This is a genomic window from Pseudomonas sp. GW460-12-10-14-TSB1, assembly GCF_017349775.1.
Classification (GTDB): domain Bacteria; phylum Pseudomonadota; class Gammaproteobacteria; order Pseudomonadales; family Pseudomonadaceae; genus Aquipseudomonas; species Aquipseudomonas piscium.
In genome coordinates, this window is record NZ_JACNAC010000051.1 from 1 (window position 1) to 47,918 (window position 47,918).

General features: G+C 64.0%; 45 protein-coding genes. 24 read left to right on the plus strand and 21 right to left on the minus strand.

Annotation, left to right across the window (positions count from 1 at the left end; translation table 11 throughout):
- Positions 1 to 21: 21 nt before the first annotated feature.
- Entirely contained in the window at positions 22 to 798 is a 777-nt protein-coding gene (locus tag J4D52_RS23820; protein WP_097305196.1) for an IclR family transcriptional regulator, read from the minus strand.
- A 209-nt stretch (positions 799 to 1,007) separates the two neighbouring features.
- Here J4D52_RS23820 and J4D52_RS23825 point away from each other — a divergent pair, with 209 nt between their 5' ends.
- On the plus strand, positions 1,008 to 2,735 hold the full coding sequence (locus tag J4D52_RS23825; protein WP_102676666.1) for an FAD-dependent oxidoreductase: 1,728 nt from the start codon (positions 1,008 to 1,010) through the stop codon (positions 2,733 to 2,735).
- Positions 2,736 to 2,922: 187 nt separating this feature from the next.
- Here the strand turns inward: J4D52_RS23825 and pcaG are convergent, their stop codons facing one another.
- The 3 genes from pcaG to pcaQ all read right to left on the minus strand — a co-directional run bounded on the left by pcaG (position 2,923) and on the right by pcaQ (position 5,291).
- Entirely contained in the window at positions 2,923 to 3,528 is a 606-nt protein-coding gene (pcaG, locus tag J4D52_RS23830; protein ID WP_102676667.1) for a protocatechuate 3,4-dioxygenase subunit alpha, read from the minus strand.
- Between the two features lie 10 nt (positions 3,529 to 3,538).
- Positions 3,539 to 4,258 carry a protocatechuate 3,4-dioxygenase subunit beta gene (gene pcaH, locus J4D52_RS23835; RefSeq protein ID WP_025807624.1) on the minus strand — a complete coding sequence of 240 codons (720 nt, stop codon included), beginning with the start codon at positions 4,256 to 4,258 and terminating at the stop codon, positions 3,539 to 3,541.
- 103 nt (positions 4,259 to 4,361) lie between these two features.
- On the minus strand, positions 4,362 to 5,291 hold the full coding sequence (gene pcaQ, locus J4D52_RS23840) for a pca operon transcription factor PcaQ (RefSeq protein ID WP_102676668.1): 930 nt from the start codon (positions 5,289 to 5,291) through the stop codon (positions 4,362 to 4,364).
- Positions 5,292 to 5,429: 138 nt separating this feature from the next.
- Between pcaQ and J4D52_RS23845 the strand changes: the two genes are divergently transcribed.
- Entirely contained in the window at positions 5,430 to 6,326 is an 897-nt protein-coding gene (locus J4D52_RS23845; RefSeq protein ID WP_025807626.1) for a neutral zinc metallopeptidase, read from the plus strand.
- Positions 6,326 to 7,303, plus strand: coding sequence for a hypothetical protein (locus J4D52_RS23850; RefSeq protein WP_063433126.1), 978 nt, complete (start codon positions 6,326 to 6,328; stop codon positions 7,301 to 7,303). The genes J4D52_RS23845 and J4D52_RS23850 overlap by 1 nt, the downstream gene beginning before the upstream one ends.
- 96 nt (positions 7,304 to 7,399) lie before the next feature.
- Here J4D52_RS23850 and J4D52_RS23855 read toward each other — a convergent pair whose 3' ends face one another.
- The 3 genes from J4D52_RS23855 to J4D52_RS23865 form a co-directional block, all read right to left on the minus strand.
- Positions 7,400 to 7,993: an HAD family hydrolase gene (locus J4D52_RS23855; RefSeq protein WP_063433127.1), complete on the minus strand. Its 594-nt coding sequence runs from the start codon at positions 7,991 to 7,993 to the stop codon at positions 7,400 to 7,402.
- Positions 7,990 to 8,859, minus strand: a complete 870-nt coding sequence (gene tesB, locus J4D52_RS23860) for an acyl-CoA thioesterase II (protein WP_009050999.1) — start codon at positions 8,857 to 8,859, stop codon at positions 7,990 to 7,992. Before tesB ends, J4D52_RS23855 begins: the two co-directional genes overlap by 4 nt.
- Before the next feature lie 101 nt (positions 8,860 to 8,960).
- The gene (locus tag J4D52_RS23865) at positions 8,961 to 9,530 is read right to left on the minus strand and encodes a GNAT family N-acetyltransferase (protein WP_023969471.1); all 570 of its coding nucleotides are present in this window, start codon (positions 9,528 to 9,530) and stop codon (positions 8,961 to 8,963) included.
- Between the two features lie 74 nt (positions 9,531 to 9,604).
- Here J4D52_RS23865 and J4D52_RS23870 point away from each other — a divergent pair, with 74 nt between their 5' ends.
- The gene (locus tag J4D52_RS23870; RefSeq protein ID WP_102676669.1) at positions 9,605 to 10,525 is read left to right on the plus strand and encodes a histone deacetylase; all 921 of its coding nucleotides are present in this window, start codon (positions 9,605 to 9,607) and stop codon (positions 10,523 to 10,525) included.
- Positions 10,526 to 11,441: 916 nt separating this feature from the next.
- A complete protein-coding gene (locus J4D52_RS23875) occupies positions 11,442 to 12,683 on the plus strand; it encodes a TIGR03862 family flavoprotein (protein ID WP_102676670.1) in 1,242 nt (413 codons plus the stop codon).
- 148 nt (positions 12,684 to 12,831) lie between these two features.
- Here J4D52_RS23875 and J4D52_RS23880 read toward each other — a convergent pair whose 3' ends face one another.
- Positions 12,832 to 14,166, minus strand: coding sequence for a DEAD/DEAH box helicase (locus J4D52_RS23880; RefSeq protein ID WP_063433129.1), 1,335 nt, complete (start codon positions 14,164 to 14,166; stop codon positions 12,832 to 12,834).
- 223 nt (positions 14,167 to 14,389) lie between these two features.
- On the opposite strand from J4D52_RS23880, the gene J4D52_RS23885 reads away from it, so the two are divergent.
- On the plus strand, positions 14,390 to 14,848 hold the full coding sequence (locus J4D52_RS23885) for a hypothetical protein (RefSeq protein ID WP_063433130.1): 459 nt from the start codon (positions 14,390 to 14,392) through the stop codon (positions 14,846 to 14,848).
- Positions 14,849 to 14,917: 69 nt separating this feature from the next.
- On the opposite strand, the gene yedA is transcribed toward J4D52_RS23885, so the two are convergent.
- Entirely contained in the window at positions 14,918 to 15,832 is a 915-nt protein-coding gene (yedA, locus tag J4D52_RS23890) for a drug/metabolite exporter YedA (protein WP_102676671.1), read from the minus strand.
- A 161-nt stretch (positions 15,833 to 15,993) separates the two neighbouring features.
- Between yedA and J4D52_RS23895 the strand changes: the two genes are divergently transcribed.
- Positions 15,994 to 16,446: an Lrp/AsnC family transcriptional regulator gene (locus J4D52_RS23895; protein ID WP_009051006.1), complete on the plus strand. Its 453-nt coding sequence runs from the start codon at positions 15,994 to 15,996 to the stop codon at positions 16,444 to 16,446.
- 22 nt (positions 16,447 to 16,468) lie between these two features.
- On the opposite strand, the gene J4D52_RS23900 is transcribed toward J4D52_RS23895, so the two are convergent.
- The 3 genes from J4D52_RS23900 to J4D52_RS23910 form a co-directional block, all read right to left on the minus strand.
- On the minus strand, positions 16,469 to 17,080 hold the full coding sequence (locus tag J4D52_RS23900) for a PolC-type DNA polymerase III (RefSeq protein WP_063433132.1): 612 nt from the start codon (positions 17,078 to 17,080) through the stop codon (positions 16,469 to 16,471).
- A 32-nt stretch (positions 17,081 to 17,112) separates the two neighbouring features.
- Positions 17,113 to 17,592 carry an NYN domain-containing protein gene (locus tag J4D52_RS23905; RefSeq protein WP_023969253.1) on the minus strand — a complete coding sequence of 160 codons (480 nt, stop codon included), beginning with the start codon at positions 17,590 to 17,592 and terminating at the stop codon, positions 17,113 to 17,115.
- A 137-nt stretch (positions 17,593 to 17,729) separates the two neighbouring features.
- A complete protein-coding gene (locus J4D52_RS23910; protein WP_102676672.1) occupies positions 17,730 to 18,518 on the minus strand; it encodes a DUF2076 domain-containing protein in 789 nt (262 codons plus the stop codon).
- A 180-nt stretch (positions 18,519 to 18,698) separates the two neighbouring features.
- Here J4D52_RS23910 and J4D52_RS23915 point away from each other — a divergent pair, with 180 nt between their 5' ends.
- Both J4D52_RS23915 and J4D52_RS23920 read left to right on the plus strand, forming a co-directional pair.
- Entirely contained in the window at positions 18,699 to 19,358 is a 660-nt protein-coding gene (locus tag J4D52_RS23915; RefSeq protein WP_102676673.1) for a YciC family protein, read from the plus strand.
- A gap of 89 nt (positions 19,359 to 19,447) precedes the next feature.
- The gene (locus J4D52_RS23920) at positions 19,448 to 20,527 is read left to right on the plus strand and encodes an endonuclease/exonuclease/phosphatase family protein (RefSeq protein ID WP_102676674.1); all 1,080 of its coding nucleotides are present in this window, start codon (positions 19,448 to 19,450) and stop codon (positions 20,525 to 20,527) included.
- A gap of 117 nt (positions 20,528 to 20,644) precedes the next feature.
- Here the strand turns inward: J4D52_RS23920 and hrpB are convergent, their stop codons facing one another.
- Positions 20,645 to 23,176, minus strand: coding sequence for an ATP-dependent helicase HrpB (gene hrpB, locus J4D52_RS23925; protein WP_102676675.1), 2,532 nt, complete (start codon positions 23,174 to 23,176; stop codon positions 20,645 to 20,647).
- A 117-nt stretch (positions 23,177 to 23,293) separates the two neighbouring features.
- Here hrpB and J4D52_RS23930 point away from each other — a divergent pair, with 117 nt between their 5' ends.
- Together J4D52_RS23930 and J4D52_RS23935 are read left to right on the plus strand one after the other, a co-directional pair.
- Positions 23,294 to 23,713, plus strand: a complete 420-nt coding sequence (locus tag J4D52_RS23930) for a hypothetical protein (protein ID WP_038635502.1) — start codon at positions 23,294 to 23,296, stop codon at positions 23,711 to 23,713.
- Positions 23,714 to 23,744: 31 nt separating this feature from the next.
- A complete protein-coding gene (locus J4D52_RS23935) occupies positions 23,745 to 24,641 on the plus strand; it encodes a cation diffusion facilitator family transporter (protein WP_102676676.1) in 897 nt (298 codons plus the stop codon).
- Here J4D52_RS23935 and J4D52_RS23940 read toward each other — a convergent pair.
- Entirely contained in the window at positions 24,635 to 25,633 is a 999-nt protein-coding gene (locus J4D52_RS23940; protein ID WP_102676677.1) for a DUF6515 family protein, read from the minus strand. The two genes, J4D52_RS23935 and J4D52_RS23940, sit on opposite strands and share 7 nt — an antisense overlap.
- Before the next feature lie 443 nt (positions 25,634 to 26,076).
- Between J4D52_RS23940 and J4D52_RS23945 the strand changes: the two genes are divergently transcribed.
- Positions 26,077 to 26,556, plus strand: coding sequence for an Lrp/AsnC family transcriptional regulator (locus tag J4D52_RS23945; RefSeq protein ID WP_009045772.1), 480 nt, complete (start codon positions 26,077 to 26,079; stop codon positions 26,554 to 26,556).
- A 226-nt stretch (positions 26,557 to 26,782) separates the two neighbouring features.
- Complete coding sequence (locus tag J4D52_RS23950) at positions 26,783 to 26,992, plus strand: DUF2788 domain-containing protein (RefSeq protein ID WP_007927060.1); 210 nt, start codon at positions 26,783 to 26,785, stop codon at positions 26,990 to 26,992.
- Here the strand turns inward: J4D52_RS23950 and J4D52_RS23955 are convergent.
- The 4 genes from J4D52_RS23955 to J4D52_RS23970 form a co-directional block, all read right to left on the minus strand.
- Positions 26,987 to 27,628 carry a pseudouridine synthase gene (locus J4D52_RS23955; RefSeq protein WP_025807657.1) on the minus strand — a complete coding sequence of 214 codons (642 nt, stop codon included), beginning with the start codon at positions 27,626 to 27,628 and terminating at the stop codon, positions 26,987 to 26,989. The two genes, J4D52_RS23950 and J4D52_RS23955, sit on opposite strands and share 6 nt — an antisense overlap.
- 70 nt (positions 27,629 to 27,698) lie before the next feature.
- Complete coding sequence (amn, locus tag J4D52_RS23960; RefSeq protein ID WP_173678534.1) at positions 27,699 to 29,171, minus strand: AMP nucleosidase; 1,473 nt, start codon at positions 29,169 to 29,171, stop codon at positions 27,699 to 27,701.
- Positions 29,172 to 29,312: 141 nt separating this feature from the next.
- Positions 29,313 to 30,962 carry an acyl-CoA dehydrogenase family protein gene (locus tag J4D52_RS23965; protein WP_063433138.1) on the minus strand — a complete coding sequence of 550 codons (1,650 nt, stop codon included), beginning with the start codon at positions 30,960 to 30,962 and terminating at the stop codon, positions 29,313 to 29,315.
- Between the two features lie 75 nt (positions 30,963 to 31,037).
- Positions 31,038 to 33,419 carry a hybrid sensor histidine kinase/response regulator gene (locus J4D52_RS23970; RefSeq protein WP_102676678.1) on the minus strand — a complete coding sequence of 794 codons (2,382 nt, stop codon included), beginning with the start codon at positions 33,417 to 33,419 and terminating at the stop codon, positions 31,038 to 31,040.
- A 292-nt stretch (positions 33,420 to 33,711) separates the two neighbouring features.
- Here J4D52_RS23970 and J4D52_RS23975 point away from each other — a divergent pair, with 292 nt between their 5' ends.
- The 4 genes from J4D52_RS23975 (at position 33,712) to J4D52_RS23990 (ending at position 37,223) form a co-directional block, all read left to right on the plus strand.
- On the plus strand, positions 33,712 to 34,509 hold the full coding sequence (locus tag J4D52_RS23975; protein ID WP_063433186.1) for a hydroxymethylpyrimidine/phosphomethylpyrimidine kinase: 798 nt from the start codon (positions 33,712 to 33,714) through the stop codon (positions 34,507 to 34,509).
- Between the two features lie 17 nt (positions 34,510 to 34,526).
- Complete coding sequence (thiE, locus tag J4D52_RS23980; RefSeq protein WP_025807666.1) at positions 34,527 to 35,144, plus strand: thiamine phosphate synthase; 618 nt, start codon at positions 34,527 to 34,529, stop codon at positions 35,142 to 35,144.
- A gap of 24 nt (positions 35,145 to 35,168) precedes the next feature.
- Complete coding sequence (gene hemL / locus J4D52_RS23985) at positions 35,169 to 36,452, plus strand: glutamate-1-semialdehyde 2,1-aminomutase (protein ID WP_007927075.1); 1,284 nt, start codon at positions 35,169 to 35,171, stop codon at positions 36,450 to 36,452.
- A gap of 216 nt (positions 36,453 to 36,668) precedes the next feature.
- Complete coding sequence (locus tag J4D52_RS23990) at positions 36,669 to 37,223, plus strand: tetratricopeptide repeat protein (protein ID WP_007927077.1); 555 nt, start codon at positions 36,669 to 36,671, stop codon at positions 37,221 to 37,223.
- Positions 37,224 to 37,270: 47 nt separating this feature from the next.
- On the opposite strand, the gene J4D52_RS23995 is transcribed toward J4D52_RS23990, so the two are convergent.
- A complete protein-coding gene (locus J4D52_RS23995) occupies positions 37,271 to 37,597 on the minus strand; it encodes a DUF1820 family protein (RefSeq protein WP_007927079.1) in 327 nt (108 codons plus the stop codon).
- A gap of 135 nt (positions 37,598 to 37,732) precedes the next feature.
- Between J4D52_RS23995 and miaB the strand changes: the two genes are divergently transcribed.
- From miaB to lnt, 5 genes are all read left to right on the plus strand, one after another.
- On the plus strand, positions 37,733 to 39,061 hold the full coding sequence (miaB, locus tag J4D52_RS24000) for a tRNA (N6-isopentenyl adenosine(37)-C2)-methylthiotransferase MiaB (RefSeq protein ID WP_025807673.1): 1,329 nt from the start codon (positions 37,733 to 37,735) through the stop codon (positions 39,059 to 39,061).
- A 178-nt stretch (positions 39,062 to 39,239) separates the two neighbouring features.
- Positions 39,240 to 40,259, plus strand: coding sequence for a PhoH family protein (locus J4D52_RS24005; RefSeq protein ID WP_025807675.1), 1,020 nt, complete (start codon positions 39,240 to 39,242; stop codon positions 40,257 to 40,259).
- A complete protein-coding gene (gene ybeY / locus J4D52_RS24010) occupies positions 40,252 to 40,746 on the plus strand; it encodes an rRNA maturation RNase YbeY (RefSeq protein ID WP_102676679.1) in 495 nt (164 codons plus the stop codon). Before J4D52_RS24005 ends, ybeY begins: the two co-directional genes overlap by 8 nt.
- 5 nt (positions 40,747 to 40,751) lie before the next feature.
- Positions 40,752 to 41,591, plus strand: coding sequence for an HlyC/CorC family transporter (locus J4D52_RS24015; protein WP_007927086.1), 840 nt, complete (start codon positions 40,752 to 40,754; stop codon positions 41,589 to 41,591).
- 8 nt (positions 41,592 to 41,599) lie between these two features.
- On the plus strand, positions 41,600 to 43,123 hold the full coding sequence (lnt, locus tag J4D52_RS24020; protein ID WP_102676680.1) for an apolipoprotein N-acyltransferase: 1,524 nt from the start codon (positions 41,600 to 41,602) through the stop codon (positions 43,121 to 43,123).
- A gap of 65 nt (positions 43,124 to 43,188) precedes the next feature.
- Here the strand turns inward: lnt and J4D52_RS24025 are convergent, their stop codons facing one another.
- Both J4D52_RS24025 and J4D52_RS24030 read right to left on the minus strand, forming a co-directional pair.
- Positions 43,189 to 43,959, minus strand: coding sequence for a YdcF family protein (locus J4D52_RS24025; RefSeq protein WP_102676681.1), 771 nt, complete (start codon positions 43,957 to 43,959; stop codon positions 43,189 to 43,191).
- Positions 43,960 to 44,086: 127 nt separating this feature from the next.
- On the minus strand, positions 44,087 to 44,407 hold the full coding sequence (locus J4D52_RS24030) for a hypothetical protein (protein WP_025807683.1): 321 nt from the start codon (positions 44,405 to 44,407) through the stop codon (positions 44,087 to 44,089).
- 259 nt (positions 44,408 to 44,666) lie between these two features.
- On the opposite strand from J4D52_RS24030, the gene leuS reads away from it, so the two are divergent.
- Both leuS and lptE read left to right on the plus strand, forming a co-directional pair.
- The gene (gene leuS / locus J4D52_RS24035; RefSeq protein ID WP_102676682.1) at positions 44,667 to 47,273 is read left to right on the plus strand and encodes a leucine--tRNA ligase; all 2,607 of its coding nucleotides are present in this window, start codon (positions 44,667 to 44,669) and stop codon (positions 47,271 to 47,273) included.
- Positions 47,274 to 47,361: 88 nt separating this feature from the next.
- On the plus strand, positions 47,362 to 47,918 hold a 557-nt coding region (gene lptE / locus J4D52_RS24040), incomplete at its 3' end, for an LPS assembly lipoprotein LptE (protein WP_207272161.1).

Sequence of the window (47,918 nt, forward strand, 5' to 3'; positions counted from 1 at the left end):
TACACAAAAAGAAAATATGGCTCAGCTGAAAAGCTCGGAAGCCTGGCTGGCAGCCGAAAGTTCGTCGGTGAACTTCAACAGCAGTGGCGCCAGTTCATGCAGGCGCGCCAGCGGCATACGCGCGCTCGGGCCGGCGATGCTCAGCACCCCGACCACTCGGCCGTCGACCGGGTGACGCACCACCGCGGCCACCGCCGAGGTGCCCACTGCCGAACTTTCCTCGACCCAGGCATAACCTTGTTCCCGGGCCAGGCGCAGGCGTTCGAGCAGCTCGATGTTCGAGCGCGGCGCGTTCGGCCCCAGGTCCGCGGGGATCTCGGCGCCCTGGCGCTCCACCAGCGACAAGGCCTCGGCATCGCTCAGGCAGGCCAGCCAGGCGTGCCCGGAAGCGGTATAGAACAACGGCGCCTCGCGCCCCATGTCGGGGTCGTAGCGCAACCCGGAACGGGCACCCTGGGACTTGGCGATCCAGGTCTGGCGCTCGTCCTCGATCACCCCGAGGCGCACCAGTTCGCCGGTTTCCTGGGCCAGCCGGTCGAGCACCGGCTGGACGATGTCCGCGCCGCTGCTGGACAGGTAGCGAAAGCCCATGGCCACCAGCTTGGTCGACAGGTGATAACGCAGGTTGTCCGGGTTCTGGCGCACGTAGCCCAGGCGGATCAGCTCCGCCAGCAACCGGTGGGTGGCGCTTTTGGGGATGTCCAGTTGCTCGGCCAGGGTCTGCATCGGCAGGCCGCGGGGGTCACTGGTAAGACTTTCCAGAACGCTGAAGACGCGCTCGATTTGACTGCCGGCCATGGTCGGGTCCAGACGAAATTTGGCCGATTCTAGTGACAACCGGCGCAATGGGAAACACACCGCGGCATCGTTCGATAACCGCCCATAAAAACCTCGGCATGGCGCAGATGATCCTGCCCTCGCCTTGCTGTCGACTATTCGACTCCGTATATTTTTTGGAATCAAGTTCCAAAAATAATAACTGTTCGTTTAGCGGAGTTGCTTCTTCCATGCCTGCCACCGCCTCCCTGCACCACCCCGATATTGATTGCGACGTGCTGGTCGTCGGTTCCGGCGCCGCCGGTCTGTCGACGGCCGTGACTGCGGCCTGGCATGGCCTGAAAGTCATAGTGGTGGAGAAAGACCCGGTGTTCGGCGGCGCCACCGCCTGGTCCGGCGGCTGGGCCTGGGTGCCGTGCAACCCGCTGGCGCGACGGGCCGGCATAGTCGAAGACGTGGAACTGCCGCGCACCTACCTGAAACACGAACTGGGCGAACGCTACCAGCCAGCAATGATCGATGCCTTCCTCGAAGCCGGCCCGCGCATGGTGTCGTTCTTCGAGCGCCATACCGCGCTGCAATTCGCCGACGGCAACGCCATCGCCGATATCCACGGCGACACCCCGGGCGCCGGCACCGGCGGACGCTCGGTGATCGCCGCGCCCTACGATGGGCGCGAGGTCGGCAAGCTGCTCAAGCGCCTGCGCAAGACCCTGCGCGAAACCTCGTTCTTGGGCATGCCGATCATGGCCGGCGCCGACCTTGCGGCCTTCCTCAACCTGAGCCGTTCGCTGCCGGCGGCCTGGCATGTGGGCAAGCGCTTCGGCCGCCACCTGCGCGACCTCGTCACTCATCGCCGTGCCCTGCAACTGGTCAATGGCGTGGCGCTGGTGGCGCGCCTGGCCAAGTCGGCGCAGGACCTTGGCGTGCAGCTCTGGGAATCGGCGCCGGTCACCGAGCTGCTGCGCGACGGCGACGCGGTGACCGGGGCTATTGTCAGCAGCGCCACCCGGGGCCCCATTCGTATCCGCGCCCGCAAAGCGGTGGTGCTGGCAGCCGGCGGTTTCCCCAACGACATCGAGCGGCGCAAGGCGCTGTTCCCGCGCACGCCCACCGGCCACGAACATCTGGCCCTGCCGCCGTTGGCTGTCTCGGGCGACGGCTTGCGCCTGGGGGAAAGCGTCGGAGCCCGGGTCGATACCGACATGGCATCGCCCGTGGCCTGGGCCCCGGTCTCCGCGGTGCCTTACAAGGACGGCAGCCGCGGGCATTTCCCGCACATCATCGAGCGCGGCAAACCGGGAGTCATCGGCGTCTTGCGCAACGGCCAGCGCTTCGTCAACGAAGCCGACGGTTACTACGACTATGTGCGGGAAATGGTCGCGGCAGCGCCCGAGGGTGAAGAAGTGGCGTCGTGGCTGATCTGCAGCCACAGCTTTCAGCGCTTGTATGGCCTGGGCATCTCCCGGCCCTTCCCGGTACCGCTGGCACCCTTTATCCGCAGCGGCTACCTGCAACGCGGCGACAGCATCGAGGAGCTGGCCCAGGGCTGTGGCATCGATGCGGACGGTCTGCGCGCCACCCTGGCGGAATACAACCGGCATGCCCGACAAGGCCAGGACCCGCAGTTCGGCCGGGGCTCGACGCCTTACAACCGCAAACAGGGCGACCCGCGCCAGCAACCCAACCCGTGCGTGGCGCCCATCGAGCAAGGGCCGTTCTACGCGGTGAAGGTCCAGCCGGGCTGCTTCGGCACTTTCGCCGGGCTCAAGGTCAACCCCCACGCCCAGGTGCTCGACGGCCAGGGCCAGGCCATCGCCGGCCTGTACGCCGCCGGCAGCGACATGGCCAGCATCATGGGCGGCCACTACCCCGCCGGCGGCATCAATCTCGGCCCGGCGCTGACCTTCGGCTATATCGCCGGTCGGCACATCGCCGGCGCCAGCGCTTATGAATAAGGCGGCAATCAGTCTCGAAGAAGGCGTGGTTCTTGAGATCGCTTGAAGGCCCTTCGGACCTTATCGCAGGCTGCGCCAGCGGCTACAGGAAGCACGCCCTGTAGCCGCTGCCGAGTTCCGTGAAGAAGCTGCGAACGGCTGCGCAGGAGACGCGAGCCTGCCACTGCGGCAGGTCGCAGTTGGCCGATCAGAAATCGAAGAACACTGTCTCCCCTTCCCCCTGGATGCGGATATCGAAACGGTACGCCCGTTGCCCGTCCACTTCGCAGGGATGGGCCAGCAGAGTCTCGCGCCGTTGCGGCTGCTCGATCAGGTTCAGCACCGGGCAGGCCGCGTTGGCTTCGGCTTCATCGGCGAAATACAGGCGGGTGTGCAGGTGGATGTTGATCCCCCGGGCGAACAGCGCCACGTTGATGTGCGGCGCCATCGGCACCCCGGCGGCATTCTTCACCACGCCCGGCTTGATGGTGTGCAGCGTCCACTCACCGGCATCGAAGGTGGTGGCCGTGCGCCCGAAGCTGTTGAAGGCTTTCTCCGAATCGAACAGCGGGTCGTAGACGCCCTCGTGGTTGGCTTGCCAGAACTCGAGGAACGAGTCGCGCACCAGATGGCCGTTGCCGTCATACACGTGGCCGATCAGCAGGATCTTTTCCCCCTGGGCATCGGGCCCGGCCATCCGGTTCCAGATCTCGTCGCTGCGGGTCGGGTTGCCCGCGGCGGCCAGCGCCAGGCCGATGTGCACATAAGGGCCGGCCGTTTGCGAGGGGGTTTCAGGCAGCAATTGGATAGGCATGGCAGGCTCCTCAGCAATTCTCGAAGTGGGTTTTGCGCTGGCCGCGCAACACGATGTCGAAGCGATAGGCCAGGCAGTCCATCGGGTTGGCGCTGCTCATGTCCAGGCGCGCGATCAGGCTCTGCACCGCGTCCGGGTTGGCGATCGACTTGACGATCGGGCACAGCGGAATCAGCGGGTCGCCCTCGAAATACAGCTGGGTGATCAGCCGCGTGGCGATCGAAGGCCCGCTGATGGAGAAATGGATATGCGCCGGGCGCCAGTCGTTCGGGCCGTTGCGCCATGGGTAAGGACCGGGCTTGATGGTGCGGAAGCTGTAGTAGCCGTCACGGTCGGTCAGGGCCCGGCCGACGCCGCCGAAGTTCGGATCCAGGGGCGCCAGGTAGCGGTCGTTCTTGTGCCGGTAGCGACCACCGGCGTTGGCTTGCCACATCTCCACCAGGGTGTGGGGAATCGGCTGGCCGTACTGATCGCAGACCCGGCCGGAAACGATGATTCGCTCGCCCACCGGCAAGCCGCCGTTATTGAAGTTGAGCAGCAGGTCGTTATCGAAACGCCCGGTCTTCAGATGGGAGAAATCGGGGCCGCTGGTCTCGCTCAGCGATTGCGGGATGCTCACCAGCGCCTGGCGCGGCGAACGGGCCACGGAGGTCTTGTAGTCGGGGGTCAGGGCCTTGGGATGCCAATTACGGTCACGGATAACGAAACGACTGCTGTCTGCATCAGACATGTCGATCTCCTGTTGTTTGATTTATGGAGCGCAGCCCGCGCAGTTTCAAACAACAGCAGCCCGACGAATATTGAAAAGGCCTCCCCCATACATAACCAAAAGGTTATGGATAACGCCCCTCGCGATAGGCCTGCCCGACTTCCCGCAGCACCTCGACGCACCATTGCGCCGCCAGCGACAGCGGCAGGCTGGCATTGCTGGAGATGCCCACCGAGCCACCCGGCTCGCGCTGCCCGAGGTCGATCTCGCGCAGCTCGCCATTGGCCAGGTCCAGGCGTACCGCATCCAGCGGGGCGATCCACAGCGCATCGCTGGACAGCGCATAGCGCCGGCTCAGGGCCACCGAGAGGGTTTCCAGGCGCTGGCGCGACTGGCTGATGCCGCACTGCACGAACAGGCTGTCGGCGAACTTGCGGATGGTGGTGCCGGCCAGCGGCAGCACCAGCGGGTACTGCTCCAGCGCATGCCGCTCCAGCGGCCCGTGCAGCAACGGATGATCGGGGCGCGCCACCAGGGTCATGGACTCGCTGTACAGATGCTCGAAGCTCAGGCCCTGGATCTGTGGGCTGTCCGTCATGCGCCCGACCACCAGGTCGACGTCGCCGACCCGCAGCTGCGACAGCAGATAGGCGCTGGGGCCGGTGACCACACTCACCACCAGCGCCGAATGCCGTTCGTGCAGGCGTCGCACCACTTCTGGCAGCAACAGGCTTTCGGCGGTCGAGAGCACACCCAGGCGCACCACGCCGGCGGCATATTCGCCGCCGCGCAAGGTGTTCACCCCCTCGCGCAGGGCCTGCACCGAGGGCCCGGCGTAACGCAGAAAAGCCATTCCCGCCTCGGTCAGGCTGAGCCCGGCCTTGCTCCGGGCGAACAGCCGGGTGTCGAGCAACTCTTCCAGTTCCTTGAGGGTTTTCGACATCGCCGGCTGGCTCACCGCAAGCACATCCGCCGCCCGCGCCAGGCTGCCCTGACGAGACATTTCAAGAAAACATACGAGGTGACGGAATTTGATGCGGGTATCGATGTTCAAAGGAGGCCCCGGATATGTCGCAACAGAACCGATGCGGCTGCGGGCAATGGTAGCGTGCATGCAAAAGGCTGACGACCGGACTGGCACCAGCTTTACTCACCAGCAACACTGATCAGCAAATAAGAAGAGGATTCACCCATGCTTTGGAAGAAAGGACGGCGCAGCGATAACGTGGTGGATGCTCGCGATGACAGTGGTGGCGGTGGAGGTGGCGGTCTGCGCTTTGGCGGCGGCAAGGGCCTGAGCCTGACCGCCATCATCCTGATCGTCGGCATCGGCTGGGTCACCGGCCAGGACCCGCTGCAAATCCTCGGGCAACTCGTCGGGCAGATGGATCAGTCCTCGGCGCCCGCCACCACCCAGCAGACCCGCCAGGCGCCGCCGGCCAACGACGAGCAGGCGGAATTCGTGCGCTCCATCCTCGGCGACACCGAAGACACCTGGGGCCAGATCTTCCAGCAGGCCGGACGCTCCTATCAGCAACCCAAGCTCATCCTGTTCCGTGGCCGGGTGAATTCCGCCTGCGGCTCGGCGACCTCTGCCACCGGCCCCTTCTACTGCCCGGCCGACCAGCAGGTGTACCTGGACATGGACTTCTTCCGCGAGATGGACCAGCGCTTCTCGGCCGCCGGCGACTTCGCCCAGGCCTACGTGATCGCCCACGAAATCGGCCACCACGTACAGACCCTGCTCGGCGTCTCGGCGAAGATCCAGGCCGCCCGCCAACAGGGCCGGCAGATGGAAGGCGACGGCGGCCTGCTGGTGCGCCAGGAACTGCAAGCCGACTGCCTGGCGGGCGTCTGGGCCAACCATGCGCAGAAACGCCTGAACTGGCTGGAGCCGGGGGATATCGAAGAAGCCCTGAACGCCGCCAACGCCATCGGTGACGACCGCCTGCAACAGCAAGGCCAGGGCCGCGTGGTACCGGACTCCTTTACCCACGGCAGCTCGGCGCAACGGGTGCGCTGGTTCAAGGCAGGCTTCACCCAGGGCCAGGTCGGCCAGTGCGATACCTTCGCGGCGAAGAGTCTGTAATGCGCCGGGTACTGGTGCTGCTCACGTTATGGATGATCTGCGCCGGCGCGCAGGCAGCAGAAAATGGCGTCAAGACGATCAGCCCCGCGCGCCTGAACCTCAAAGGCGGCGAACTGGCCATCGGCCTGAGTCAGGATTGGCAGCAGCCGCTGCCTGAGATCCAGCGGGCACTGATCATCGTCCACGGGCGCCTGCGCAACGCCCAGACCTACCTGCACAGCGCCGAACAGGCCGCCAACCAGGCCGGGCAAAGCGCGGCCACCCTGGTGATCGCCCCGCAGTTTCTCAATCAGAGCGATATCGCGCGTCACCAGCTACCCGACTCGCTGCTGCGCTGGCAGGGCAATGACTGGATGGCCGGCGAGCCGTCCAGCGGGCCCAAGCCACAAAGCTCTTATGCGGTGCTGGACGCGCTCATCACGCGGCTGAGCGATCGCCAGCAGTTTCCGTCCCTGACCGAGATCGTCATCGCCGGCCACTCTGGTGGCGCCCAGGTAGTGCAGCGTTTTGCCCTGCTTGGCCAGCATCATCCGGGCCTGGAGGATGACGGCATCAAACTGCGCTACGTCATTGCCAACCCATCGTCCTATGCCTATTTCGACGAGCAGCGCCCGGTGAAGGTCGACGCCAGCGCGTGCCCCGGTTTCAACAACTGGAAGTACGGCCTGCTCAAGCTGCCGGCCTACGCCGCCGGCCAGACCGCGCAGCAACTGGAACAGAGCTACGTCAAACGCGATATCACCTATCTGCTGGGCAAACAGGACACCGACCCACACCACCCGGCGCTGGACACCAGCTGCGCCGCCGAGGCCCAGGGCGCCTACCGGTTGATTCGCGGGCACAACTACTTCGACTACCTGAAGCAGCGCCATCCCCAGGGGCTGCAACAGCAGCTGGTCGAAGTGCCCGGGGTCGGGCATGACGGCGACAAGATGTTCACCTCGCCCGAGGGGCAGAAGGCGTTGTTCGGCCAGTAGGCACGGTGAAATCAGCAATGACGCTATCGCGGGCAAGCCTCGCTCCTACAGAAGAATACGAGCTTCTGTAGGAGCGAGGCTTGCCCGCGAAGCTTTTCAAGCCAACACCATCCGCCGTAGAACGCTGCAATCCTCGGCGTGCCAGTCGGCCAGTTCCGGCCACGGGTTATCCGGCAGGTTCACCAGCACCGTGTGGGTGCCCGCCGCGCGACCGCAGTCGAGGTCGAAGCGGTAGTCGCCGACCATCACCATTTCAGCGGGCGCCACCTCCCAGGCCGCGGCCAGTTTCAGCAAGCCGCCGGGGTGCGGTTTGGGCGGGGCTTCGTCGCGCCCCAGCACGTCCTCGACGGCAAAGCAGTCGGCCAGGCCGATGGCCTCCAGGGTGACATGGGCCAGTTCCCGCGCATTGCGGGTCAGGATGCCCAGGCGATAGCCCCGCGCCGCCAGCTCCCGCACCAGCTCCACCGCCCCCGGCGCCGGCCGCGAACCCAGGGCCAGGTCGCGTTCGTGCTCCAGCAGCCAGGCGTGTTTCGCCGCGGCTTCGGCGGCGGGCAAGGCCGCGAGGTGGGTCAGGATGTCGTGCTCCGGCGCAATCCCCAGCGCCTCGCGAATGGCCGCGAAATCATGCACGGCCACCGTCAGGGTGCCGTCCATGTCGAACACCCAATGACGAACCTCGGCCAGGCTCATGCCCAGTCCTTGCGGTGACGGATCAGGCCTTCCTGGGTCACCGAGGCCACCAGTTGGCCAGCGCGGTTGAACACGCTGCCACGGGAAAAACCGCGGGAATTGCCGGCCCAGGGGCTGTCCATGGCATACAGCAACCAGTCGTCGGCGCGCAGGTCGGCATGGAACCACAGCGCGTGGTCGAGACTGGCGACCTGCATGTCCTTCTGCCACACCGACTTGCCGTGGGGCAGCATCGAGGTGGTCAGCAGGCCGAAGTCCGAAGCGTAGGCCAGCAGGTATTTATGCAGTGCGGGAATGTCCGGCAGCTCGCCATCGGCGCGGAACCAGACGTATTTGATCGGGTCCGCCGGCTGCGGGTTGTAGGGGTCCTTCTCGGTCACCGGGCGCACTTCGATGGGCTTGGGGCACAGCAGTTTTTCGCGCATGTGCTCCGGGATCAGGTGCGCGCGCTGCTGGGTGATCTCCAGCTCCGACGGCAGGTTTTCCGGGCCGACCACCTGGGGCATGGTGTCCTGATGCTCGAAGCCTTCCTCGTCGTACTGGAACGAGGCGCTGCAGGTGAAGATTGGGTTGCCCTTCTGGATCGCCGTGACCCGGCGGGTGCTGAAGCTGCCGCCATCGCGCACCCGGTCGACCTGGTACACCACCGGCAACGCCGCATCGCCCGGACGCAGGAAGTAACCGTGCAGCGAATGCACATGACGCGCCTCTTCGACAGTCTGGCTGGCCGCGGACAGGGACTGGCCCAACACCTGGCCGCCGAACAGCTGGCGGAAGCCCAGGTCCTGGCTGCGACCACGAAACAGGTTTTCCTCGATCGGTTCCAGGGTCAACAGGTCGACCAGATCATCCAACACGTGGCTCATTCAGACTCTCCTCACACAGAGCAATGCCGCGCAGTCTTGGCTGTCGCGGTCGATTCAATCGGGTTCACACACATGGGCACACTCCAGATGCCCCCGACCTGCTATCCATGCAAGGTTTCCAACCATTGTTCGCGGTTGATGCGATACAGCACATGATGACGCAGCGGATGCTCGCTGCCGAGCTTTGGGTGATCGAAATCGTCGTCCGCATCGTGTTGCATGCCGATGGCCTGCATGACTTTCTGCGACGGCAGGTTGCTGGTGGTGGTGAAGGCGACGATCTCGTTCAGGGCCAGGCGATCGAAGCCGCAACGCAGTGCGGTCCAGGCCGCTTCGCTGGCGTAGCCCAGGCCCCAGTGCTCGCGCGCCAGGCGCCAGCCGATTTCCACCGCCGGGGTGAACGGCGCTTCGAAGCCCACCACGCCCAGCCCGGTAAAACCGATGAAGGCCCCGGTATCCTTGCGCTCCAGCGCCCAGGTGCCAAAACCGTGCTCGGCGAAATGCCCACGGATCCGGCCGATCAGCGCGGCGCTTTCCAGGCGGCTCAAGGGGGCCGGAAAGTAACGCATCACCTGCGGATCGGCGCACATCGCCGCAAACGCCGGCAAATCCTCGTCGCGCCACTGGCGCAACAGCAGTCGAGCACTTTCGAGTTGCAGTATCGGCTCCATCGTCCCCTCCATTTCCATGCGTGCCAGTCTACATCGCTGGTAGGATCCTTTTCGGATTCCTACATGAAATTGCCATGCCACTGCCGCTGATCTACCACGACGACTACAGCCCCGAGTTCCCGGCGGAGCACCGCTTCCCCATGGACAAGTTTCGCCTGCTGCGCGACCACCTGGTGGACAGCGGCCTGACCCGCGATGCCGACCTGCTGCGCCCGGAGTTGTGCCCGAAGGAGATTCTCGCCCTGGCCCACGACCCTGGGTATATCGAACGTTATATGGCCGGCGAGTTGTCGCGGGAAGACCAACGGCGCCTCGGCCTGCCCTGGAACGAAGCCCTGGCCCGGCGCACCGTGCGCGCTGTCGGCGGCTCGCTGCTGGCCGCCGAACGAGCCCTGGAGCATGGCCTGGCCTGTCACCTGGCCGGCGGTACCCATCACGCCCACTACGACCACCCGGCGGGGTTCTGCATCTTCAACGACCTGGCGGTGATCAGCCATTACCTGCTCGAAGCCGGGCGGGTCGGCCGGGTGCTGATCTTCGACTGCGACGTGCACCAGGGCGACGGCACCGCGCGGATTCTCGAACATACCCCGGACGCCGTGACCGTCTCGCTGCACTGCGAAAAAAACTTCCCGGCGCGCAAGGCCACCAGCGACTGGGACATCCCCCTGCCCATGGGCATGGGCGACGCCGACTACCTGAAGGTGGTCGACGACGCGCTCAATTACCTGCTGCCGCTGTACCAGCCGGACCTGGTGCTGTACGACGCCGGGGTGGATGTGCACAAGGACGATGCCCTGGGTTACCTGAAGCTGACCGACCAGGGCGTCGCCGCCCGCGACGAACAGGTGATGCGCCATTGCCTGGGCCGCGATATCCCGGTGCTCGGGGTGATCGGCGGCGGCTACAGCAAGGATCGCCAGGCCCTGGCGCGGCGCCACGGCATCCTCCACCACAGCGCGCAACGGGTGTGGACGTCATCAGGTTGTCACTGAAAGCTGGGCGCCTTACCCACAATGGCTGTGGAGCCGCTTGTGGATAACCTGAGCGCAAGCCGCTGCAGGCCATGCTGGCCGTGCCCCACAGACAATCGATCATTTTTTGATCAGGCCGGTAAGCGCGGCTGAAGGCTGCAAAACAGGAGCGTCGACAGTGATGTGCCGCTGGAGGTCCTGCAGACCTTTCGCAGCCTGTGGCAGCGGCTACAAAAGCCTTCATCAGGCGGTCATGAAACTGTGAGCGCCTTACCCCCAATCTCTGTGGAACCGCTTGTGGATAACCTGAGTGCAAGCGGCTGCAGGCCATGCTGGCTGTGCCCTACAGACAGGCGATCATTTTTTGATCAAGCCGGTAAGCGCTGCTGAATACCGCGAAGCGGGAGCGTTGATAGTGATGCCGCTGGAGGTCCTGCGGACCTTTCGGAGACTGCGGCAGCGGCTACAAAAACCTTCATCAGGCGGTCATGAAATTGTGGGCGCCTTACCCCCAATCTCTGTGGAACCGCTTGTGGATAACCTGAGTGCAAGCAGCTGCAAGCCATGCTGGCTGTGCCCTACAGACAGGCGATCATTTTTTGACCAGGCCGGTAAGCACTGCTGAATACTGCGAAGCGGGAGCGCTGATAGTGATGCCGATGAAGGTCCTGCGGACCTTTCACAGCCTGCGGCAACAGCTACAAAAGCCTTCATCAGGCGGTCATGAAATTGTGGGCGCCTTACCCCCAATCTCTGTGGAGCCGCTTGTGGATAACCTGAGCGCAAGCTTCTGCAGGCTATGCCATACAAGCCCTGCAGAGCACTGAGCGTTTTTTGATCAGCCCGCTGTATAAGCCGCTGCGGGACGCATGGAGCATTGGCGACGGGCTTGCCTCGGGTAGAATGCCCGGCTTATTCCGCCACGCCGCCGCCCGCCATGACCTTATCCAGCACCACCCTGCCCCATCACGTCGCCATTATCGGTGGCGGCCCCGCCGGCTTGATGGCGGCCGAGGTGCTGAGCCTGGCGGGTATCCGCGTCGTTCTCTACGACGGCATGCCATCGGTGGGCCGCAAGTTCCTGCTGGCCGGGGTCGGCGGGATGAACATCACGCATTCCGAGGCCTACCCGGTCTTCCTCTCGCGTTATGCCGAACGGGCCCCGCAGATTGCCCCGCTGTTGCGCGAATTCGGCAGCGAGGCGCTGTGCCAATGGATTCACGGCCTGGGCATCGACACTTTCGTCGGCAGCTCGGGCCGGGTGTTCCCCACCGACATGAAAGCCGCGCCGCTGCTGCGCGCCTGGCTCAAGCGCCTGCGCGACGCCGGTGTGGTTATCCACACCCGCCATCGCTGGCTCGGCTGGAATGCCGATGGCAGCCTGCGCATCCACAGCCCGGAAGGCGAAAAGTCGGTCCAGGCCGACGCCCTGTTGCTGGCACTGGGCGGCGGCAGTTGGGCACGGCTGGGTTCGGATGGGGCCTGGATGCTGCCGCTGGAACAGCGCGGCGTGCAACTGGCGCCCCTGCAACCGAGCAACTGCGGGTTCGAGGTGCAGGACTGGAGCGATCTGCTGCGCAGCAAGTTCGCCGGCGCCCCGCTGAAGAACGTGGCCATCGGCCTGAACGACGACATCCCCCGCCTCGGCGAATGCGTGATCACCACCACCGGGATCGAGGGCAGCCTGATCTACGCGCTGTCGGCGCCGATTCGGCAAGCCATCAACCGCCACGGCTCGGCCACCGTGCATATCGACCTGCTGCCGGGCAAACCCCATGACCGGATCCAGGCCGCGCTGAGCAAGCCACGGGGCTCGCGCTCCATGGCCAAGCATCTGCACAGCCAGCTGGGTATCGATGGGGTGAAAGCCGCGCTCTTGCGTGAACTGACCAGCGCCGACTGCTTCGCCGACCCGGCGCTGCTGGCCAAGGCGATCAAGGCCCTGCCGTTGACCCTGATGAAAACCCGGCCGCTGGACGAAGCCATCAGCAGCGCCGGCGGCGTGACGTTCGAGGCCATGGATCAACGCTTGATGCTCAAGCAATTGCCCGGCGTGTTCTGCGCCGGAGAAATGCTCGACTGGGAGGCGCCCACCGGCGGCTACCTGCTCACCGCGTGTTTCGCCAGCGGGCGGGCGGCGGGGTTGGGGATGATCGAGTGGTTGCGGGAAAAGGCCTGAGGCCTTTCGTGTAGCCGCTAGAGCAGCCTGCGATCGATCTAGGTGGCATTGCGACGTAACGGCGTAAAACCAAACGCCCCGGTTTTCCAGGAAAACCGGGGCGTTCGTTTTTGCAAGGACTGCGTCGGCTACAGGCCGCTCGCCAGCCTTATGGCTTGCGCTTGCGTGGCCCGGTGTTGAACGCCGGCACCTTGCGCACCGGCTTCACCGCCGGCGCTTCGGCCACTTCGCCGCTGTCCACCCACTTGCCCAGGTTGCGCTTGCCGCCACCGCCGGAAGTCTTGGGCTTCTTCGGTTTTTTCGGCTTCTTGATCACCTGGCCGCTGGCGTCGGTTTCCGGCACCCGGTGTTCCGGAATGAAGTCCGGCTCGTCATGGCGCTTGAGGGTCTGGCGGGTCAGCATCTCGATGGCCGACAACAGGTTCACTTCATCGGCACAGACCAGCGAGATTGCCTCACCGGTGGAACCCGCACGGCCGGTACGGCCGATGCGGTGGATGTAATCCTCGGCGACGATCGGCAGGTCGAAGTTGACCACCAGCGGCAGGTCCTCGATGTCCAGGCCACGGGCCGCCACATCGGTGGCCACCAGGATCTGGATCTCGCTGGCCTTGAAGCGGTCCAGCGCGCGCTGGCGGGTGGCCTGGGGCTTATCGCCATGGATGCCGTCGGCATTCACGCCCTGGCCCTGCAACCTTTCCACCAGCGCGTCCACGCCGTTGCGGGTCTTGGCGAACACCAGCACCTGCTTCCAGCGGTTCTTGCGCAGCAGGTGGCTGAACAGCTCCGGCTTGCGCTTCTTGTCCACCGTCACCACCCATTGCTTGACGGTGTTGGCGGCGACGTTGCGCGGACTGACTTCAATGCTCAGCGGATCGTTGAGCATCTGCCCGGCCAACAGGCGGATGGCATCGGAGAAGGTCGCGGAGAACAGCAGGGTCTGGCGCTTTTTCGGCAATGCCGCGTAGATGTCCTTCAGCTCTTCGGAGAAACCCAGGTCGAGCATGCGGTCGGCTTCGTCCAGCACCAAGGTCTGCAACTGGCTGAACTTCACCGCGTTCTGCCGGTACAGGTCGAGCAAGCGACCCGGGGTCGCCACCAGCAGGTCGATGCCTTTGCGCAGCTTCATCATCTGCGGGTTGATGCTGACGCCGCCGTATACCGCATAGGTGCTCAGCGGCAGGTGCTCGGCGTACTGGCGCACGCTCTCGTGCACCTGTTCGGCCAGCTCGCGGGTCGGCACCAGGATCAGCGCGCGCACCGAGTTGCTGGCCACTTTCGGCCCTTCCATGGTCAGCGATTGCAGGAGCGGCAAGGCAAAGCCGGCGGTCTTGCCGGTGCCAGTCTGGGCCGCGGCCATCAGGTCGCGACCGCCCAGCACCGCCGGAATGGCTTGCGCCTGCACCGGTGTCGGGGTCTGGTAGCCAAGCGTTTCGAGGGCGCGCAGCAAGGGTTCGATCAGGCCAAGAGTGGCGAATGTCATGGGGATACCGTAGGGAAAAAGTCAGCGCAGGTGTGCAATGGGCGGCAGTTTACCCTAATTCAGGCGGGTTTCTTTCCGGCTGACGAGTTGCCCAGCTTCCCGCCGTTACGGGTCACCGGGCGGCGAGCAGCGATAATCTTGGTAGACGCGCCTTGAGCTGCCGGGAGAGGATTCACCTCTTTCATCCCCATCGCACCGATGAAGATCCAGGAGCCTGACCTGCATGGACACACCCAACCCCTTCCAGACACCGGCCGCCGAGTTGCAGACCCCGGCTGCGGCGACCGCGCCATTGCGCCTGTACAGCATCAATGCCGTCGGCCTTGCCACCTTCCTCGGCACTTCCGTGGCGGGTGCCTACATGATCGCCGCCAACCTCAAGGCACTCGGCCGCGAAAGCGAAGTGAAGAAGGCCTGGTATATCGGTATCGGCCTGCTCATCCTGATGATGGTGCTGGGCGCAGTGTTGCCGGAAAGTGTTCCAGCCGTGGCCTTCGTACTGCCACCGCTTTTTGCGATGAACACCTACGCGCGCCAGCTCTTCGGTCCGGTCGTCATCGAACACAAACTCAGCAAGGGGCCTTTCTTCTCGTTGTGGCGCGTCGCCGGGATCAGCCTGCTGTTCATGCTGGCCTTCGTCGTGGCGCTGATACCGCTGGTGATGCTGTTCAACCCGGCCTGATTACGACAGGCTGGAACAAAAAACGCCGGGCAATGCCCGGCGTTTTTGATTGCGCGCCAACAGGCCACTTCAAGCCGTGGCTTCTTCCTGTATCGCAGCGGCTTTTGGCTTGCGCCACTGTGGCAGGCCAATCAGCACCACGGCACTGATGATCACCACCATCGCCAGCGCCTCCTCCAGGCCAATGGTCTCGCCGACAAACACTATCCCCAGCAGCACCGCCACCGCCGGGTTGACGTAGGCATAGCTGGTGGCCGCCGCCGGACGCACGTGCTTGAGCAGGTACATGTAGGCGTTGAAGGCAATGATCGAGCCGAAGCCGGTCAGGTACGCCAGGGCTGCCCAGCCTTCGATTGGCGGAACGGCGGCCAGTTGCTCGCCGCTCAACCAGCTGCCGATCAGCAGCACCACGCCGCCCACCAGCATCTCGACGGCACTGGCCATCGCCCCTTGCGGCAACGGCAGGTGTTTGCTCCACACCGAACCGAAGGCCCAGGCTGCTGCCGCGAACACCAGCAGGGCCGCGCCGGTCGGGCTCGACTGCAGGTTGGAACCGAGGTTGAGCATGGCGATACCGATCAGCCCGAGAACGATCCCGGCCCATTCCAGGCGGGTGTTGCGCGCGCCCCAGAAGTAACCGCACAGCAGGGTGAACAGCGGCACCGTGGCCACCGCCAGGGCCGCCACTCCGGACGCCACGCCCATGTGTTCGGCGACAGTGACCGCGCCATTGCCGAAGCTCAGCAGCAGGATGCCGATCACCCCTGCCGCCCGCCATTGCGCCCAGGTCGGTGCCGGCGCCCCGCGCCAACGCAGGAAGCCGTACATCAGGCTGCCGGCGAGGACAAAACGGATGCCGGCGAGCATCAGCGGCGGCCAGTATTCGACCCCGATACGGATCACCAGGTAGGTCGAGCCCCAGATCACGTACAGCGCAAAAAAGGCGGCAATCAAGGGCAAGGGAAAACGGCGTAGGCCAGGCATGGGAAGCTCGAAAACAGGCAAGGGAGAGGGCTTATTCTAGAAAGCCGGCCGACGGAACTTAAGCTACAAAACCTGTTTAAAGCGCCAGTACACTTTTCAAAACATGGAGATTCTGGCTATAACCCATGCTTTCGAAAGTCGCTGTGTTTGGAAGCCTTATCATGGACAAATATGACCGCATGCTCCTCGCCGCCCTGCTGGAAAATGGCCGGGCGAGCTACGCCGAGTTGGCGCGCAAGGTGAACCTCTCCGCCCCGGCCGTGGCCGAACGGGTGGCCAAGCTCGAAGCCAGCGGAGTGATCACCGGCTACCAGGCCAAGGTCGACCTGGCCAAGCTCGGACTGCCGATCCAGTGCGTGATCGAACTGCGCATGGCCCAGCACGGCAATCAGAAGGCCTACGACGAACTGAGCCGGATCCCGCAACTCACCGAATGCCAGCGGGTCACCGGCGATCCGTGCGTGATCATGCGCGCCGCCGTCGGCTCGATGCCGGAGCTGGAAGAGCTGATCAACCGCGTCGCTCAGTTCGGCTTCAGCAAGACCTCGATCGTGCTCTCCAGCGCCATCGAACAGCGCGTGCCGCTGGGGCACCTGGAGAGCAACGGCAAGTGAGCCCAGCCAGCGGCTACAGGGGTCAGGCGCCGCGATGGCGCTTGAGGTGTTCGCCGATCTTGGCGGCCGGCACTTTCTGCAATTTGCACAGGAAGTCGTGGGACAACTCGCGCAACCCGTGCTTCTGCCGCAGCTCCAGCGCCAGGTGCGCGGTGAGGTTGGCGGCCATTTCCGCGTCGGCCATGGCCCGGTGAGCCTGGCCGGTATGGGGCAGGCTGGCGAACGTGGTGAGGGTGCCGAGCTTGTGGTTGGGCGCCGCCGGCATCAGCCGTCGCGCCAGCAACAGGGAACAGGCGAAGTTTTGCAAGCGGGTGCGCTTGATCCGGCCAAGTTCGTAGTCCCAGAACTTCTGGTCGAACGCAGCGTTGTGCGCCAGCAACGGCGTGGTGCCGACGAACTCGTTGACCTCGTTCATCACCTGCTCGGCCGACGGCGCGCTGCGCAGCATGGCGTTACTGATGCCGGTCAGCTGTTCGATGAAGGCCGGCACCCGCACGCCGGCATTCATCAGGCTCTGGTAACGCTCGACGATGCGCCCCTGCTCAAGGATCACCACGGCGATTTCCGTGGCCCGGCAACTGCTGCTCGGGGAGATCCCGGTGGTTTCAAAGTCGATGACTGCGATGCGTTCCAAACCTGTCCAGCTCCGTACAAAAAATAGTCAGCTCAGCTTTTGAGCAGTAGCGCGCCTTCGATCGGCACATAGCGCGTGGCCGCACGAATCAGCGAATTGGCGGTGAGTCCCGGCACACCATAGGCAACCGCTTCGACGCCGTGCTTGTTGATGATGCGCTCGAGCAACAGGTCGAAATCGCCGTCGCCGGAGGCCAGCACCACTTCGTCGACATGGGCGGCGGCGTCCATGATGTCGATGGTGATACCCACGTCCCAGTCGCCCTTGGCCGAGCCGTCGCTACGCTGGATGTAGGGTTTGAGTTTTACCGTGAAGCCCAGGTTGCGCAGGATCTGCTGGAACTGCTGCTGCTTGCTGTCGCCCCGGTCGATCGCATAGGCGTAGGCCTCGACTATCTGCCCGCGTTGGCTGATATCGGCCCACAGGGCGGCATAGTTGAAGTGACAACCATAGGCCTGGCGCACGGTGTAATAGAGATTCTGGACATCGGCGAACACAGCGATTTTTTTCACCGCTTATCCTCATGGCGCTCACGCGCGCGAACTGGGCCGGGACTCAAACCCTGAAAAGTCGCCCAGTATGCCAGCCAGAAGGAAGGTTCCGCGAATAATCGGCCCGGGACGCGACGGCGTTCCGGACCGATGGCGGATCAGACGAAGGAATCGTCGTCGGAAAAGAACGAACTGTCGTCGTTGCCGTAGTCGGCATCGCTGAAGCCACCCTGGTCGTTGTTACCCCAGGAGTCGTTGTTGGCCATGCGCTGCTCGTCATTGCCCCAGCCACCCGAGTTGTCGCTGGCGGGTGCCGGTTCTTCCTTGATCACTTCGACGATTTCCTGCGGCTGCTGGTTGCCGTGGAACAGGCTGCTGATGCCTTGCGCCAGCATCACGCCACCCGCCACGCCGGCGGCGGTCTTCAGCGCACCGCCGAGGAAGCTGCTGCCAGCCGCGGCCGGAGCCTGCTGGGGTGGCGCGGCATAGTTTTGCTGGGGATAGCCCTGTTGCGGCGCGCCGAAGCTCTGCTGCGGCTGCGGGTTGAACGCCGGCCGTGCCGGTTCGCGCCAACCACCGCCGGACGAGGCCGGAGCGCTTTGCGTCGGCGCCGGCTGCGGATCGCGGGAGCCGCTGCCGAAGATGCTCGAAAGGAACCCGCCACCGCTGCTGGGCGCCGGTGCCGCGGCCTGGGACCTGGCCTGCTGCAGTTCGGCCTGCAGTTGCTGAACCTGCTGGGTGAGTTGCTTGTTCTGCTCGTCGAGGCTCTTGATTGCCGCCTCTTGCACCAGAATCGCCTGGGTCATGAAATACCCGGCGGCAGGCTGCCGGGTCAGATGCTCCTTGATCCGCGCCTCGGCCTGGGCGTCGCGCGGGGCTGAATCCTTCTCGGCTTGCTGCAACCGTGAAAACAGTCCATCGATCAGGGTTTGCTCTTCGCTGTTCATGGCGACCTCTTTAGATTGCCGGTAAAAAACTGGGCCTTGCCTGTCATGCACAAGGTGCAACCAGTAATGGGGCTGCCCAGCGAGCTTTCAATAGCCTTTACCTAAGGTTTACGTTTGCTCGCCCGGGGGTCGCATCGGTTAAAGTGTCCAACCGCTTTTTGTGATCTGCGATAACCACTGATGAATCCGTTAACCGTTCTGCGCGACTCCCTGTACTTCTGCCAGCGCAACCTGGGGCGCATCGTCCAGCTGTGCCTGCCGCTGGTGGTCCTCGAAGCGCTGCTGCAGCAGGCAGTCGACAGCTCGCTGGGCCCCGAGGCCTTTCCCGGCTACAGCGTGGTCGTCGGCCTGCTGATCTACCCGCTGTACACGGGGGTGCTGATCCTGTTTCTCGATGCCCGCAGCCGTGGCGAATCGCCATTGGCCCGCGACCTGCTCGCCGCAACCGTCAGCCTGTGGCCACGTTTTGCCCTGCTGACCGCCATCAACACCCTGCTGATCCTGCTGGGCCTGTCGCTGTATTTCCTGCCCGGGCTGTGGCTGATGGTGACCCTGGCCTTCGCCGAATACCTGCTGGTGCTCAAGGGCCTGCAACCGCTGGCCGCGATCAAGGAAAGCTTCCGCCTGACCCGCGGGCACTTCCTGCGGATCCTGGTCTGCATCCTGGCTGTGATGGCCCCGCTGTGGGTGCTCAAGGGCGCCAGCCTGGCGGCGTATCCCGATCCGGGTCCGATGCTGTCGCTGCTGATCGAAAGCGCCCACAGTTTCCTGCAGTTGTTCACCAGCGTGGTGGTGTTCCGCCTGTTCATGCTGATCGGCGACTCGCCCGAACAGGCGTGACGCCAAGGTCCGGCCGCTCTACCCCTTGGGTCGCGGCCCCGCTCTCGGTTATGCTCGGGCTCAATCCAGCAACGCCATAAGCCGAGCCGATGCCCCGTCCATTTCGCTTCATCCTCCTGGGCCTGCTGATCAGCGCAGGCCTGTTGTCAGCCCTGGTCTACAGCCTGACCTGGCGCCCCGACACCAAGGAGCCGCTGCCGGTCGCCTGCACGGGCAAGGTGCCCAGCCTGGTGCCGGGCCAGGCACTGAAGGTGATGACCTGGAACCTGCAGTACCTGGCGGGCAAGCGCTACGTGTTCTGGAACGACCAGGCCCAGGGGCCGGACGAGCGCCCGACCCTGGAAGACATGGCTTTCAGCCTGGATGAAGTGGCGCGAGTGATTCGCGACGAGCAGCCGGACATCGTGCTGCTGCAGGAACTGGATAACGGCGCCAAGGCCAGCGACTACCAGGACCAGCTCAAGCTGCTGCAGGAGCGCCTGACCGACCTGTATCCCTGCAGCACCCAGGCCTTCGACTGGAAGGCCGATTTCGTACCCTCCCCGCACATCTTCGGCAGCGTCGGCCGGCAACTGGCGACCTTGAGCCGCTACCGCATCGAACACGCCGAACGCCTACAATTGCCGGTGCCCGAGGCCAATCTCCTCAGCCGCCAGTTCCAGCCGAAAAACGCCGTGCTGGTGAGCTACCTGCCCTTGAGCGACGGCGGGCAGCTGGCGGTGCTCAACACCCATCTGGATCGCGCGACCAAACCCGACGACACCCTGCAAGCCCAGGTAAATGCGGTAACCAGGATCCTCGACCGCTTCGAAGCCCGCGGCACGCCCTGGCTGATCGGCGGCGACTTCAACCTGCTGCCCCTGGGCCAGTACCAGCGGCTCGCCCCCGAGCAACGCACGCCCTACTCCGCCGACAGCGCGTTGCACAGCCTCTGGGACAAGTACCCGATGATCCCCACCAACAACGAAGCCAGCGGCATCGACCGCGCCCTGTGGCTGACCCACTACCCCAACGATCCGGCCCTGAGTGGCCCGGATCGCACAGTCGACTACCTGTTCCACAGCCCGCGGCTCAAACGGGTCGAGGCCCAGGTACGACAGGACGACACCCTGCGCATCTCCGACCACCTGCCGCTGATCGCCCGCTTCCTGCTGCCTGCCGCGCTGTAGCCGCTGCCGCAGGCTGCGATCGACCTGGGCGGCATTCCGACAACCCGGGCGCAGGATCTTGAGACCGCTGAAGGCCTTCGGCCTTATCGCAGCCTGCGGCAGCGGCTACAGGGTGGGTTATTTGCGGGGTTTGGCGCGGGCCGTGGCCTCGGCCACCAGCGGGTCATCCGGCCAGTAGTGTTTTGGGTAGCGGCCCTTGAGGTCCTTCTTCACCTCGGCGTAGGTGCTGCGCCAGAAGTTCGCCAGGTCCTGGGTGACCTGCACCGGCCGCCGTGCCGGGGACAGCAGGTGCAGCTTGACCACCTGTCGGCCACCGGCGATCCGTGGCGTTTCCGCCAGGCCGAACAACTCCTGCAGGCGCACCGCGAGAATCGGTGGCTGCTCGCTGTAATCGAGGCGGATCGACGAGCCGGACGGCACCCTCAGGTGATGCGGCGCCAGCTCGTCCAGGCGTTGCGGCAATGGCCATGGCAGCAGGTTGTGGACGATGCCGGCCAGCTCCAGGTTGGCGAAGTGGCTGAGACGCGAAACCTTGCCCAGGTACGGCAGCAGCCAGCTCTCCAGGCTCTTGAGCAGGGCCGCGTCACTGACATCCGGCCACTCACTCTCGCCCTTGGCCTCTAGATCGAGCTGGCGCAACAAGGCCACCCGGGCCTGCCACTGGCGCAACTCCGGGGTCCAGGGCAACAGTTCCAGGCCCTTGCGCCGCACCAGATTGACCAGGGCCTGGCACCGCGCCGCCTCGTCCAACCCGGTCAACGGCTCGCGGCTGAGCACCAGTTCGCCGACCTTGCGCTGCCGCTCGGCACGCAACACCCCTTCGCGCTCGTCCCAATCAAGCTGGTCGACGCTGCGCACCTGCTCGGCCAGGACCGAGTCGAACAGCGCCGGATCGAAATCCGCCGCCAGGTAGATACGCTCTTCCCGCTGCCCCTGGCGACTGCCCAGGTCGGCGATCACCAGCCAGGGCTGCTTCATCAGGCTGTCGGTCTCGCTGAACAGCGCCGCGCGGCCGTTGGCCAGCCGGTACTCGGCACCGCCGGGACGGCGTTGCTGGGCGACCCGATCCGGATAGGCCAGCGCCAGCAAGGCGCCCAGCCAGCGCGGATGGTCCGGGTCCGCCACCGCCTGGCTCGGCTGCCCACGCAGATAACCGCGGTACTGCCGGGCCAGCTGCCGAGCCCGCTGCACCCCGCCCTGGGCGCCACGGGCCGCGCGCTCCTCGCCGGACAGCAGCACCAGGCGGCTATGCAGGTCGGCACCGCCGCCGCGCAGGATGTCGCGCTCGCCGAGCAAGGCGGCGACGTCGCAGGCCATGTTCGCCAGCCCCAGGGCCTGGCCGCGCAACAACAGATGGGCAATGCGCGGATGGGCCGGCAACTCGGCCATCGCCTGGCCGTGGGGGGTCAGCTTCCAGTCCTCGCCGGCTTTGGCCGTCAGCGCGCCGAGGCGTTCGAGCAGGTCCTGGGCCTGGGCATAGGCCGCGCCGGGCGGCACATCCAGCCATACCAGTTGCGCTGGCGTCACACCCCAGCGCGCCAGCTGCAGGGCCAGGCCCGCCAGGTCCGCCTGGAGGATTTCCGCACTGCCATAGGCCGCCAGCTGTTCGTGTTGGTCCTGGGACCACAGGCGATAACACACGCCCGGCTCCAGGCGCCCGGCCCGACCGGCGCGCTGGGTGGCGCTGGCCCGGGAAATACGCTGGGTGTCGAGGCGGGTCATGCCGCTGCCCGGGTCGAAACGCGGCACCCGCGCCAGCCCGGCATCGACCACCACGCGCACGCCGTCGATGGTCAGGCTGGTCTCGGCGATGTTGGTCGCCAGCACCACTTTGCGCTGGCCAGGCGGAGCCGGTTCGATGGCCGCGCGCTGCGCCGCCAGGTCCAGCTCACCGTGCAGCGGACAGAGCAGGATCTCCGAGCGCTCGCCCACGGCATCGGCCAGCTGTTGATGCACCCGGCGGATCTCGGCCTGCCCCGGCAGGAACACCAGGACGCTACCGCTTTCATCGTTCAGCGCTTCAACAATGGTCTGCACCAGCCGCGGCTCGATGAACTCGCCCGGTTGGAAAGGCCGCCCCCAGCGCACATCGACCGGGAACATGCGGCCTTCGCTGCGCAGGATCGGCGCGTCGTCCAGCAGCCCGGCCAGGCGCTCGCCTTCCAGGGTCGCCGACATCAGGAGGATTTTCAGCGGCTGCTCGTCGCGGAACAGATCGCGGCCATTGAGGCTCAAGGCCAGGGCCAGGTCGGCGTCGAGGCTGCGCTCGTGGAATTCGTCGAAGATCAGCAGGCCGACGCCTTCCAGCGCCGGATCATCCTGCAGGCGACGGGTCAGGATGCCCTCGGTGACCACCTCGATGCGGGTATTCGGGCCGACCTTGCTGTCGAGGCGAATGCGGTAGCCCACGGTTTCGCCGACCTTTTCCCCCAGCTCGCTGGCCAGCCGCTCGGCCGCCGCCCGCGCCGCCAGGCGCCGCGGTTCGAGCATGAGAATGCGTTGTCCGGCCAGCCAGGGTTCGTTCAACAGGGCCAAAGGCACACGGGTGGTCTTACCGGCGCCGGGCGGTGCTTCGAGCACGGCCTCGTGACGTGTCGCCAGGGCTTCACGCAGGGCGGGTAAAACTTCATCAATTGGCAAAGAATTCATACTGGCTCCCAAACAGAGGCGCGAGTATAACGGCGAACTGCCTGGCGTTAATCACGGTCTGAATTCATACCGGCAACGCTTCAGCCTTGCTCTTTCGTGTCTGTTCAGGAGATTTACATGCGTATTCCTTTCCGCATCATCGGTGGCGTGCTGGTTGCCACCCTGCTGACTCAGCTCACCGCCTGCGGCTCGATCTTCTTCCCCGACCGGCGCGGCCAGATCGACGGCAAGATCGACCCGCTGGTAGCCGTGCTCGACGCCGTGGGCCTGCTGTTTTATGTGATCCCGGGGCTGATCGCCTTTGGCGTCGACTTCGCCACCGGCGCCATCTACCTGGAACCGGGCAAGACCGCGCAGATCGACCCGCACAAGCTGCAGCAAGCCATAGGCGCCGACGGCCAGGTCGATAACCACAAGTTGCAGGCTATCCTCGAAAGCGAGCTGGGCCGCAGCTTCCCGCTGGACGATCCACGCCTGATCCAGCACAAGGGCAGCGCGCAGCAACTGGCCCTGTACGGTCTGCAACCAGCAGCCTGACACTCGCGTTTCTTGAAGGAACAAGCCTTGTATGAGCAGTAACCCGGAACACGCGCGCCTGTTGCGCCTGGCCACCCGCGCTTCGCTGGCGGTGGCCAGTATCCTGATCGTGGCCAAGGCCATCGCCTGGTGGCTGAGCGGTTCGGTCAGCCTGCTGGCGGGCCTCACCGACTCGCTGCTCGATGGCGCCGCGTCGTTCCTCAACCTGTTGGCCGTGCATTACGCCCTGCGCCCGGCCGACGCCGATCACCGCTACGGCCATGGCAAGGCCGAGTCCTTGTCGGGCATGGCCCAGGCGCTGTTCATCGCGGTGAGCGCGGTGCTGATCGGGGTACAGGCCGTCGAGCGCTTGCAGAACCCCGAACCGCTGGGCGCGCCCTGGGTCGGTATCGGGGTGATGCTACTGTCCCTGGCGCTGACCATGGCGCTGCTGATGCTGCAGTCCCGGGTGATCCGCGAAACCGGCTCCACGGCGGTGCGTGCCGATTCGCTGCACTATCGCTCCGACCTGCTGCTCAACGGCAGCATCTTGCTGGCGCTGGTGCTGGCCAGTTTCGGCTGGCAGCAACTGGACGCCTGGTTCGGCCTGGCGATTGCCGTCTATATCCTGTGGAGCGCAATCCACATCGCCCGCGAAAGCGTGGCGGTGCTGATGGACGAGGAACTGCCGCCGGAAGTCAGCCAGCATATGCTGGAACTGGCGTGTAGCGTGCCTGGGGTGCTCGGCGCCCATGACCTGCGCACGCGGATTTCCGGCAGCCACTGGTTCGTACAGCTGCACCTGGAATTACCCGGGGAGCTGACCCTGTCGGTGGCCCACGGCATCAGCGATCAGGCCGCCGAGGCGATTCATGCAGCCTATCCGCGGGCCGAGGTGCTGGTGCACGCCGACCCGCAGGAAGTGGTGCAGGCCGCCCGGGCTCAGTAAGTCACCTGATAGCCGCGCGAGCTCAGGCAACCGCCCTGGGCCTGGCGGTAGGTCTGGACCACCTGCGGCGCCGGTGGATAGGTCATCGCCGCCGGGTCGAAGCCGCTCTGCTGCACCGCCCAGCGATAACAGTCGTAGCGATCCTGATTGATCTCCTGCGGGCTCTGCCCTCTGACCGGATAGGCCAGCACGTTGTAGTCACTGCCGGCCTGCGGCGGCGGGCTGGCCACCGGCGGCTCGACCACCACGTACTGCTGGGTACTGGCCTCGTAGCTGTAGTAGGCGCCCGCGGCCAGGAAGAACAGCGCGCTGCCGATCCACACTTCCCGCGCGTAGTCCGGCAGATAGGCCACACGGATCCCGTAGGGTGGGCGCACTACCACATACCGTGGGCCTTGCGGGCGATACCAGTAACCACCGGAGAAGAAATAGTCCTGGCCGCGATACGGTACGCGGTAATGCCGGTCCGGGAAGCGATCGATCACATAACCCGGCCGATATTGCTGGCCAGCCCCCCAGCCGTCGCCACGGCCGTCCGGACGGCCCGGCCAGCGATAGTCGTAGGGACGCGAGCCCGGCCCGCCGGCCTGCCAATGCTGGTTGTAGTCGTTACGGCGCGGGATGTCCCGGTAATAACCCTGGCGCGGCTCCTGGGTCTGGCGGACGGTATCGGGGCGGCCCTGGATCGGCAGGTTGGCGGACGGCTGCGCCTGTCGTCCCCGCCCTTCATCATTCGGCCCGTGGTTCTGCCAGCGCCCGTTCTCGACGTTGCGCTCGAACTGCTGGCTGTTGTCGCCGCGAATGATTTCAGTCTGCGGCCGCGGCTGATGGCTTTCGCCTCGCCCCTGGCTATTGCCCGGATACCCGTCGTTGCCGCGCTGGCCGCCATTGGACCAGCCACGGCCGTCATTGCGGTCATCGGCGAGCCCCTGCGCACTGACGCCCACACACAGCAAACCAACGCCTGCCAAACGCCAGATGCGCGATTTCATGCTATTCCTCACAACGGATAGGGGCCTGTAGTTAAGACTGGAAAAGCCCAGGCCGGTTCTGCCACAGGTTATCAGTCACAAAACTTATTTATTGAGGGCCCGGGGGATATTTCCTGGCGCGCAGGCAATAAAAAAGGGGGACCCGTCGGCCCCCCTTTGAGAATTTCGTCCGTGCTCGACGCTTATGACGCCGGCTCACCTCACGCCGTCTTCTGGACAGTGTGTAGCCCGGGGGCCGGCTCAACCCTGTGGGATTGGCGGCCGCGGCAGGCCTGATTCGGCGGGCCGCAGTGGACTCTATGTCCGGGCAGTGATTCTGGTGATAAGAATAGGCCTGGGGCGCCGGCAGAGGATTGCGAAGATTGCTCTGACAAACATGACTTGCGCAATTTTTAACTCAAGATAGATAATATCGCGCAATAGTTATTACAAAGGCCTGATCCATGAGCAAACTCGACCGATACGACCTCAGCATTTTGGCGGAATTGCAGCGCGACGCCCGCATCTCCAATCAGGAACTGGCCGAACGTATCGGCCTGTCGCCTTCGCCGTGCTCGCGTCGGGTCAAGCAACTGGAAGACGATGGCTACATTTCCCGCCAGGTCGCCCTGCTGGACCGCAAGATGCTCGGCCTGAGCCTCACCGCCTACGTGCTGATCGGCATGGACCGCCACACCCCCGAGCGTTTCGAGAACTTCGAGGCGGCGATCCGCAGCCTGCCGCAGGTCCTCGAATGCAGCCTGGTGACCGGGATGGACGCCGACTACCAGCTCAAGGTGGTGGTGCCGGACATGGATCACTACCAGAAACTGCTGCTGGGCCATCTGACCCGCATCGAAGGCGTGACCAGCGTGCGCTCCAGCTTCGTGCTCAACCAGGTACTCAACAGCACCGAACTGCCGCTGACTCACCTGCGCAACTGACCTGCCGTCATCCTGTAGGAGCAAGGGGGACGCCCAGTTCTTGCTCGCGATAAATGCTCCTGGCTACACATCACCTGAACCCAGAGATCGCTATCGCGAGCAAGCTTCGCTCCTACAAAAGCCCCCAACGGTGTGACGACGAAGCGCACCCGGATCAATGCCCGGCCGCGGCCCCTTGGCGTATACTCGCCCCGCCTTTTAGCCTTGCCTGCGCTGGAGATGTTCGATGGATCCTGCAGTATTCGAAGAGTGGATGATGACCGGTCTGGTGACCATCCTGATCATTTTCATGGCCTTCATCGTCTGGGATCTGGCGAAGAAGTCCAAGGCCGGACGTTTCGGTTCGTTCATTCTGTTCTTCGTCCTGGGCCTGGGCGTGGCCGCGTTCATCATCAAGAGCGTGGTGATCGGCCTGATCGAGTCCGGCGCCCTATAAGCGCGCCGGAACCTCCTTCCACTGGCCCTGGTCGAGCCCTTCGATCGTCCAGTCGCCGATCCTGACCCGCACCAAACGTAATGTCGGCAAACCCACGGCAGCGGTCATGCGCCGCACCTGGCGATTGCGCCCCTCACGAATGACCAACTCCAGCCAACTGGTGGGCACGCTCTTGCGAAAGCGCACCGGCGGGTTGCGCGGCCACAGCTGCGGCTCTTCCAACTGCCGGGCTTCGGCCGGCAGGGTCATGCCGTCATTCAATTCCACGCCATCACGCAGACGCTGCAGTTGCTCGGCCGTGGGCTCCCCTTCCACCTGCACCCAATAGGTCTTGGCCAGCTTGTGCTTGGGATCGGCAATGCGCGCCTGCAACTGGCCGTCGTTGGTCAGCAGCAGCAAGCCTTCGCTGTCGCGGTCCAGGCGGCCGGCCGGGTAGATGCCGGGTATCGCGATGAAGTCCTTGAGGGTCGCCCGCCCTTCGCCGTCGCTGAACTGGGTCAGCACATCGAAGGGTTTGTTGAACAGGATCAGCTTCGGCTCGGCCGGTGGCGCTTTGGCAACTCGGCGCGGCGCGGAAGAAGACGAAGGGCTCTTCACGCCGGGGCGGCGGGAAGCGGGACGAGGAGGACGAGACATGGCGAAAAGAACATCTAACGGTCAGGGCCGACCATGCTAGTGGCCTGACCGTTAAATGACCATCCCGCGATCAGCGGAACGGCGGCTCGTCGAAGCTGCGCAGCTTGCGCGAGTGCAGCGAGTTGAGCTCGGTACGCAGCAGGTCCACCGCGGCGATACCGATCTTCAGGTGCTGACTGACCGCGCGCTCATAAAAGGCGTTGGCCGAACCCGGCAGCTTGATTTCGCTGTGCAACGGCTTGTCCGAGACGCAGAGCAAAGTGCCGTACGGCACCCGCAGGCGATAACCCTGGGCGGCGATGGTGCCGCTTTCCATGTCCACCGCCACGGCGCGGGACAGGTTGATCAGCGGACGCTCCTGGGCCCAGCGCAACTCCCAGTTACGGTCGTCGTAGGTCAGCACGGTGCCGGTGCGCAGGCGTTTTTTCAGGTCGTCGCCCTTCTCGCCGGTGACGTTGGCGGCGGCCTGCTGCAAGGCCAACTGCACTTCGGCCAGGGCCGGAATCGGAATGTTCGGCGGCACCACACGATCGAGAATACCGTCGCGACGCATGTAGGCGTGGGCCAGCACGTAGTCGCCGATGGTCTGCGACTGCCGCAGGCCACCGCAGTGGCCGATCATCAGCCAGCAGTGCGGACGCAATACTGCCAGGTGGTCGGTGATGTTCTTGGCGTTGGACGGGCCGACGCCGATGTTCACCAGGGTCACCCCGTGGCCGTCGCTGGCCTGCAGGTGATAAGCCGGCATCTGGTAGCGGTGCCAGACCACCCCGGCGGCGATCGACGAGGCTTCGCCGTGGTCCATGCCCTTCTCGATGATCACATTGCCCGGCAGGACCATGCGCACGAACCGCGGATCGCTGCGCAGCTGCTCAAGACCGTGGGTGATGAACTGGTCGACATAGCGGTGGTAGTTGGTCAGCAGGATCCATGGCTGAACATGGCGCCAGTCGCTACCGGTGTAGTGCACCAGGCGACGCAGGGAGAAATCCACCCGCGCGGCATCGAACAGCGCCAGGGGCAGCGGATGGGTGTTTTCCCAATCGTACAATCCGTCGGCGATGCCATCGGTGGCGGCGGACAGGTCGGTGCTGGGGAATACCCGCGCCAGCACCGCGGCGGTGACGCCGGAACCGGCCAGTTCATCGCCCTGCTCGACCACGTACGGATACGGGATGTTCTGCTCGCTGACACCCACTTCCACGGTCACGGTGAAGTCGTGCATCAGTGGTATCAGCTGTTCCAGCAGGTACTTGCGGAAGGCGGAAGGATGGGTGACCGTGACGCTGTAGGTGCCCGGCAACTGGACCTTGGCGTAGGCCCGGGTGGTCTGCGGGACTTCGCCCTGGCAGTGATAGGTCAGGCGCAATTCCGGGTAACGAAACAGGGCGCGCTGTTCGGCGTCCGGTTCGACACGATCCTTGAGGTAACGCTTGAGCGCCTGGCTCAGCGACGTGGTGGCCCGCTCATGCAAAGCGGCAAGCCGGTCCACGGCTTGCTCGGCGGTTTGAACGACAATAAAAGCTTCGGTCACGGTAAGCATCCTGTGTTCTGATCTTGCAGGCCTTCATCTTGCCTGCAACGCCGTCTCACGGGAACAGTGGAATGGCCCGGGCCGTCAGGTTCTTGCTCGCGATCCTCACCGCGAACAAGAACCGGGCGCACCCGCTCGTCTAAAGATTGATCAGAAGCCCGTCGGGGTCGAGCGCGCGACTATCGCCTCGACATCCAGGCCCCGCGGCAAGGTACCGTAGACCCGTCCCGCCGAACCCAGGCGACTGGCGATAAAGGCATCGCTGACCGCTGCGTTGCCGGCTTCCAGCAACAGCTTGGCCTGCAGGCCCAGGGCGATGTCCTCGGTCAACTGGCGGGCGCGGTACTGAATGTCGTCGGTGTCCTGGAAGGCACCTTTCAGGTTGGCGATATGCGCCGCCAGACGCCTGTCGCCATGGCCGTCGCCCAGCTCGGCGAACAAGGCATCGAGCACGCCCGGCTCCTTGGACAAGGCGCGCAGCACGTCCAGGCACTGCACGTTGCCGGAGCCTTCCCAGGTCGAGTTGACCGGTGCTTCGCGATACAGCCGCGGCAGGATGCTCTCCTCGACATAACCGGCGCCGCCCATGCACTCGGCGGCTTCGTTGATCATTGCCGGGGCCCGCTTGCAGATCCAGTACTTGCCCACCGCCGTCACCAGTCGCGAGAACATTGCTTCCTGTGGGTCATCCAGGTTGTCCAGCGCACGGCCCATACGCAGGCTCAAGGCCAGCGCCGCCTCGCTTTCCAGCGCCAGGTCGGCCAGTACGTTCTGCATCAAGGGCTGCTCGCTGAGCACCCGACCGCCCACCAGCCGATGGGCACAGTGATGGCTGGCCTGGGTCAGCGCCTGGCGCATCAGCGAGCTGGAACCGACCATGCAATCGAAGCGGGTCATGGCCACCATCTCGATGATGGTCGGCACACCGCGTCCTTCTTCACCGATCATCCACGCCAGGGCCCCGCGGAACTCCACTTCGCTGGAAGCATTGGAGCAGTTGCCGAGCTTGTTTTTCAGGCGCTGGATATAGAACTGGTTGCGGCTGTCGTCCGGACGATGGCGAGGCAACAGGAAGCAGGTCAGGCCTTTTTCGGTCTGGGCCAGGGTCAGGAAGGCGTCGCACATCGGCGCCGAACAGAACCATTTGTGGCCCACCAGCTCATAGGCCTGCCCCGGCCCCGTAGCGCCCACCGGATATGCCTTGGTGGTGTTGGCGCGCACATCGGTACCGCCCTGTTTCTCGGTCATCGCCATGCCAATGGTGACGCCGGCCTTGTGGGCCATGCCGACATTGCGCGGGTCATATTCGGTGGCGAGCACTTTCGGCAGCCATTGCTCGGCGAGGTCCGGCTGCAGTTTCAGCGCCGGCACACAGGCGAAGGTCATGGTCAGCGGACAACCGCTGCCGGCTTCGGCCTGGCTGTGCAGATAGGACATGGCGGCGCGGGCCACATGCGCCCCGGCCTGCGGATGAACCCAGGGCAAGGACGTCAGGCCGTGCTCGATAGCGGTACGCATCAGCTCGTGATAGGCCGGGTGAAACTCCACCAGGTCGAGGCGATGACCGTAACGGTCATGGCTGGTGAACACTGGCTTGTTCTGGTTGGCCAGGAACCCCGCCTCCATCAGCGGCCCACCGGCCAGGGCACCATAGGCGTCGATCCGCGATTCGGCCCAGCCGGCGCCGAAACGCCGTGCCCACTCCTGCAACGGCAGATCGATTCGATAGAGGTTGGTACCGTCCAGGGAAGGTGGCTGGTTGGTGACTTCGTGGGTCTCGGCGAACTGGTGCAGGTTCATCTCGGGGCTCCTTGAGGGGTGTGCCAGAACCTCAGTTAAGCACCCCCTCCCCGACGAACAAAGTGGCATACCCGCCTAAATGCCGGCGCTTTCGCCCTGCTCCTGAGCCAGCACGCGACGCGCCAGAAGGCTTTGCAACTCTTCGAATTTCACCGGCCAGGAGAGGTAATCGAGCAGGCAGCGCTCAGCCTCCAGACCATGCACCGAAGCCGACACCAACAGCACCGGCAACCCGGCGCAACCCGGCATGCCATGCATCTGGTCGCACAGCTTGAGCGCCTCGGCCTGCTCGATCTGGCAATCGAGCAACACCGCGTCCACCGACTCTCGGCGCAACAACGCCAGCGCCCCGCGAGCGTTCTCCGCCGTGCGCACCTGATAGCCCAGCTTGAGCAGCATGCCGCGGATCACCAATTGATTGATGCTGTTGTCGTCCACCAGCAGCACGCTGCAATCCTGCGGCATGCGTCGGGCGGGGCGGACCCGCAAGGCCGACTGGCCCGCCATCGGCTGCTCGCCGCCCAGATCGAAGGTCACCTCCAGGCGGAAACAGCTGCCACGCCCCGGCTCCGATTCGTGGGTCAGGTGGCCGCCCAGCAGATCCACCAGCTGCCGACAGATCGCCAGCCCCACGCCCAGCCCGCCGTATTCACGGGTCATCGAACCATCGAGCTGGAAGAAACGCTGATACAGCGAAGCCTCATCGAGATTGACGAAACCGATGCCGGTGTCGATCACCGCGAAGGTCATCGCCATCCGTCCCGGCGCCGCCGGCTTGCCGGTCACTCGCAGGACCAGGCCGCCCACCCGGGTGAACTTGATGGCATTGTCCAGCAGGCACTCCAGGCACTGGCTCAACTTGCCGCGATCGCCCAACAGCCGATCGGGCAGCCCGGCGGCCAGGTCGACATCGAAGCCCAGCCCCTTGGCCGAGGCATTGGCGGAAAACTGGCCCAGCAAGGCATCGAGCAGCGAACGCAGGCTGAAGGTCTCGCGTTGGGCGCTGAGCTTGCCGGCCTGCAGCTCGGTCAGGGTCAGGATGCCGTTGACCATGCGCATCATGTCCCGGGCCGAACCGGCGGCGGTCTGCTGGTATTGCTCCAGTTCCGGATCGAGATCGAGGGTCTGCATCAGCTCCAGGGAACCGATCACACCATTCATCGGCGTGCGCAGTTCGTGGGTCAGGGTGGCGAGGAACTCATCCTTGAGCCGGTTGCTGTGGGCCAGTTGCTGGTTGAGCACTTCGAGCTTCTGCCCGGCATCGAACAGGGTCTGGGCCTGCTGCTCGCGCATCGAGTTGATACGGTCGGCCAGGGCTAGCGATAACAGCGCCACTTCGATGGCAGAACCGATCTGGCTGGAATACATGGTCAGGAACATATTCGGCAGATAACCCAGCACCATCAGGGTATTGATGATCCCGCCCACCAGGAACGCCGACCAGGCGATGATGAAGTAGCGCGCCACCCGCATGCCGCGGCACCAGGCGACGATGCCGGAGACGAAGATCACCACGGTGAAGATCAGCGCCAGGGCCGTGGCCAGGCGCAACGCCAGGGCGTAGCTGGTCATCAGCGACAGGGCCACCACCACGGCGCTGCACAGGATCAGCACCAGCAGCAGGCGGTCGACCCAGCGGCTGTGACGGGCGGTCTGCAGGAAACTGCGGGCGAACTGGCTGCCGAACAAGGCCGCCGCGCCAATGAAAAATGGGGTCGCCGCGTTGGCCCACCACGGGTTGTCCGGCCAGAAGTACTCCACCGCGGCGCCGTTCACCGACACCTGGTACAGACCGAACGAGGCGATGTAGAGGATGTAATAGAGGTAACTGGTGTCGCGCACGCTCAGGTAAATGAACAGGTTGTAGACCAGCATCCCCAGCAGCACGCCGTAGATCAGGCCGAGCACATACAGGCGCACCGGCTGTGCTTCCAGGTACGCCGTGCTGGACCAGAGCGTCACCGGCGCCTGGACCGAGCCCTGGCTCTGCAGGCGCAGGAACAGGGTCTTTTGCTCGTAGGGCGCAAAGCTCAGGTCGAACAGGTAATTGTTCTGGCGGATTTGCCGGCTGTCGAACGGCAAGGCATCGCCGGTGCGCTGGGCCAGACGGTAGCCACCGGCCTCATCGGGCAGATACAGCTCCAGATGATCGAGAGGCGGATAGGCCAGTTCCAGCAGCCAGGTGTGTCGTATGGAAGGGTTGGCGGGACGGTAGCTGAGGTCGATTTTCAGCCAGAAGGCCGAGCGGGAGTAACCGGCGTTGAGGGTGGGCTTGTCATGGGCTTTGAAACTGCCGGCCATGGCCGGTGAACTGACATCCGCGATCGTTGCCTGACCACTCGCGTCTTCAAACACCTGCATCACCCGACCCAAGGGCAGGCTCTGGGTGAACTCGTCGAACTCGACCGCGCCAGCCAGCATCGGCAAGCTCAACAGCAACATCAGCAAATAGCGCATAAAGCCCCAGCGTGGCCTGTCCGGTGGTGTCAGGAAGCCCCCCATTTCCCTTTGAGTAGACGTAAGACCGGCATGACCTGTTATTGGTTTGGATCCACTCTAGCATAGCCGTTGGTGGCCAAAGAACACCACGAAAAGTTTTAGTTTAAAGGCTCTAGAACGGGCGTTTCAGCGCTATCCATTGATCTAGAGCTGTTGCCTCGGTCAACTTGTCGGCAAGGTGGAAAATCCAGCCCCGACCGACACGCGAGGAGCCGTGCAAAAAAGACGTTTGGTGGTAAGCTCGCGCACCATGAATATCTACAGCTCTCGCCCCGTTGTCCTCTGTCTCTCCGGCCACGACCCCAGTGGTGGCGCCGGCCTGCAGGCAGATATCGAAGCCCTGCTCGCCCAGGGTTGCCATGCAGCTCCCGCTGTGACCGCGCTGACCGTGCAGGATACGGTCAACGTCAGCGACTTCCGTGTGCTGGATCGCGAGTGGGTGCTGGCCCAGGCCAACGCCGTGCTCAACGACTCCAGGGTCGCCGCGGTCAAGCTGGGCATGCTCGGCTCGCTGGAAATGGTCGACACCGTGGTCGAGCTGTTGCAGGCCCATCCGCACCTGCCGATGGTCTGCGACCCGGTATTGCGCGCCGGCGGCGGTGGACGCCTGGGCAAGGACGAGGTCGGTTACGCCATGCGTGAACGCCTGCTGCCACTGGCGACCATCGCCACCCCGAACCTTCCTGAAGCACGAATCCTCGCCGAATTGCCCGAAGGCAGCGCGGACCAGTGCGCGGAAAAACTCCTGCCGTTCGTCAAACACCTGCTGATCACCGGCGGCCATGGCGACGAGCACGAAGTGCATAATCGCCTGTACAGCCGCGACGGCAGCCGTCACACCTACACCTGCCAGCGGCTGCCGGGCAGCTATCACGGTTCCGGCTGCACCCTGGCCAGCGCCCTGGCCGGACGCCTGGCCCAGGGCGAAAGCCTGGCCAGCGCCGTGAAGTCGGCCCTCGATTACACCTGGCGCACCCTGCGCGACGCCGAGCAACTGGGTCAAGGCCAGTTCGTACCGCGCCGCCTGCCGCTGGACTTCTGCTCGTAAGCCATGAGGCTCGCTCGATGAAACTACGTGGTCTGTATGCCATTACCGACAGCCAACTGTTGGCCGGCAAGTTCCTGCAGTACGTGGAGGCGGCGCTCGACGGTGGCGTGACCCTCCTGCAATACCGCGACAAAAGCAGCGACGAGGCCCGCCGCCTGCGCGAAGCCGAAGCCCTGCACAACTTGTGCGAGCGCTACAAGACCCAACTGATCATCAACGACGATGCCGAATTGGCCGCGCGTATCGGCGTCGGCGTGCACTTGGGCCAGACCGACGGTCCGCTGACTCCAGCCCGCGCCCTGCTCGGCCGCCAGGCGATCATCGGCTCGACCTGCCACGCCCAACTGGAGCTGGCCGAACAAGCCGCCAACGAAGGCGCCAGCTATGTCGCCTTCGGTCGCTTCTTCAATTCCAACACCAAGCCCGGCGCACCGATGGCCAACCTGGAACTGCTGGACCAGGCCCGCGCCAGGCTGCACCTGCCGATCTGCGCGATCGGCGGCATCACCCTGGAGAACGCCGCGCCGCTGGTCGCCCATGGCGTCGACCTGCTGGCCGTGGTCCACGGCCTGTTCGGCGCCGACAGCGCCCAGGAAGTGACCCGCCGCGCCCGCGCCTTTAATGCCCTCTTCTAACTGCTGACTTCCGAGAGCCCGATCATGTCTCGTTCCGAAACCCTGTTTGCCAATGCCCAGAAACACATCCCCGGTGGCGTGAACTCGCCCGTACGCGCGTTCAAGAGCGTGGGCGGCACGCCGCTGTTCTTCAAGCACGCCGAAGGTGCCTACGTCACCGACGAAGACGACAAGCGCTATGTGGACTACGTGGGTTCCTGGGGGCCGATGATCCTCGGCCACAGCCATCCGGACGTGCTGGACGCGGTGCGCAAACAGCTGGAACACGGCCTGTCCTACGGCGCCCCGACCGCCATGGAAACCGAAATGGCCGACCTGGTCTGCTCCATCGTGCCGTCCATGGAAATGGTGCGCATGGTCAGCTCCGGCACCGAAGCGACCATGAGCGCGATCCGCCTGGCCCGTGGTTTCACCGGCCGCGACAGCATCATCAAGTTCGAAGGCTGCTACCACGGCCACTCCGACAGCCTGCTGGTCAAGGCCGGCTCCGGCGCACTGACCCAGGGCGTGCCAAGCTCGGCCGGCGTACCGGCGGCCTTCGCCAAACACACCCTGACCCTGCCGTTCAACGACATCGACGCGGTCGAGAAGATGCTCGCCGAAGTCGGCCAGGAAGTGGCCTGCATCATCGTCGAGCCAGTGGCCGGCAACATGAACTGCGTGCCACCGGCGCCGGGCTTCCTCGAAGGCCTGCGCAGCCTGTGCGACAAGCACGGCGTGGTGCTGATCTTCGATGAAGTGATGACCGGTTTCCGCGTCGCCCTCGGCGGCGCCCAGGCGCACTACGGCGTTACCCCGGACCTGTCCACCTTCGGCAAGATCATCGGCGGCGGCATGCCGGTGGGCTGCTTCGGCGGCAAACGCCAGATCATGGAACACATCGCGCCGCTGGGCCCGGTCTACCAGGCCGGCACCCTGTCGGGTAACCCGCTGGCCATGGCCGCGGGCCTGACCACCCTGCGCCTGATCAGCCGCCCGGGCTTCCATGCCGAGCTGAGCGACTACACCAGCCGCCTGCTCGACGGCCTGCAGCAACGCGCTGACGCCGCCGGCATCCCGTTCGTGACCACCCAGGCGGGCGGCATGTTCGGCCTGTACTTCAGCGGCGCCGACGATATCGTCACCTTCGACGACGTGATGGCCAGCGATGCCAACCTGTTCAAACGCTTCTTCCACCTGATGCTCGAAGGCGGTGTCTACCTGGCCCCGAGCGCCTTCGAAGCCGGCTTCACCTCGATCGCCCACGGCGACGCCGAGCTGAAGCTGACCCTGGACGCGGCCGAACGCGCTTTCGCCGCCCTGAAGTAACCTTCCCTGCCAAACCGGCGCCAGTACTTCGTGGCGCCGGTTTTATGCCGCATTCCCGCCCCAACTCCCGAAACAGCCCCGAAAGCGGCGGATATCGCGCCCGCGCAGCAGAAAAACGAGTAAAGACTTTGTAAGGTTGGCCCTGCTTATTTCATAATGCGCGCTTATTGGATCCCTCGATGGGTCCGCGCGCCCTTCAGAGGTAAGTCGATTCCCATGAACCGCACCGGCCGCGCCCTTGCACTGGGCTGCCTGTTGCTCCTTCAGCCCCTGCTCGCGCACGCACAAGCAGGCGGCAACTCGTTGTTGATCCCAGCGATGGGTCGCTGCACCCTCAATACTCAGTCACAGGATCTGTCCGAGGCCCTGGCGGTCTGCCAGAAGGCGGCTGACGAAGGGGATGCGCAAGCGCAATACGAGTTGGGCGAGTTCTACTACGAAGGTAAAAATACCCCGCGCGATCTCAATCAGGCCCTGAGCTACTTTGAAAAGGCCTCGCTGCAAGGCCACGCCCAGGCGCAATTCAAGCTCGGCACCATGTTCTTCCGCGGCGAAGGCGTACCGGCCAACAACGTTCAGGCTTATATCGTGCTGAAGATGGCGGCGGTCAATGGCGCCGAAGAGGCACTGGACACAGCCGATGAAGTGGCCGAGCACATGCAGCGCGATGAGCTGGAAGTCGCCACCCAGGTACTGGGGCAGATTTTCCGCAAATACCTGATGGAATTGCAGAGCGCCGACGGGCGTTCGCCCTTTTCACCCCTGCCTTGAGCGCATCGCGAGCAAACTTGCTCGCGATAGCAGGATCGATACAGCCCTTACTTCTCAGGCATCGGCATCGGAAACGGCATGACGTTGCTCACGCCACGCGCCTCGCTGATCTTCGGCGTACCCAGGCGCTCGACCTCGTCGATGCGCACGATCGAATGCATCGGCACAAAGCTGCGCACCACGCCTTCGAACTGGGCCTTGAGCTTCTCTTCGCTCGGATCGACGACCACTTGCGTGCGCTCGCCAAAGACGAACTCTTCCACCTCCAGGAAACCCCACAGATCACTTTGATAGATCTGCTTGGCGTACATTTCGAACACCTGTCCCTGGTTGAGGAAAATCACCTTGTAGATTGGAGCTTCACGTTTGGTCATGGTGGGCGGGTAACACATCGGGGGATATAAAAGAGGGCGCGAACTATAGCATAGCCACCGGACGCGCAGCGGTAGGAACCTCAGGCCATGTTCCCTATAATGCGCGGTTCTTTGAATCAGGTGATGACCCCGTCCATGGCCAAGAAGCTTTACATAGAAACCCACGGTTGCCAGATGAACGAGTACGACAGCTCGCGCATGGTCGATCTGCTGGGTGAACACCAGGCCCTGGAAGTCACCGCCCGCGCCGAAGACGCGGACGTCATCCTGCTCAACACCTGCTCGATCCGCGAACGGGCCCAGGACCGGGTGTATTCCCAGCTGGGTCGCTGGCGCGAACTGAAGCTGGCCAACCCGGAAATGGTCATCGCTGTCGGCGGTTGCGTGGCCAGCCAGGAAGGCGCGGCCATCCGTGACCGGGCGCCGTACGTCGACGTGGTCTTCGGCCCGCAGACCCTGCACCGGCTGCCGGAAATGATCGATGCCGCCCGCAGCAGCAAGCTGCCGCAGGTCGACGTCTCGTTCCCGGAAATCGAAAAATTCGACCACCTGCCGGAGCCGCGCATCGACGGTCCGAGCGCCTATGTCTCGGTGATGGAAGGCTGCAGCAAGTACTGCACCTTCTGCGTGGTGCCTTACACCCGTGGCGAAGAAGTCAGCCGGCCGTTCGACGACGTGATCTCCGAAATCATCCATCTGGCGGAAAACGGCGTGCGCGAAGTCACCCTGCTGGGGCAGAACGTCAACGGCTATCGCGGCCAGACCCATGATGGCCGCCTGGCCGACCTCGCCGAACTGATCCGCGTGGTTGCCGCGGTCGATGGCATCGAGCGCATCCGCTACACCACCTCCCACCCGCTGGAGTTCTCCGACAGCCTGATCCAGGCCCACGCCGAAGTGCCGGAACTGGTGAAACACCTGCACTTGCCGGTGCAATCGGGCTCCGACCGGATTCTCGCAGCCATGAAGCGCAACCACACAGCACTGGAATACAAGTCCAAGCTGCGCAAACTGCGCGCTGCGGTGCCGGGCATCTGCATCAGCTCGGACTTCATCGTCGGTTTCCCCGGCGAGACCGAAAAAGACTTCGAACAGACCATGAAGCTGATCGAAGACGTCGGCTTCGACTTTTCCTACTCGTTCGTCTACAGCCAGCGCCCGGGCACCCCGGCCGCCGATCTGGCGGACGACACCCCGGAAGAGTTGAAAAAGGAACGCCTGAACGCCCTGCAGCACCGGCTGAATCAACAAGGGTTCGAAATCAGCCGACAGATGGTCGGCTCGATCCAGCGCATCCTGGTCACCGACTACTCGAAGAAAGACCCGGGCGAGCTGCAGGGGCGGACCGAGAACAACCGTATCGTCAACTTCCGCTGCGACAATCCCACGCTGATCGGTCAATTTGCCGATGTGCACATCGACTCCGCCCAGCCTCACTCGCTGCGCGGATCGCTGCTGCAATAATCTCCTGCCGATGCTGACTGACCAGCGGTAGCGGCCTCGGGCACGCCATCGCTGGAAAGCCGGCTTCCAAGGAAAATGTGGCGAAAGACATTGCGTTGTATAAGAGCTTTCGCACCCAGGCCACTGGCGTTATCCTTGAATTCATCCTTTATTGCCGTTGGGCGGCTAAAAAACGACCTTGAACGCACCCATAGAACCACATCGCTTTATCCTCGAGCCCTTTGAGGCTCGCCGCTTCGCCAATCTGTGCGGGCAATTCGACGAGCATTTGCGCTTGATCGAGCAGCGCCTGACCATCGAGATCCGCAACCGCGGCAATCAGTTCGAACTGATCGGCGAACCCAAGCACACCACCTCCGCGGAAAACCTCCTGCGCCGCCTGTACCGGGAAACCAAGGGTACCGAGCTGTCGCCGGACATGGTGCACCTGTTCCTCCAGGAATCCGCCGTCGAAGAGCTGAACAATCACCCTGTCGCCGAAGCGGCCGTGGCCCTGCGCACCAAAAAAGGCATGATTCGCCCACGCGGCTTGAATCAGCAGCGCTACGTCAAGGAAATCCTCGGCAACGACATCAACTTCGGCATCGGCCCGGCCGGTACCGGCAAGACCTACCTGGCCGTGGCCTGTGCGGTAGATGCCCTGGAGCGCGAACAGGTACGGCGCATCCTGCTGGTGCGTCCGGCGGTCGAGGCCGGTGAGAAACTCGGCTTCCTGCCTGGCGACCTGGCCCAGAAGATCGACCCGTACCTGCGCCCCTTGTATGACGCGCTGTATGAAATGCTCGGCTTCGAGCATGTCGCCAAGCTGATCGAACGCCAGGTCATCGAGATCGCTCCGCTGGCCTACATGCGCGGCCGTACGCTGAACAACAGTTTCATCATCCTCGACGAAAGCCAGAACACCACCGTCGAGCAGATGAAGATGTTCCTGACCCGGATCGGCTTCGGCTCCACCGCCGTGATCACGGGCGACATCACCCAGGTCGACCTGCCCAAGGGCACCAAGTCCGGCCTGGCCCATGTGATCAACGTACTCAAGGACGTCCCGGGCATCAGCTTCACCCACTTCATGCCCAAGGACGTGGTGCGCCATCCGCTGGTGCAACGCATCGTCGAAGCCTACGAGCGCTTCGAGCAGCGCGTGGCCGACGAGTCCGCCCAGTCCGCCGCGGAAAAAGGCAATCGCCACGATGCTTGAGCTTGATCTGCAACTGGCAAGCGACAAGCCTGCTCCCAGCGAAGCCCAGTTCCGCCAATGGTGTGAGCTGGCCCTGCGCCAGCGCACAGCCGACTCGGAACTGACCATCCGCCTGGTGGACGAGCCCGAAGGCCGCGAACTGAACCACACCTGGCGGCAGAAGGACTACGCCACCAACGTCCTGTCGTTCCCCGCCGATGTGCCGGACGAACTGCTGGACATTCCCTTGCTCGGCGACCTGGTGATCTGCATCGAAGTGGTCGAGCGCGAAGCCGCCGAACAAGGCAAGGACCTCCAGGCCCACTGGGCCCATCTGGTGATTCACGGCTGCTTGCATCTATTGGGTTACGACCATATAGATGACGACGAAGCCGAAGAAATGGAAGCACTGGAACGAACGTTGCTTGCAGAATTGGGTCATCCCGACCCTTATGCGGACGACGAAACCGAAGAACATCCATCTGTAACAACCAAGGATTTAGAGTAATCGCTATGAGCGAAGACCGATCGAGCAGCGGGCAAAAGTCGTGGCTGGGTAAACTGACCCAGGCTTTTGCCCATGAGCCGAAAAACCGCCAGGAGCTGCTGGAGCTGCTGCGCGAAGCCCACCAGAACAAGTTGCTGGACAGCGAAGCGCTGGCCATCGTCGAAGGCGCCATCCAGGTCGCTGACCTGCAGGTACGGGACATCATGGTTCCGCGCTCGCAGATGATCAGCATCAAGGCGACCCAGACTCCCCGCGAATTCCTGCCGTCCGTCCTCGATTCCGCGCACTCGCGTTATCCGGTGATCGGCGAAAGCCATGACGACGTCATGGGCGTTCTGCTGGCCAAGGACCTGCTACCGCTGATCCTCAAGGAGAACGGCGACAGTTTCAACATCAAGGATCTGCTGCGCCCGGCGACCTTCGTGCCCGAGTCCAAGCGCCTGAACGTGCTGCTGCGCGAGTTCCGCGCCAACCACAACCACATGGCCATCGTCATCGACGAATACGGCGGCGTGGCGGGGCTGGTGACCATCGAGGACGTGCTGGAACAGATCGTCGGCGACATCGAAGACGAGCACGACGTCGAGGAAGACAGCTATATCAAGCCCCTGCCGAGTGGCGATTTCCTGATCAAGGCGCTGACGCCGATCGAGAATTTCAACGAGTTCTTCGACAGCGAGTTTTCCGACGACGAGTTCGACACTGTCGGCGGCCTGGTGATGAGCGCGTTCGGGCACCTGCCTAAACGTAACGAAATCACCGAAATCGGTGCCTATCGCTTCCGTATCCTGAATGCCGACAGCCGTCGGATTCATTTGCTGCGACTAACGCCTATCCCCCGTTAAGGATCGACATGCTGCGCTTAACCCGCCCCGGCTGGCCCGGTAACCTGCTGGCCATGGCGGCTGGCGCAATCACCACCCTGGCCCTGGCGCCGTACGACATCTGGCCGCTGGCATTGCTGGCGGTCGGCTTCTTTTATGCCGGCCTGCGCGAGCTGAGCCCGCGCCAGGCGCTGTGGCGCGGCTGGTGTTTCGGCTTCGGCCTGTTTGCCGCCGGCACCAGCTGGATCTACGTCAGTATCCATACCTACGGTGGCGCCTCGGTGCTGCTGGCGAGCCTGCTGATGCTGGCCTTCATTGCCGCCATCGCGTTCTTTTTCGCTCTGCCGGCCTGGCTCTGGGCACGCTGGCTGCGCCGCAATGAGGCGCCCCTTGCCGATGCCCTGGCATTCGCTGCCCTCTGGGTGGGCCAGGAAGCCTTCCGCGGCTGGTTCCTGACGGGGTTCCCCTGGCTCTACTCCGGCTACAGCCAGCTCGACGGCCCTCTGGCCGGCCTGGCCCCGCTGGGTGGCATGTGGCTGATTTCCTTTACCCTGGCGCTGACCGCCGCCCTGCTCTACAACCTGCCCGGCCTGGTCCGCGCCGGACGCAAAGGCTTTATCGCCGCCGGCCTGGTGCTGCTGGTCGGCCCCTGGGTGATCGGCATCACGCTCAAGGGACATGCCTGGACCAGCCCATCGGGCGAGCCGCTGACCGTGGCGGCGATCCAGGGCAACATCGAACAGAGCCTGAAATGGGACCCCGCGCAGCTCAATTCCCAGCTGGCGCTGTACCGCGACATGAGCTTCAGCTCCAAGCGCGTGGATCTGCTGGTGTGGCCGGAAACCGCGGTGCCGGTGCTCAAGGAGTCGGCCGAAGGTTATCTGAACATGATGAGCAACTTCGCCGCCGACCGGCATTCGGCGCTGATCACCGGCGTACCGATCCGCCAGGAAGTGCATCACCAGAAGCGCTACTTCAACGGCATTACCGTGGTCGGCGAAGGCGATGGCGAGTACCTCAAGCAGAAGCTCGTGCCATTTGGTGAGTACGTACCCCTGCAAGACCTGCTGCGCGGCCTGATCGCATTCTTCGACCTGCCCATGTCGGACTTCGCCCGCGGTCCCGCCGACCAGCCGTTGCTGCAGGCCAAGGGCTACCAGATTGCGCCGTTCATCTGCTACGAGGTGGTTTACCCGGAATTCGCCGCCAGCCTGTCAGCCCGCAGCGACCTGCTGCTGACCATCAGCAACGATACCTGGTTCGGCACTTCGATCGGCCCACTGCAGCACCTGCAGATGGCCCAGATGCGCGCCCTGGAAGCCGGCCGCTGGATGATCCGCGCCACCAACAACGGGGTGACCGGCCTGATCGATCCGTTCGGCAAGATCACCGTGCAGATTCCGCAGTTCGAACGCGGAATTCTTTATGGCGAAGTGGTGCCGATGCACAACCTGACACCTTACCTGCAGTGGCGCTCATGGCCCCTGATCATCCTGAGCGTCCTGCTGTTCGGCTGGGCCCTGCTGGCTAGCCGGATCGCCAAGACTGTCTGACGCAGACTGCTCGCTCCTGCCAGGAACTTGCGATTCCTGCGGGAGCTGGCTGGTTCGAGATGAATCTAGTCCTCTCCACGATAAAACAGCTTGTAGCCCACCAGCCCCACCGCCTCGTTCAGCAACTGGCCGCTCTGCCAGATCGACTTGAACTCCGGCATCCAGCCGCCCAGCGGCCTGGCGTTATCCACCCCGAGGAACCCCACGGGTGCCGGTACCACGGTGAATCCTGCCTGCTCGAAACTCCAGACCGCCCGCTGCATATGCCAGGCCTGGGTGACCAGCACTATACGTTTGACGCCTTGCGGCTCCAGCACTTGCGCAGTGAATTGGGCGTTTTCCCAGGTTGTGCGGCTGCGCCCTTCCTGCCAGCGCACCTTCACGTCGAAATCGTTCAGCAACGACTCGGCCATCAACGCCGCTTCCGTAGGCGGCGTGCCGTAGTGCAGGCCCCCGCTGGTCAGGATCGGCAATCCGGAAGCCTTGGCCAGGCGCGCCGCGTAACGCTGGCGCTCAAGCCCGACCCCGGTCGGCTGGTCGCTGCCCCAGGCCGGATCGCCGCGCTCCCGCCCAGAGCCCAGTACAACGATCGCATCGGCCTGTTCGGCCAGGGTCGACCACTGGCTTTGCGTCAGCGCCGGCTCAGTCTCCAGGGTACTGGCGCCCCACTCCACCATCACAGGCAGGCTCATCAACCAGAACCCGCCCAGGCCGAGGGCAAAGCACACACCGGCCAATCGCGGCCTAGAGCGACGAAACCACCAGGCGAGCAGAAGCAACAGCAACAGAAGGCCAGGCGGCAGGAGTAGTTGTTTGACGAAATAACGAAAAGGCATCGAGCATCTCCAAAGATGCTCGAAGCCTAAGTGGGTAAAAGCAAAGCAACAACAGATACGAAACAGATTTTACGCACAAGGTACGCGGCGTTGACGCTGCGCAGATGCCCGAATGGGCGACGCAGACTCATTTGAACTGCAGGGATCGGACCTTTACCGCATCCCGGGCGGGCACCTTGTCTTTCAACCAGATGACCTTGGCCGAATGTGGAGTCACTTCGTGCCTCAGGCATTCGAGCACGCTCAATTGCGTCTCACGCTCACTACGATCCAGATAGGCCTTGATCACCTCGAGCTCGGCATGACTCAGGCCCCGCAACTCCAACTCCGCAGGACGCTCATTACGCAAGCTTCCTGCTGTTCTCGCTGCGTCCAGGGCCAAAGCCAGACGATCTATCAATCGTTCGTACAACTCGGGTTTTGTAACTTTCCGCTGCGACTCAACCATCCATTCACCTCATGAAAGTAAGACTCACTCCCCTTTTTGAGCTTAGTCGCACTGCCAAAACCGGCAGGGTGCCGCGACCAACGGCCCACGGCGCGTAATCAGGGTTTCCCTCGGTAGAGCGCGGTCATGTATGCTACGGCGCTTCCTGTAACTCCACTTCCAGCTCGACTGGGTCGCGAAAACGCCATATCTGGCGTCATCACCGCCCAACGTTGCATTGAAGAGGATTAGGCCACCCCTATTCAGTTCAAAAGTAGCCATGCACGAACACTATCAGCCCCGTGAAATCGAAGCCGCCGCCCAGTCGTTCTGGGATGAGCAAAAGTCCTTTGAAGTCAGCGAACAGCCAGGCAAGGAAACTTACTACTGCCTGTCGATGTTCCCTTACCCCAGCGGCAAGCTACACATGGGGCACGTGCGTAACTACACCATCGGCGACGTGATCTCCCGCTACCAGCGCATGCAAGGCAAGAACGTGCTGCAACCCATGGGTTGGGACGCCTTCGGCATGCCGGCGGAAAACGCCGCGATGAAGAACAACGTCGCACCGGCCAAGTGGACCTACGAAAACATCGCCTACATGAAGTCCCAACTGCGCAGCCTGGGCCTGGCGGTGGACTGGTCCCGCGAGGTCACTACCTGCAAGCCGGACTACTACCGCTGGGAACAATGGCTGTTCACTCGCCTGTTCGAAAAAGGCGTGATCTACCGCAAGAACGGCACCGTGAACTGGGACCCGATCGATCAGACCGTTCTGGCCAACGAACAGGTGATCGACGGTCGCGGCTGGCGCTCCGGCGCGCTGATCGAAAAACGCGAAATCCCGATGTACTACTTCAAGATCACCGCCTACGCGGATGAGCTGCTGGAGAGTCTCGACGAGTTGCCGGGCTGGCCCGAGCAGGTCAAGACCATGCAACGCAACTGGATCGGCAAGTCCCGTGGCATGGAAGTGCAATTCCCCTACGACCAGGCCTCCATCGGCGAAGCGGGCGCACTGAAAGTCTTCACCACCCGCCCTGACACCCTGATGGGCGCGACCCACGTCGCCGTGGCCGCCGAACACCCGTTGGCCACCCTGGCGGCGCAGAACGATCCGGCGCTGCAAGCCTTTATCGCCGAGTGCAAGGGCGGCAGCGTCGCCGAAGCCGACATCGCCACTCAAGAGAAGAAAGGCCTGCCGACTTCGCTGTTCGTCGAACACCCACTGACCGGTGAAAAACTCCCGGTATGGGTCGCCAACTACGTGCTGATGCACTACGGCGATGGCGCGGTAATGGCCGTTCCGGCGCACGACGAGCGCGATTACGAGTTCGCCACCAAGTACAACCTGCCGATCAAGAACGTGGTGCGCACCAGCGCTGGCGACGAAACGCCTGCGCCTTGGCAGGACGCCTACGGCGAGCACGGCGAACTGATCAATTCCGGCGAGTTCAACGGCCTGGATTTTGCCGGTGCCTTCGACGCCATCGAAGTGGCCCTGCTGAAGAAAAACCTTGGCCAATCCCGCACCCAGTTCCGCCTGCGCGACTGGGGCATCAGCCGTCAGCGCTACTGGGGCTGCCCGATCCCGATCATCCACTGCGACAGCTGTGGCGATGTACCGGTACCGGAAGACCAGCTGCCGGTAGTACTGCCGGAAGACGTGGTGCCGGACGGCGCCGGTTCGCCACTGGCGCGCATGCCCGAGTTCTACGAGTGCAGTTGCCCGAAATGCGGCAAGCCTGCCAAGCGTGAAACCGACACCATGGACACCTTCGTCGAGTCCTCGTGGTACTACGCCCGCTACGCCTCGCCAAAATACGAGGGTGGCCTGGTCGACCCGGCCGCAGCCAACCACTGGCTGCCGGTGGACCAGTACATCGGTGGTATCGAACACGCGATCCTGCACCTGCTCTACGCCCGCTTCTTCCACAAGCTGATGCGCGACGAGGGCCTGGTCAGCTCCAACGAGCCGTTCAAGAACCTGCTGACGCAAGGCATGGTGGTCGCCGAGACCTACTACCGCCGCGAAGCCAACGGTGCCTACACCTGGTACAACCCGGCCGATGTCGAGCTGGAGCGTGACAGCAAGGCCAAGATCGTCGGCGCCAAGCTGATCAGCGACGGCCTGCCGGTGGAAATCGGCGGTACCGAGAAAATGGCCAAGTCGAAGAACAACGGCGTCGACCCTCAGTCGATGATCGAACAGTACGGCGCGGACACCTGCCGCCTGTTCATGATGTTCGCTTCGCCGCCTGACATGAGCCTGGAATGGTCCGACTCCGGCGTCGAGGGTGCCCACCGCTTCCTCAAGCGCGTCTGGCGCCTGGCCCAGTCTCACGTAGCCCAGGGCCTGCCGGGCACACTGGAGCTGGCTACGCTGAACGACGAACAGAAAGTCATTCGTCGCGCCATCCACCTGGCGATCAAGCAAGCCAGCCAGGACGTCGGCCAGAACCACAAATTCAACACCGCCATCGCTCAGGTCATGACGCTGATGAACGTGTTGGAAAAAGCACCGCAAGCCACCCCGCAGGACCGCGCCCTGTTGCAGGAAGGCCTGGAAACCGTGGCCCTGCTGCTGGCGCCGATCACCCCGCACATCAGCCACGAGCTGTGGAGCCGACTGGGTCGCAGCGGCGCCATCATCGACGCCGGCTGGCCGGTGCTGGATGAGAACGCGCTGGTTCAGGACAGCCTGCAGCTGGTCATTCAAGTGAATGGCAAACTGCGCGGCCAGATCGACATGCCGGCCAGCGCCAGCCGTGAAGAGATCGAAGCCGCCGCTCGGAGCAACGAGAACGTGCTGCGCTTCACTGAAGGCCTGACGATTCGTAAAGTGATCGTCGTGCCTGGCAAGCTGGTCAATATCGTCGCTAGCTAATTGGATCAGACGTCAGCCCAAGGCTGACGCCGAATAAAACCTCCAGGGCCGCCCTATCGGCCCACATGGTTTCAAGGGGAGCAACAAGATGATCAAACGCAACCTCCTGGTGATGGGCCTGGCCGTACTGCTGAGCGCCTGCGGCTTTCAGCTGCGCGGTACCGGCACTACCGAACTGGCAATCAAGGAACTCGACCTGAGCGCGCGCAATGCTTACGGCGAAACCGTGACCCAGCTGCGCCAGGTTCTGCAGAGCAGTGGCGTCAAGGTCTACGCCGGCGCGCCCTACAAGCTGGTGCTGACCCGCGAACAGGAATCCCAGCGCAGCCTGAGCTACGCCGGTGCCGGTCGTTCGGCCGAATATGAAATGACCACCGTGCTGAACTACGACATCCAGGGCCAGAACAACCTGACCCTGCTCAGCGACAAGCTGCAAGTGCAGAAGGTCTACATCCACGACGGCAACAACCTGGTGGGTTCCGACCAGGAGTCGCTGGAAGTGCGCAAGGAAATGCGTCGCGACCTGGTGCAGAACATGATGCTGCGCCTGCAACTGCTGACTCCGACCCAGCTGGATCAACTGCAGCAGACCGCGGATGCCCGCGCCAAGGCCGAGGCCGAGGCGCTGGAAGCCGCGCAGAAGGC

Bases quoted from the DNA above. Each gene is read 5' to 3' on its own strand.
- J4D52_RS23820 (WP_097305196.1), bottom strand. From the start codon at position 798: ATGGCCGGCAGTCAAATCGAGCGCGTCTTCAGCGTTCTGGAAAGTCTT.
- J4D52_RS23825 (WP_102676666.1), top strand. From the start codon at position 1,008: ATGCCTGCCACCGCCTCCCTGCACCACCCCGATATTGATTGCGACGTG.
- pcaG (WP_102676667.1), bottom strand. From the start codon at position 3,528: ATGCCTATCCAATTGCTGCCTGAAACCCCCTCGCAAACGGCCGGCCCT.
- pcaH (WP_025807624.1), bottom strand. From the start codon at position 4,258: ATGTCTGATGCAGACAGCAGTCGTTTCGTTATCCGTGACCGTAATTGG.
- J4D52_RS23845 (WP_025807626.1), top strand. From the start codon at position 5,430: ATGCTTTGGAAGAAAGGACGGCGCAGCGATAACGTGGTGGATGCTCGC.
- J4D52_RS23850 (WP_063433126.1), top strand. From the start codon at position 6,326: ATGCGCCGGGTACTGGTGCTGCTCACGTTATGGATGATCTGCGCCGGC.
- J4D52_RS23855 (WP_063433127.1), bottom strand. From the start codon at position 7,993: ATGAGCCTGGCCGAGGTTCGTCATTGGGTGTTCGACATGGACGGCACC.
- tesB (WP_009050999.1), bottom strand. From the start codon at position 8,859: ATGAGCCACGTGTTGGATGATCTGGTCGACCTGTTGACCCTGGAACCG.
- J4D52_RS23865 (WP_023969471.1), bottom strand. From the start codon at position 9,530: ATGGAGCCGATACTGCAACTCGAAAGTGCTCGACTGCTGTTGCGCCAG.
- J4D52_RS23870 (WP_102676669.1), top strand. From the start codon at position 9,605: ATGCCACTGCCGCTGATCTACCACGACGACTACAGCCCCGAGTTCCCG.
- J4D52_RS23875 (WP_102676670.1), top strand. From the start codon at position 11,442: ATGACCTTATCCAGCACCACCCTGCCCCATCACGTCGCCATTATCGGT.
- J4D52_RS23880 (WP_063433129.1), bottom strand. From the start codon at position 14,166: ATGACATTCGCCACTCTTGGCCTGATCGAACCCTTGCTGCGCGCCCTC.
- J4D52_RS23885 (WP_063433130.1), top strand. From the start codon at position 14,390: ATGGACACACCCAACCCCTTCCAGACACCGGCCGCCGAGTTGCAGACC.
- yedA (WP_102676671.1), bottom strand. From the start codon at position 15,832: ATGCCTGGCCTACGCCGTTTTCCCTTGCCCTTGATTGCCGCCTTTTTT.
- J4D52_RS23895 (WP_009051006.1), top strand. From the start codon at position 15,994: ATGGACAAATATGACCGCATGCTCCTCGCCGCCCTGCTGGAAAATGGC.
- J4D52_RS23910 (WP_102676672.1), bottom strand. From the start codon at position 18,518: ATGAACAGCGAAGAGCAAACCCTGATCGATGGACTGTTTTCACGGTTG.
- J4D52_RS23915 (WP_102676673.1), top strand. From the start codon at position 18,699: ATGAATCCGTTAACCGTTCTGCGCGACTCCCTGTACTTCTGCCAGCGC.
- J4D52_RS23920 (WP_102676674.1), top strand. From the start codon at position 19,448: ATGCCCCGTCCATTTCGCTTCATCCTCCTGGGCCTGCTGATCAGCGCA.
- hrpB (WP_102676675.1), bottom strand. From the start codon at position 23,176: ATGAATTCTTTGCCAATTGATGAAGTTTTACCCGCCCTGCGTGAAGCC.
- J4D52_RS23930 (WP_038635502.1), top strand. From the start codon at position 23,294: ATGCGTATTCCTTTCCGCATCATCGGTGGCGTGCTGGTTGCCACCCTG.
- J4D52_RS23935 (WP_102676676.1), top strand. From the start codon at position 23,745: ATGAGCAGTAACCCGGAACACGCGCGCCTGTTGCGCCTGGCCACCCGC.
- J4D52_RS23940 (WP_102676677.1), bottom strand. From the start codon at position 25,633: ATGAAATCGCGCATCTGGCGTTTGGCAGGCGTTGGTTTGCTGTGTGTG.
- J4D52_RS23945 (WP_009045772.1), top strand. From the start codon at position 26,077: ATGAGCAAACTCGACCGATACGACCTCAGCATTTTGGCGGAATTGCAG.
- J4D52_RS23950 (WP_007927060.1), top strand. From the start codon at position 26,783: ATGGATCCTGCAGTATTCGAAGAGTGGATGATGACCGGTCTGGTGACC.
- J4D52_RS23955 (WP_025807657.1), bottom strand. From the start codon at position 27,628: ATGTCTCGTCCTCCTCGTCCCGCTTCCCGCCGCCCCGGCGTGAAGAGC.
- amn (WP_173678534.1), bottom strand. From the start codon at position 29,171: ATGCTTACCGTGACCGAAGCTTTTATTGTCGTTCAAACCGCCGAGCAA.
- J4D52_RS23965 (WP_063433138.1), bottom strand. From the start codon at position 30,962: ATGAACCTGCACCAGTTCGCCGAGACCCACGAAGTCACCAACCAGCCA.
- J4D52_RS23970 (WP_102676678.1), bottom strand. From the start codon at position 33,419: ATGCGCTATTTGCTGATGTTGCTGTTGAGCTTGCCGATGCTGGCTGGC.
- J4D52_RS23975 (WP_063433186.1), top strand. From the start codon at position 33,712: ATGAATATCTACAGCTCTCGCCCCGTTGTCCTCTGTCTCTCCGGCCAC.
- thiE (WP_025807666.1), top strand. From the start codon at position 34,527: ATGAAACTACGTGGTCTGTATGCCATTACCGACAGCCAACTGTTGGCC.
- hemL (WP_007927075.1), top strand. From the start codon at position 35,169: ATGTCTCGTTCCGAAACCCTGTTTGCCAATGCCCAGAAACACATCCCC.
- J4D52_RS23990 (WP_007927077.1), top strand. From the start codon at position 36,669: ATGAACCGCACCGGCCGCGCCCTTGCACTGGGCTGCCTGTTGCTCCTT.
- J4D52_RS23995 (WP_007927079.1), bottom strand. From the start codon at position 37,597: ATGACCAAACGTGAAGCTCCAATCTACAAGGTGATTTTCCTCAACCAG.
- miaB (WP_025807673.1), top strand. From the start codon at position 37,733: ATGGCCAAGAAGCTTTACATAGAAACCCACGGTTGCCAGATGAACGAG.
- ybeY (WP_102676679.1), top strand. From the start codon at position 40,252: ATGCTTGAGCTTGATCTGCAACTGGCAAGCGACAAGCCTGCTCCCAGC.
- J4D52_RS24015 (WP_007927086.1), top strand. From the start codon at position 40,752: ATGAGCGAAGACCGATCGAGCAGCGGGCAAAAGTCGTGGCTGGGTAAA.
- lnt (WP_102676680.1), top strand. From the start codon at position 41,600: ATGCTGCGCTTAACCCGCCCCGGCTGGCCCGGTAACCTGCTGGCCATG.
- J4D52_RS24025 (WP_102676681.1), bottom strand. From the start codon at position 43,959: ATGCCTTTTCGTTATTTCGTCAAACAACTACTCCTGCCGCCTGGCCTT.
- J4D52_RS24030 (WP_025807683.1), bottom strand. From the start codon at position 44,407: ATGGTTGAGTCGCAGCGGAAAGTTACAAAACCCGAGTTGTACGAACGA.
- leuS (WP_102676682.1), top strand. From the start codon at position 44,667: ATGCACGAACACTATCAGCCCCGTGAAATCGAAGCCGCCGCCCAGTCG.